This is a genomic window from Halolactibacillus alkaliphilus, from assembly GCF_900115465.1.
Classification (GTDB): domain Bacteria; phylum Bacillota; class Bacilli; order Bacillales; family Amphibacillaceae; genus Halolactibacillus; species Halolactibacillus alkaliphilus.
In genome coordinates this window covers 1-57,671 of the sequence record NZ_FOWN01000003.1, presented here as the reverse complement: position 1 = coordinate 57,671, position 57,671 = coordinate 1, and the positions used below count along the sequence as shown (strand labels likewise).

Sequence of the window (57,671 nt, the reverse complement as noted above, 5' to 3'; positions counted from 1 at the left end):
TGAAGGCTCGAGTTTTTTGGGGCATGAGTTTTTTGAGGCACCATCGATGCGCAAAATAGAAGGTGTGTATTATTTAATTTATTCATCTATTGTCTTTCATGAGCTCTGTTATGCGACAAGTACTTCACCAACTGAGGGCTTTACCTATCAAGGCGTCATAGTTAGTAATAATGATATAGGCATCGATACATACAAGCCGAAAGAGCGGCCGATGTATTATGGTGGTAATAATCATGGTAGTATCGTAGCCATCAATGAAAATTATTTTATTTTCTATCATCGCCATACTCATGGTTCGAACTTTAGTCGCCAAGGGTGTATTGAGCCAATTGCTATAGTAGACGGCCGTATCAATCAAGTAGAGATTACGTCATCCGGACCGAATCAAGCGCCACTCAAAGGCGAAGGGACTTACCCTGCTTACATTGCCTGTCACTTATTTGGAAAAGAACCTGTCGCTTATACAGGTGATTTGTATTTAGACCCACAGCTACCAAGAATTACACAAGAAGGAAAAGATGGTGATCAACACGATGGCTATATTGAAAATTTAACGGCTGGTTCATCGTGTGGCTTTAAATACTTTACGTTTGATAACGTAACAAAAGTGACAGTTACAACACGTGGATATGGAAAAGGGGTCATAGAGGTTCGTACAGCGCTTGAGGGACCCGTGCACGCTCAGATACCGATTGATTTTACGAATACTTGGACGACTTACGAAGCGGTGATATCTCTCCCAGAAGGAAAACAAAGCCTATACTTTACGTTTGTTGGCCAAGGTCGAACAGCGCTGAAACAGTTTTCTTTTGTGAGAGGCTAGTGATAGGAGCCGTCGTGTAACACAGTCGGTAATTCCTTATGATTATCCAGATCCTGATGTGATTAGAGTAGAGGATGTTTATTTATGATCAAGAAGCACACCTATGCAAACAGCCTACTCACATTTATGAGCAGGCTGTTTGTATCCATCTCTAGCTGAAGATTAAATGACGCCTTGAGCAATCATGGCATCGGCTACTTTTAAGAAACCAGCGATATTTGCCCCAACAACAAGGTTGCCTGGCTCACCATATTTCTCAGCAGCTTCCATACTATTTTTATAGATATTTTTCATAATGTCTTGTAATTTCTCATCTACTTCTTCGAATTTCCAAGCGATGCGTCCAGAGTTTTGTGCCATTTCTAATGCAGATACAGCTACGCCACCAGCGTTTACTGCTTTACCTGGGCCAAAGAGAACGTTATTGTTTAAGAAGAGATCAACAGCTTCTAAAGTAGAAGGCATGTTTGCTCCTTCAGCGACAGCGATGACGCCATTATCAATAAGCTGTTTCGCGCTCGCTTCATCTAATTCGTTCTGTGTTGCACATGGAAGTGCGACATCACATGACACGCTCCAAATATTTTCAAATCCTTCGTGATATTCAGCGTGAGGATGTTCTGTGATATACTCTTTAATGCGTTTACGTTCAACTTCTTTCAGACGTTTAACCGTATCAAGGTTAATGCCGTTTTTATCATACACGTAGCCGTTTGAGTCAGAGCAAGCAACAACTTTAGCGCCTAGCTCCGTCGCTTTTTCAATCGCATACGTCGACACATTACCAGAGCCTGAAACAACTACGGTTTTACCCTCGAATGACTCACCTTGCCCTCTTAACATTTCTTGTGCAAAGTAAACTGTACCATAACCTGTTGCTTCTGTACGCGCTAAACTACCACCAAAACCAACTTGTTTGCCTGTTAATACGCCAGCTTCGTATCCGCCGCGCATTTTCTTATATTGACCGAATAAGAATCCAATTTCACGTGCACCCACACCAATATCGCCTGCTGGTACATCTGTGTCTGGTCCGATATGTTTAGACAACTCACTCATAAAGCTTTGGCAAAAACGCATCACTTCATTGTCTGACTTACCTTTAGGATCAAAATCAGACCCTCCTTTACCGCCACCGATAGGTTGCCCAGTTAAAGAGTTTTTAAAGATTTGTTCAAAGCCTAAGAATTTAATAATACTTGCGTTAACGGATGGGTGGAAACGAAGGCCGCCTTTATAAGGGCCAATGGCACTATTGAACTGCACACGGAACCCGCGGTTAACATGAACTTTACCTTGGTCATCTGTCCAAGGTACACGGAACTGAATAATCCGCTCTGGTTCGATCATGCGTTCTAAAATAGAATGTTCGATATATTTAGGGTCTTGTTCAAATACAGGAACAAGCGAATCTAAAATTTCTTTTACTGCTTGTTGGAATTCTGTTTCCCCAGGATTTCTTTTCTTTACTGTTTCAAATACGTCATTAACGTAATTTAATGCACGATCTTTTGACATACACTAATTCCTCCTATTAATTGATAAAATGCAAGATGAAATTGACTGATAATTTTGAACTTGATACGTATTCAATTGTACCGTTTATTTATACCCTAAAACAATACGTTTCTAACATCAAATCAATCTATAAATTAGAACGGTTATTAAATCTCGTGCGCATTTTTAGTTTGATTCATCTCTTGATTAAACGGTTGGCTCGATAAAGTATAAGCTATAAGCTCATGCAAAGGATGTTTAAAGATCCTTTAATCAAGGAACAGTATATGGTAGAAGTATATAAAGGAGGATGAATGTATGAGTCACAACTGGTATGCGACATCCATAGATAAGATTGAAAAACAATTAGAAACAAACCGTGAAGAAGGTTTAGGTACCCGTGAAATTGACGAAAGACAAGCTACTTATGGTAAGAATGAACTGCCGGTGAAAGAGAAGAAGCCGGAATGGCTAAAGTTTATAAGTCACTTTAACGATGTACTTATTTATATTCTTTTAATCGCCGCGGTTATTACATTAATCTTAGGTCACTACATTGACACGGTCGTTATTGTGTTAGTCGCTGTAATTAATGCCTTAATTGGTTACATGCAAGAGAGTAAAGCAGAGAAAGCGCTAGAAGGTATAAAGAATATGTTATCTCTTCATGCCACAGTTATTCGCGAAGGAAAAAAACACGATATTGAAGCACTTGATTTGGTACCGGGTGATGTAGTCGCTTTAAGGGCAGGAGATAAAGTTCCTGCCGATGTTAGGCTCGTTGAAGCGGATCATTTAAAAGTAGAAGAAGCGTCATTAACGGGAGAATCAACGTCAGTAAAAAAACAAACGAGTGTATTAGAGGACGATACGGTTCTAGGTGACCGCACGAATATGTTGTTTTCTGGCACAGCTATTTCACAAGGCTCAGGCCTTGGTATTGTTGTTGCGACAGGAGAAGAGACAGAAATTGGTCAGATAAACCAATCGATGCAAGAAGTGGAAGAAATTAAAACACCACTCCTTAAGCAAACCGATGATTTTGGTAAAATGATTTCTATTGTCATTGTTGCACTCGCAGCTATTTTGTTTGTATTTGGTATATTCTTTCACTCGTATGAGTGGCAAGAGCTGTTGCTTGCTGTCATTGGCTTAATGGTTGCGGCTATTCCAGAAGGCTTACCAGCTATTCTTTCAATTATCTTGGCATTAGGTGTTCAGACAATGGCTGACAAAAAGGCGATCATGAGAACATTGCCATCAGTTGAAACGCTTGGAGCAGTAACGGTCATTTGCTCGGATAAAACGGGAACACTCACGAAAAATGAAATGACCGTTAGAGCTGTCGTTACACCGGATAAACAGTATGATGTAACAGGTACAGGATATGAGCCGTCGGGTGCGATTATGCATGATGGTGAAAAAGTAAATGTCAAAGTAGATCAACCATTAAAAGCTTTCTTAACGGCGGTTAAAACAGTAAATGATTCTGATGTGATTGAAAAAGACGATCAGTGGATTGTCCAAGGCGAGCCGACCGAAGGCTGTTTAGTAACATTAGCTGAAAAAGCGAATCAACACATTAAGAAACTTACCATGAAGTCAAAGATTCCTTTTGACTCCTCCTATAAATACATGGCCGCGCTTGTTGAAGAAGATGATCAAAAGAAAATCTATTTAAAAGGTGCACCAGACCGTGTCTTTGATATGGCAGGACTTGCTGAGGGATCGGACGAACGTCATTATTGGGAAAAACAGATGAAACGACTCACTCAGCAAGGTGAACGGATTATCGCCGCTGCAGTAAAGCATGTTGATCAAAGTTATACATCGATAGATCACGAAGACGTAGAAACAGGTATGACTATTCTTGGACTTGCTGGAATCATTGATCCACCTCGTGATGAAGCAATTGAGGCGATTAAAGCATGTAAACGTGCGGGTATCACGGTCAAGATGATTACAGGTGACCATAAAGATACGGCACTTGCGATTGCTAAACAAATGAACTTAACCGATCGTGATAGGGTGGTTGAAGGCCGAGAACTTGATCAAATGTCTGATGAACAAAGACGAAAAGTAGTAAATGAAGTGGATGTGTTCGCTAGAACAAGTCCGAATAATAAATTGCAACTTGTCGAAGCGCTGCAATATAACGGTGAAATTAGTGCGATGACTGGCGATGGTGTCAATGATGCTCCCGCCCTTAAACGTGCCGATATTGGGATTGCGATGGGCATTAAAGGTACGGAAGTTGCTAAAGAAGCTTCAGAGATGGTGTTAGTAGATGATAATTTCAACACCATCGTGAATGCGGTCAGAGAAGGCCGGAGGGTCTATGATAACTTGAAAAAAACGATTCTCTTTATTTTACCGACCAATGGAGCAGAAGCCTTTCTAGTGATGGCGGCATTAATACTTGGTATTGCGATGCCGCTTACGGCGGTTCAAATTCTCTATGTTAATATGGTGACAGCTGTAACCGTGTCGTTAGCCCTTGCCTTTGAACCGATTGAGAGAGGCACGATGGAGCGACCGCCGAGAAAATCAACGGAACAGTTACTAAGTCCTTACTATATGTTCCGAATTATATTTGTGTCATTACTAATTGGTGGATCGATTCTCTACCTTCATCCACACTGGGTCGAACAATATGGTTTAGAAAACGTGAACACAATCACGTTACATGCCCTCGTATTTGCACAACTATTTCATATGTTTAACGTGCGAAATGAACGTCACTTTAGTTTGAATAGAGATTTCTTTAAAAATAAAGCGGCTTTTATCGTGACAGCTATTTTGATTGCTTTACAGCTCATCGTAACCTATGTGCCATTCTTCCAAGTAGCATTAGGATTAGAGCCCATTTCATTTGGTGAATGGTATTACCCTGTTGTGATTGGGTTACTTGTCTTTGTTGTTGTTGAACTTGAAAAACTTGTCACCCATCGACTGTTTAAACGAAAATAATATAGTTAGATAGCGAAGGTAAAAAAGTAACAAAGTATTTATTAAAGAGCAGGATGTTTAAAGACGCTTAAAGGTTGTGGCCTTTAGGCGTCTTAATCGATTAAGAAAAGTTGGTCGAATAGTTCAGTTCATTATCTTTAGATTAATTCGTGGTGACATAGGTATATTTGTGAATCACCACGTATTTAAAAAATCTCTATTATGATACTAAACAACATGTTAACAGGGGGATAGTAAAAAGATCGGCTTATCTTTAGCCATAAAGGGCTTAACTAAGTTATAATGAAAGGAAAGACTTAAGACAAAGGTAGGATTTCATAATGACAGAAAATCAACGGATAGATCGGGAAGAAATAATGCAAGAAGAAACGACCAATACGGTGATTCGTATTGAACAAGACGATAAGTTATACATATTAATAGGCACTGCGCACGTATCAAAAACGAGTGCAGAGGAAGTTAAGCGTGTGATTGAAGCTGAAAGGCCAGATGCTGTGTGTATCGAGTTAGATGAACAAAGATACCAAGCCATTATGGATGCTGATAAGTGGAAGAAGATGGATATATTTAAGGTGATTAAAGATAAAAAAGCGACACTTCTGCTTATGAACTTAGCTATTTCTTCTTTCCAAAAACGTATGGCAAAGCAATTTAATATTGAAGCAGGTCAAGAGATGATACAAGGAATAAAATCTGCGGAAGAAGTAGGGGCAGAATTGGTTCTTGCTGATCGGAATATTCAAATTACCTTTTCACGTATTTGGGGAAACGTTGGTACAAAAGGTAAATTGATGTTGCTGACCCAAGTTTTAGCAGGGATCTTTTCGAATGAAACAATCACAGAAGAAGAGTTAGAGAAAATGAAAAGTCAAGATGCGATTAGTTCAATACTTGATGAGTTTACAGAACATTTTCCGCGTCTTAAAACGCCGTTGATTGATGAACGGGATCAATATTTAGCTGAAAAAATCAAACGTGCAAAAGGGAAAAAAATTGTAGCTGTATTAGGTGCGGCTCACGTGCCAGGAATTACGGAAGAGATTAAAAAAGATCATGATTTAAATCAACTGAATAAAGTACCGAAGAAATCCAAATGGCCAAAGCGGATCGCTTGGTTTATTCCGATTGCGATCGTTGGGATGATATTAACGACATTCATCATGAATCCAGAAGCAGGAACAGCTCAAATTTGGAGTTGGTTATTATGGAATGGCTTATTTTCTGCTGTTGGTACAGCGATTGCTTTTGGTCATCCATTAGCTATTTTAACAGCATTACTCGCAGCGCCTATTACATCGCTTAATCCCTTGATGGCTGCTGGTTGGTTTAGTGGCTTAGTCCAAGCGTATGTAAAAAAACCGCAGGTAAGTGATTTTGAAGCGTTAAGTGATGACGTTTATACGGTGAAAGGTTTTTGGCAAAATAAAGTCACCCGTGTATTGTTAGTTGTTATGTTGGCTAACTTAGGGTCGACAATGGGAACGATCATTGCTGGAACAGATGTTGTTAGATTATTTATCGAGAATATTTTTTAATAAAAACGACCATACTATTAAGAAGGTGTAGCCCGAGGCTAGGCCTTTTTTGCTTAAGTGTATGCTGATTAAGCGCATTGATGCTAAAAAAACAATAAAAGGTTTGACAAATGTTAATATACCCCTTATAGTATAGATATACCCTTAGGGGTAAGTTAGAGAGGAGCGAAAATATGAACAAGCTATACACATTTCCCCAACGCTATTTGATGATCAGTGTGCCATTAACTTTAATCATAGCATTTATTGTTGGTACAATGGTTGATACAAGGGTTTTACAGCCTGTTGTATTATATGCGACCATTATTATGATTTATGCCACGATGATTGGCTTTAATTTTAAAGAGTTAACATCGTTACAAGGAACAAAGGTACTGATCTTTTCTATGATAATTAATTTTATTATTGTGCCGATTGTTGCATACCTGCTAGGAGTGACGGTATTAAAAGAATACCCGATTATGTTTGCGGGTCTTGCTTTATCAGCGCTCTTACCGACAAGTGGTATGACGATTTCCTGGACAGCTCTTCACCAAGGAAATGTACCAGCAGCTGTTAAGTTGACTATTTTTGGTTTGATATTAGGCTCATTACTTACACCTTGGTACTTACTGTTGATGGTAGGCCAATTGGTAGAAGTTGATATTCTTCAAACGTTCCAGACAATCATTACTGTCGTTTTTGTCCCAATGATTTTAGGGCATATCACGTTCAAAATTCTTATGAAGCGGATGACACTGCCAGAATTTAAGAGAAGAGTAAAGCCGGCGTTAGGCCCTCTAAGTATTTGGGCCATGCTCTTTATTGTCTTTGTTAGTGTAAGTGCACGAGCAAGTATGATCATTAATAATCTAGAGCTTATCTTAATTGCTACGCTGGTATTAATTGCATTTTATACAATCAACTTTGCGATTAGTACGTTCTTCGCAGTTAAATTCTTTAACCGAGGGGATGGTATTGCCTTAGTAAATGGGACCGTCCTTAGAAACCTTTCAATTGCTATCGGTTTAGCTGTAGCATCATTTGGTGCTGAGGCAGCACTAATTGTCACGATTGCCTTTGTAGTTCAACAACAAGGGATTGCCTTATATGGGAAGTTAGCGCTTAGTCGCTGGTTTAAGAAGGATAAAAAAGAGGAAAGTAACATTATGAATAAGCCGGTTCAGGCTTAAATATATATAAATAAAAAAGGATGGTATCACACTATGCAAAAAATGAAATTCAATGTAAGAGCAGAAAACGAAGGCTTAGCAATCACTGCAAAAACAGGAAAGCACGAAGTTGTTTTAGATGAAGGTGCACAAATGGGAGGGAAGGATTCAGGTCCTAACCCCATGCAAAACGTTTTAGCATCACTGGCTTCATGTGAAAATGTGACAGCACACGTTGTAGCAAGAGAGATGTCATTTGATTTACAAGGGCTGTCATTTAATATTTCAGGATCTTTTGACCCGCGTGGTTTCATGGGTGACCCAAGTGTGCGTCCATACTTCGAAGAAGTATCTGTTGATGTAACGGTCACAACATCTGAGTCAGATGAGCGCGTGAGAGAATTACAAGAAAAAGTTGAAGCGCGTTGCCCTGTGTACACAATGTTTAAAGCAGCGGGTGTTGAGTTGACTGATAATTGGGTTAAAGCATAAGCTAAATAATCAGGTCATGATTTCTACATCAGAAGTAGCCAACGCGGCTGCTTCTTTTTTTGGTTTTTAATTCTAATCAGAGGGGTATAGTGAATAAGTAATAGAGGGAGGTCACAGTATGAATAAAATACTCGTGTTATATAGGCGTGACTTAAGGATGATGGATCATCCGGCTTTAGCTGCGGCAGCTAAAGATGGACGCGTCATTTGTGGGTACATAAAAAAACAAACGTTAACTTCAGCCCATGATTTTTGGACATTGCGACATGTGAATCAATTGAAAAAAGATTTAAACCAGGAAGGGTTAACACTTTTAATGGGTGAGAAATCACTTATCGAACAAGTAAAAACATGGTGCACTGACTATGAGATTGATGCGGTGTACGTTAATCGTTCCTATTTGCATGATGAAATTACCTTAGAAGAAGAGCTAATAGCTGCGCTAAAAAAAATAAATGTGGACGTGCATCGTTTTGTAGGGGATGTGTTATCAAAGCCTGGGAGCATATTAACGAATAAGGGCGAGTATTATAAAGTATTTACCCCCTTTTATAAGGCTTTGAGGCAATCGTCAATTCTTAGACCGACACCTAAACCTGAGACATATCACGGCATAAAGGTAAAACAAGGGCAGTTTAGTGTTGATGAGCCAGCGTGGTTTAAGAAAATAGTTGACAAATCCCCACCGGGGGAGCAGGCTGCGATGATGCGCTTAGAGTCTTTTTGTGAAGACTATTTAAGTGGTTATTCACATGCGAGAGATCGACCAGCGCTAGAAGAGACCTCACGTTTATCCGTTTATTTATCGATCGGCGCTATAAGCCCAAGGATTATTTATCAACGAGTTATGGCAGAAAATACTCTACCTGCACATGTAGATGAGGAAAAAGAAGCTTTTATCCGGCAGTTGATGTGGCGTGATTTTAGTTATCAACAGCTATATCAACATCCAAAAGCAGAGACTGAAGCGATGCGTAAGGAATTTGACTATTTTAAATGGTTGAATGACGAAGATGCGATTGATCGGTGGAAGAAAGGTCAAACAGGCTATCCGCTCATTGATGCAGGTATGAGAGAATTATACGAGACGGGTTACATGCATAACCGTGTGCGAATGGTTGTGGCATCATTTTTAGTCAAACATTTACTCGTTGACTGGCGAATAGGTTTACATTATTTTAGCGAGACGTTGATTGACCATGATAGGCAAAATAATGCGCTCGGTTGGCAGTGGGTGATGGGATCTGGATTTGATGCCTCTCCTTATTTCAGAATATTTAATCCTATCACCCAAGCGGAGAAATTTGATCCTGACGGGTCATACATTAAACGTTATGTACCTGAGTTAAGTAAACTGGAAGGCCGGGATTTATTTCGACCGTTTGAAGCGAAAGTAGAGACGCTGACCAAAGCAGGTGTCACTTTAGGTAAGGACTATCCATTGCCTCTGGTCGATCATAAAAAAGCACGTCAAAGAGCGCTTGAGCGCTATCAAGATGTAAAGGGGAAATCATGATGATAAAAATCTGGTTAAATGTACTGACGCTTGTATTTGCACTCGTCTTAAATGCTCTTGCGACCGCATTACCTTTAAATGGGATAGATACAGGGGAAATATCTGATCGTCTCGAGGTGTTATTTACACCTGCAGGTTATGTGTTTAGTATTTGGGGTGTGATTTATTTAGCGTTAATTATTTGGACGTTTAGACAATTTAAACCTTATCACCAAACTCGTGCTGTTTATCAGGATACACATATATTATTTTGGCTGATCAATTTGTTGAATGGTATCTGGCTTATTACGTGGCACTATTTCTACTTTGGTATAGGCGTCATTGTTATGATCTTGTTGCTTGTTTTATTGATCGGAATGTACAACGTGATTAATCAAGTAAAAGATCAAGCGTTTGATCGATGGCCATTTTCTCTTTACTTAGGTTGGATCAGCGTTGCCACAATCGCTAATATCAGCTATTACTTAACAGAGATTGGTTGGAATGGTTTTGGTATTGCGGCGGATATGTGGACGCTTATACTACTCGCTGTTGCGTTCGTCCTTGCGACGTGGTTTCGCTACACGCAATCAGATATCGTGTATCCCCTTGTGTTTATTTGGGCATTAGTGGGTGTCGGAGTTGAAAATCAAGGCGTATCGGAAGTGGTTAGTATGACGAGCTTTATTATCAGTGGATTACTCGTTCTCGTGATTTTCTTTGTTAAAAAGAAAAAACACACATTAAGTTTTAGTCGTTCGTAAGTAACGTCCTTACTAATAGACGAACATTATCAAAGCGCTAAAGAAACAACCACATAGTTAGTTATCCCCTTAGTTATCCTATGGAAGTGGATAACTAAGGAGAATAAGATGCCAAAACAGGTTATCCACATGGGGATAACCTGTTTTCATCAAACTGACAGCTAAACTGTAGAAAAACTGTGTAAAACGTCTCATTTTCATGACAGTTTTGATTCGTTAATGAATTTGGCGGAAAAATATGCTAGACTTATAATAGTAAACGTTTTCAGATGAAACGTATGGAAGGAGGCATATCGTCAGTGAAGCTGTGGGTGAAAAAGTTATTTGTTGCTACTGTTGCGGCACTAACTTTAGGTATGTATGTCCCATCGATTGACTTAGAAGTTAATGCAGATGTGGATAATAAAGATATTGAAGAGAATAAAGATACGATTGAAAGAGCGCACATTGTCCACGCTTTAGATGAAGTAGAGGATTTGTCTTCGACTATTGTGACATCTAAAGAAGAGATCATTGAACAAGCAACGTCAAGGACATTAGAAAAAATCGGTCCAAGAACAATCAAACCGATTGAGCGAGAAGTGATGAATGAAGTTATTCCTCACATTGAAACAGTTGTGGAAGCAATTGTGGATAAGTATGATCCAGATCAATCATTTAGACTATCACTTATTGAACATAAAACACCTGGTTATGGAGAAAAGATTTTTGATGTCTATGATGAAACAGAAGAAAAGATTGTCGCAAAGTTTCATGTGAGACGAGACAATAAACCATTAGACGGCTATTACTTTAATTTTCATTATCATTTAGAAGATGATCAATTTGACTATCATTACCCAATTGCTGAGGTGTGTTATGGAAAAAATACACCACCAAAATGGATGAGCTAAAACACGGATGAAAAGTGTAGACTTTTTGTTCGTGTTTTTTTGGTGTTTTAATTTTAAGCTTTAGGGAAAATTATAGTAACAAACTTTTAAGGAGTGATTTTTTTATGACACGACACGTACAAGTATTCTTTCACACGGAAAGTGAGGCGGAATCATTTAAAGCGAAGTTAGCAAAGTATCAAACACAAAATGTGTTCATTGATGAAGTAAGTGCAACAGATGATCAGATTTTAGTCATGCCTGCAGCACCAACAAGTTCGACAGCAACAGGCGCTGCACCAGCTAATGTGTCTGAATCCGGTACAAATCTTGGCTTTTATTATGACGTCTCAAAGGATGAACGGCCACGTACAACGGTGATTACATTTGATGTAGCGGAAGAACAGTACGAAGACGTCATTCATGAAGTCATCAACAGTGAAGGTCTTCTTGATCAAGCGCATATTGAAAAATAAAATTTCCACTAACCCCTTGACGAACTTGTCTATACAAGATACAATGTAAGCGTAATCAGTTATCTTGTATAGACAAGTTAACGAGCAATTATTCTATTAGTTTATTTTTATTATGAGAGAGGGGTAAGGAAATGGGTCAATATGAACAAGCGTCAAAAGAATTGCTAGAGCTAATCGGCGGTAGTGAAAACATTAATGTTGTGACACACTGCGCTACGCGCATGCGCTTTGTATTAAATGATACAGGCAAAGCAGATGCAAAAGCGATTGAGGACATGGCTATTGTTAAAGGGACATTTACAAATGCAGGACAATTCCAAATCATCATTGGTAACGAAGTATCAAAGTTTTATAATGAGTTTACTAAAATTGCTGGTGTCGATGACACATCAAAAGATGATGCCAAAGTTGCTGCAAAACAAAATTTAAATCCATTGCAACGTTTAATTTCTAATTTAGCAGAAATTTTCACACCGCTTATTCCAGCTTTAGTTGTTGGGGGTCTTATTTTAGGTTTTAGAAACATTATCGGAGAAATACCTAACTTTGGTCCAAATGGTGATCAAGCCCTCGTAGAATTATCACAGTTTTGGTCAGGGGCGAACCACTTCCTCTGGTTAATCGGTGAAGCCATCTTCCACTTCTTACCGGTAGGTATTGTTTGGTCGATTACGCGTAAGATGGGGACAACACAAATTCTTGGTATAGTCCTCGGTCTAACACTTGTATCACCACAACTTCTAAATGCATATGGTGTTGCCGGTGCAGAAGAGATTCCGTTTTGGGATTTTGGGTTTGCTCAAGTTGATATGATTGGGTACCAAGCTCAAGTTATCCCAGCTATTTTAGCTGGTTTTGTTCTTGCTTACTTAGAGATATGGTTACGTAAATTTATACCTAACGTTATTTCAATGATTTTTGTGCCCTTCTTTGCTTTACTTCCAGCTGTTATTATCGCTCATGTTGTGCTCGGTCCAATTGGTTGGACGATTGGTGATTGGATTTCAACAGTTGTTTATAACGGTTTAACATCTGGATTTGGCTGGTTATTTGCTTCTGTCTTTGGTTTCTTATATGCACCACTCGTCATTACAGGTCTCCACCATATGACCAATGCGATCGACCTTCAGCTGATGAGTCAATTTGACGGCACGATGCTTTGGCCGATGATTGCTTTATCTAATATTGCCCAGGGCTCTGCTGTTGTAGCGATTATCTTCTTGCACAAGAAAGATGAAAAAGAGCAACAAGTCTCTATCCCAGCGGCGATTTCTTGTTACTTAGGTGTAACAGAACCAGCCATGTTTGGTATTAATTTAAAGTATGGCTTCCCGTTCCTAGCGGCAATGATCGGTTCGGCGATTGCTGGAACGGTGTCTGTTGCAAGCGGGGTTATGGCTAACTCCATCGGGGTTGGTGGTATTCCAGGATTCTTGTCAATTCAAGCAGCCCACTGGTTGATGTTCTTTGTTGCGATGGCAATTGCGATTGCTGTGCCTATTATATTAACGATGGTTTTAGCAAAGTCACCAATGGGTAAGAAAACATACGAACGTTTAGGTAAATAATTTAAACGGAACAACCATTCTGCCTTTTCGCGGAATGGTTGTTAGGCATTTAACTTAGTTAATGAACAGACTATAATGATAGAGAGAAAAAACGAGGCAATCATTAGAGTAACCAATAGAAAAGGGGTCGAATGTGATGCATAAACCATGGTGGAAAACATCAGTTGTTTATCAAATCTATCCAAAAAGCTTTAACGATACGACAGGGACAGGAACAGGAGATATTCAAGGTGTTATTGAGAAGTTAGATTATTTAAAAGAACTTGGTGTGGATGTTCTATGGCTGACGCCCATTTATGATTCACCACAAAAAGATAATGGTTACGATATTCGTGACTATTATGCTGTTTTTGAAGACTACGGAACAATGGAAGATGTTGATCGCTTATTAGAGGAAGCACATAAGCGTGAGTTAAAGGTCATTTTTGATATCGTAGTGAACCATACATCAACAAAACATCAGTGGTTTGTTGAGTCAAAGAAAAGTAAAGATAACCGTTACCGAGATTTTTATATTTGGAAAGACTCTAAAGACGGTCAAGAACCGACGAACTGGGCATCAAAGTTTGGGGGCAATGCTTGGCAGTATGATGATGTTACGGGCCAGTATTATTTACACTTATTTGATGTAACGCAAGCAGATCTCAATTGGGAAAATGATGAGGTGCGTGAACACGTCTATAACATGATGAATTTCTGGGTGGATAAAGGTGTTGATGGTTTTAGGTTAGATGTGATTAACTTAATTTCTAAAAATCAAGACTTTCCTGAAGATGATTCAGATGGACGGAAGTTTTATACGGATGGACCGAAAATTCATACTTATTTAAAAGAGATGCATCAACGGGTGTTTGAAGGGAATGAATTAATCACCGTAGGGGAAATGTCATCAACTTCGATTGATAACTGTGTAAAGTATACCAATCCAGACCGTCAAGAGTTAGATATGACATTTAGTTTTCACCATTTAAAAGTAGACTATCCTAATGGTGAGAAGTGGTCAAACGCACCGTTTGATTTAGATCAACTTAAAACGATTCTTTCCGACTGGCAAGTCGGCATGCATACAGGTGGTGGATGGAATGCGCTTTTTTGGTGTAATCATGACCAACCTCGTGTTGTCTCACGCTTTGGAGACGATACGACCTATCGTGAGCGCAGCGCAAAAATGCTAGCAACCACGATCCATATGATGCAAGGGACACCGTATATTTATCAAGGTGAGGAATTTGGGATGACTAATCCTGACTTTGAAGCCATTGATGAGTACCGAGATGTTGAATCACTAAATACTTACCGCTCAATGACGGCGCGTGGTGTAAGTTCGGATGACGTTTTAACGATTTTAAGGCAAAAGTCTCGTGACAACTCTCGCACACCTATGCAATGGCATGACGGTGAAAATGCTGGCTTTACAACAGGGACGCCATGGATAGGAGTCAGTCGTAATTATCGTGAAATTAATGCTAAAAAAGCGCTAAGTGACCCAACATCGATTTTTTATCACTATAAAGCGCTGATTGAGCTAAGAAAAACAACGCCAATTATTACAGATGGAAAATACCGTTTGATTTTAGCCCAGGATTCTGATATTTTTGCCTATGTGAGAGAAATAAATGATGAACAACTGGTTGTCTTAAATAATTTTTATGATCGCACGGTTTCGTATGATTTAGTGAATGAGCGCATATTAGATGGCCAAGTGGATGTTTTGATTAGTAATATGGATGACCAACAAGGTCAGGTGACATCGGGTGCGTTAAGACCTTATGAATCAGTTGTGTACCACATCAAAGCTTGATCTCAACTAACGTGATTAAAGGAAGATGATGATGCAAAATAAATACTTGGTAATCTACCAAGACTTACTCGAACAAATTGAAGATGGAATTCATCCGGTGGACAGTTATTTACCAAGTGAAAATGAACTTAAAACGCAATATGAAACGTCAAGAGAGACGGTGAGAAAAGCGCTAACGTTATTGTCTCAAAATGGTTATATTCAAAAGGTGCGCGGAAAAGGGTCGGTTGTGTTACCGCGTAATAAATTTGATTTCCCGGTTTCTGGATTGGTTAGTTTTAAAGAGCTACAAAATAAGCTTGGTGAAGATGTTCAAACACATGTGTTGACGTTAAACACTGCTCAACCATCTCGTCATATAAAAAAGCAATTGTTATTAGAAAATGACGACCAACTCGTAACAGAAGTTATTCGAACACGGGAAATTAATGGAGAGCGTGTTATATTAGATAAGGATTATTTTCTATCAAATAAAGTAGAAGGACTAACGGAAAGTATCGCAAAAGATTCAATTTATCAATATCTCGAAGATACACTGAAGTTATCTATAAGCTTTGCGAAAAAAGAAATTACGGTAGAAGACCCGACAGAAGAAGACCGATTATCTCTTGATTTAACGGGTTTTCATAATATTGTCGTCATTAAAAATTACGTTTATCTAGATGACGCAACGCTTTTTCAGTACACGGAATCACGTCACCGACCGGATCGCTTTCGGTTTGTCGATTTTGCCAGACGTCATCACTAAAAAACGCTTAGCTATTCATTAAATGGGTAGCTAAGCGTTTTGTTTTATATGGGTATGATATTTGACAATCTAAAATAAAAATAACCGTGTTTATCATGTTGCTTAAAGGACGTAGAAATAAACAGCAATAAAATGACACAGAGAACCAGCTAAAATAAATAGGTGGAAAATCTCATGAAAACCGATATGTTTGAAGTCTAAAAATTTAGGCTTGATAGCATAAATGATGCCACCTAATGTATAAATCACACCACCGAGTGTTAAATAAACAAGACCGGCAGTTGCCAAGTGTGCTTGTAATGGACTGAAGACGAATACAATAATCCAGCCCATCCCGATATAGAGGAGTGTAGAAATAATTCGCGGACACTTAAACCAGATAAGCTTAAAGCTGATCCCGCTAATCGCAATTGTCCATATTGTAATCAATAAAGGTATCCCAATCGAGTCTCTTAAAGGAATTAAGCAAAATGGCGTATACGTCCCGGCGATTAAGACGAAAATCATCGCATGATCAACTTTTCTTAACCAACTGATGACCGTTGGTGATGCTTTAATGCCGTGATAGACAGTAGAAGCGGTGTATAAAAGCATGAGAGAAACACCGAAAATAATGACCGAAATCACTGCTGTTTGACTGTTTGTCTTTACTAACATGGCAATCATAGCTAAGGCGCTTAAAATGATCCCGATTAAGTGTGTCAAGCTATTGAGTGGTTCACGAAAAAACGTTTGCATAAATGTCACAGCTCCCTTATGTAGTTATCAATACTACTTAGTATAATACTCTTTTAATTTGAAATGTCAACCTTTACGATGTATAAAGGTTTAGTTATAATAAAATGAACGATTAGTAACATGGTTTGTTTGGTGTACGTGCACTAGCATAAGGTTATCTGCCGTACTATTAACAAATGAGTAGGAGGACGACGATAATGATAAACACTAACGAGAAGGATTTCCAAGCGATGATTGAGCGTCATATGATTCCAGACTTAGATTTATATATGGACCAAGTAAGGCAATTATTCGATAAAACATATACCCCATTAAAGCGGGATGAAAACGAAAAAATCCTTACAAAAACAATGATAAATAATTATGCTAAAAGCAAACTTTTCCCACCGATTGAAAATAAAAAATACAAAATTGAACATGTTATGTTGATTCAAATGATTTATCAGCTAAAAGGCGCCCTTTCCTTGCAAGATATTCAAACGGTTTTAGAACTTATTACGCCATCCATATTAAATGAGTAGGCGCGTGACGCGGTCTATGATCACTATGTACAGTTAATGAAAGACCAAGCGACCACCGTATCAGAGACTAAAAGTCAACTTGAATCAAAAATAATTAAAGAAGAACCTGAAAGTCTTGTGCCTTTTTATACAATAGCGAGTCTCGTTCAGCTGAGCACACTCTATCGTAAAGTGGCAGAGACCATGATTGACGATGTAATAAAAACAGAATCTATGTTAAAAGACACTGTCCAAAAAAAGTCTAGCAAATAGGCGGATTAAAAGAGAAATAAGAAATGTAAGAGTTTTCGAAAAACTTTTAAATAAACGAGACAAAAAGAGTATTTACCTTCGTTATGAAGTGTAGTAAGATTAAGATTATTTTACACAAGGCCTCTCTAACAATAAAGAGAGATTAAGGGGTGTTTACAATGACAGAAAAAGCTTTAGAAATGTTAAGATTACTTGAAAAAAACGCGGCGTATTCAAATGCATTACTCGCAGACTTACTTGATATATCCATCGATGAAGTAAAAAATATCCGTCAAACGTTAGAAGACCAAGCGGTGATCCTTGGCTATCAAACATTGATTGATTGGACCAAAGTGTTAAATACAGAACTTGTGACAGCAATGATTGAAGTGAAAGTCACGCCAACACGTGGGAAAGGATTTGATCAAGTAGCTGAGCGGATTTATCGTTTTAAGGAAGTTAAAGCGTTGTACTTAATGAGTGGAAGTTATGATTTATCCATTACAATTGAAGCGCAGTCAATGATGGAAATAAGCCGCTTTGTTTCGGATAAATTATCACCACTTGATTCCGTGATGTCGACCGTAACCCACTTTATTTTAAAGAAATACAAGCATGATGGGGTTATTTTCAATCAAGAAGAAGACCAAGATCCGCGGATGATGGTGACACCATGAGTGAGAGATTTATAGCAGAACATATAAAGACATTGAAACCCTCAGGGATTCGTCGTTTCTTTGACTTAGCGCAGTCGATGGAAGGTGTTATTTCACTAGGCGTCGGTGAGCCAGACTTTACCACACCTTGGTCCGTCATTGAGGCGAGTTATCATTCGTTAGAAAGAGGCTTTACGGCCTATACGCCGAATGCGGGATTACCACAACTGAGAAGGTCGATTGCCAAGTTTCTTTCGGCAAGGTTTTCTGTTGATTATGATTCAAAAGACGAAATCATTGTCACTGTCGGTGCATCCCAAGCGATTGACATTGCTTTTAGATCCATTTTAAACCCAGGCGATGAGGTAATTGTCATGGAACCGAGTTTTGTTTCATACGTACCGACGATTACGCTTGCAGGAGGAGTACCGGTTATTGTTGATACGCATGAGCATAATCAATTTAAATTATCGAAAGACGCGCTCGAACAAGCTATTACAAAAAAGACAAAAGCGGTGTTGATTTGTAGCCCGAATAACCCGACAGGAGCCGTGTTAGATAAAGAAGATCTAGAGGGGATCAGCGACGTGATCAAAGCGCATGATTTACTTGTTATTTCTGACGAAATTTACGCTGATCTTATCTATGATGAAGCTTATACAAGCATTGCCTCACTTGAGGGAATGAAGGAGCGTACGCTGCTTGTCTCAGGTTTTTCGAAAGCTTTCGCGATGACAGGTTGGCGATTAGGTTACGTTTGTGGACCTGAAGGGTTGATTAGTCAAATGTTGAAGATTCATCAATATACGATTATGTCAGCCCCTACGATGGCGCAATACGGTGCAATCGAAGCGTTGGAAAATGGATTGGGAGAAGTTGCTTACATGAAAGAAAGTTATAAGCAGCGCCGAAACTATGTTGTGAAGGCACTAACGCGTATGGGGCTTAGTTGCCATACGCCAGGTGGTGCGTTTTATGTCTTTCCATCGGTCAAGTCAACAGGTCTCACATCGGCAGAATTTGCCGAACGGTTACTTATGGAAGAAAAAGTGGCTGTCGTGCCGGGGAGTGTGTTTGGAGAAAGTGGCGAAGGTTATATTCGTTGTTCTTATGCCGCGTCAATGAAACAACTAACCGAAGCGATGGTGCGGATTGAACAGTTTGTCAATAAATTAAAAGCAAAGGCTTAATACTCCTTTGCTTTTTTCATCCCACAAATTGTTCGAACATTCACAAATAAGTAAAATAAAAAATAATATAATATTTAATAGTTAAAATAAAACAAAATGATGGTATAATACGAATGATTAATTAAAAATATAAAAAAATGTACGATTTTAGGAGGGTATGCATGCTGACAGATTTAGAGATAGCCAAGCAATGTAACTTGAAACCGATGGAAGAGATTGCAGATGAGCTAAACTTAAACAGAGACTATTTAGAACAATATGGGAAAAACAAGGCGAAAATTTCACTTGAAGTGATGGATGACATAAAAGATCATGCGGATGGGAATTTAATTCTAGTCACATCGATTAATCCTACACCTGCAGGTGAAGGGAAATCAACAGTGACAGTAGGACTCGCACAGTCAATGAAACAATTAGGTCACTCCGTTTCATGTTGCTTACGTGAGCCGTCACTTGGTCCAGTCATGGGGATTAAAGGTGGCGCTGCTGGTGGTGGTTACAGTCAAGTTGTGCCAATGGAAGAGATCAATCTTCACTTTACGGGTGATATTCATGCGATTACTGCCGCTAATAATGCTTTATCGGCGTTTATCGATAATCATATTTTTCAAGGGAATGCGTTGCAGATTGATCAGCGACGGATTACCTGGAAACGGGTCGTTGATTTAAATGATCGAGCGCTTAGGCAAGTGGTAGTCGGCCTAGGTGGTGTTAAACAAGGTATTCCTCGTGAGGACGGGTTTAATATTACAGTTGCCTCTGAGATTATGGCTATTCTCTGTCTAGCTGAAAATTATCAAGATCTTAAAGAGCGTTTAAATCGCATAATTATTGGTTACAGCACGTCTAATGAGCCGGTCACAGTAAAAGACTTAAATGTTGGTGGCGCGCTCACACTCCTGTTAAAAGAAGCATTTAAGCCTAATTTAGTACAAACATTAGAAGGTGTGCCTGCTTTTATCCATGGGGGGCCTTTTGCGAACATTGCCCACGGTTGTAATAGTGTTGTCGCGACTAAAATGGCGTCGAAATTAACAGATTATGTTGTGACAGAAGCAGGATTTGGTGCTGACTTAGGTGCAGAGAAATTCTTAAATATTAAAGCACGTACAGCTCATTTAGACCCGAAAATCGTTGTGATCGTTGCGACCATTCGAGCATTAAAAATGCACGGTGGTGTTGATAAAGCTGACTTAAGTAATGAAAATATCCCAGCACTGATGGAAGGTTTAAAGAACTTAAAGAAGCATACTGAAACCATTGAGGCTTTTAATGTACCTTTTGTGATCGCAATTAATAAGTTTACAGCTGATACGGAGGCGGAGATTGCTACTTTAACAAAGTGGTGTGAAAAACATCAATTTAAAGTCGCTTTAACCGATGTATGGGCACAAGGTGGTCAAGGTGGCTTAGACTTAGCAAAGGCTGTCGTCCAAACGATTGCGAATGAAAAGGCTAACTTTAAACCGCTCTACTCGCTAGATGAAAGTTTGAAAGAAAAAATAACCATCGTCGCCAAAACAGTCTATGGTGCTAAAGATGTAGAATTCTCAAGTGAAGCACTTGAACAGCTCGATACCTTAACAAAACAAGGTTTAGGCCACTTAGCTGTTTGTATGGCAAAAACGCAATATTCTCTTTCAGATGACCCTGTAAAACTTGGTCGACCAGAAGATTTCACCGTTACTATTAGGGAATGCCGTCCATCTGTCGGTGCTGGTTTTATTGTCTGCCTGACGGGTGATGTACTAACTATGCCAGGGCTCCCTAAAGAGCCGGCAGCTCTAAAAATGGATATTGATGAGGACCAAGGGGCTATTGGTCTGTTCTAATAACGTATTCTGTGTTGGAAAAGTTTCCATTGAAATGAATATACCGCCTGAAACCAAAAGAATTATCTTTGGTTATGGGCGGTGTTATTTTTGTGTGCTCACATTCATTAGTTCTCCGCGGATACTTTAGCCTCTCTTTTTTCTTATTTAATCGAGCGCCTCTTTTATACTTCGCATTATTTAAGCCCTTGGGAATCATTCGTATGCACATATTCACCAATCATTCATACGGATAAGTTTCATTAATTAGTAAATTATCAGTTGCTTATATGTACGTTTGTGGTAAAATGAAAACGTAAACAATTGAATATAATATAAATGATTATAAGGAAAGAAGGGTTTATTAATGAAAGTAACAGCAATTGAACCAGTGACGGTAACAGTAAAAAAAGGTGAAACGCCACAACTGCCAAAGGAAGTACAAGTAACGCTTGATAACGGCATAAAAGCTAAATATCCGGTCGAGTGGGAAAAGGTATCAACGATTGAATCAACGACAGCTTTGACGGGAGAAATAAAAATCAAAAAATATCCGCAACCATTTATTGAACAAAGAGCAGATCCGTTTTTATACAAACATTCAGATGGTTATTATTACTTTACTGGCTCATATCCGCTGTATGATAGAATTGTGCTCCGTCGGAGTAAAACCTTAGATGATTTGCGAGAAGCAGAAGAAGTTGTTATTTGGGAAGCGCATGAGCAAGGTGTCATGTCTGAGCATATTTGGGCACCTGAAATTCACTATATTGATGGTAAGTGGTATATCCATTTTGCGGCGGGTGCAAAAGATGATGTATGGGCGATTCGTCCTTACGTGTTAGAATGTACAGCTGATAATCCGTTAGAAGGTGAGTGGGTTGAGAAAGGTCAAGTAAATACGGCCTTTCAAAGTTTTTCTTTAGATGCGACAACTTTCGAAAGTAACGGTAAACGCTACCTGGTTTGGGCACAAAAAGTTGACAATGACACGATATCCAATCTTTATATTGGTGAGATGGAGAATCCATGGACAATAAAAAATCAAGTAGTATTATCAACACCTGAATATCCTTGGGAAAACAGTGTCTTTTATGTGAATGAAGGCCCTGCGGCGATAAAACATGATGGTAAAATTTATATTGCCTTCTCTGGCAATGCAACAGACCATACGTATGCGGTAGGCTATCTTGTCGCGAATCAAACAGCGGATTTAATCGATCCAACAGTCTGGTCAAAAACATCACAACCTGTTTTTGTGACGAGTGAGGAAACAAAACAATATGGGCCAGGTCATAATAGCTTCAGTAAAGACGAAGATGGCTACGATATTATTGTCTATCATGCCCGTCCTTATAAAAATGTTGAGGGTAATTCATTGTATGACCATAACCGTCATGCCCGAATTCAGAGGTTGTTCTGGAAAGAGGATGGCACACCGTTTTTCGGTATACCTGGAGATCAAGTAGAACCGACAGACTTACCTGTCCTTGCTAAAGTGATTGTAAACGAATAATGTATATCGACCAGCTAAAAACACCGCGCACCATATAGATGGCGTGTTTTTAGTTGGTCTTTTTTACGCCCTGATTCCTTTGTATTTGAATATATTTTTGAATTGCATCTTTGCTAACGTTCCTAGTGCTAAAGGAGAAGTGTCCATCGCTCCAAAAAGTATATTCCTTCCATGGATAATCACTATACTTTACTCATGCTCTATATGGGTTGCCAGCTAAGAGAACACGTTACTTTAGTGACGTGGTGAATTAGCGTCTCTGGCGACCCGCATTGTATTCGGTTAGTTGGTTATCGATATAGTCTTTAGCGATATGTTTTGATACATTGCCTAAAGTAGACATGAAATAACTCCTTGACCATAAGTGCCTTCCCCATAATGTTGCTTTTGTTAGGATATAATGTATAGAGAAAGGTGGTGAGAACATATGTACAAAGGTATTGAAGGAAAGATTTATCCCAATAAAGCGCAACAACACCTTATTAATCAAACATTTGGGCATTCTAGATTTGTTTGGAATCAGATGTTGGCGATGTTAATCACAAGATACGACAATAATCCCGATGTCAAATGCTTATCGTATAACGCGTGAAGCGTATTACTCACACAACTAAAAAAAGAACACCTTTGGTTAAAAGAGGTGGATGCTAAATAGATGTAAAATTATGTAAAAAAGCTCAAAGAAACATTTGACAGATTCTTTAAAAAACAATCAAACTACCCACGGTTTAAATCAGGGAAGATTTATAAACAAACTTACCAAACGCTTGAACGCACGATTCGATTCAATGCTAAACAACGCTAAATTAAACTACCCAAATTGGGGTGGGTCAAGTGTAGCATGTCCCGGAACGACATGGATAATGACAACATCAAATCAGTTAAGGTTATCCGTAAACCTAATAATAACTATTATATTTCTGTCTTAGTAGAAAGTGAAAGCCAAGCTTTACCTAAGACAGAAAAAGCAGTTGGCTTAGATTTAGGATTGACGGATGTAACGAATTAAACCTGTATGACCTAAAAAGTTTTTATAGTATTTACAAACGAATATAAAGTGACAGACCAACAGATGCTTACTGTGGTTTTTGGAAATATAATCCGTTATTTCTCTAATCCTTTACGGATTAACTGATAAACCGTCCCTGCAAAGGTAGATATCAGGTTGTGCCAATAGAAAAAACTTTTCCTTCAAGACAACTATGTTTCTCTTGTGGCTATCGCAATAAAGACGTGAAGAATCTTGCTTTGCGCAAATGGAAGTTTCCAACGTGTCACACCCATCACAACAGAGATTTGAACGCAAGTAAAAATATAAAAGCCGAAGCTATAAGCCTTCTAACCGAAGGGGCTTCGGGGATAGCCCAACCAATTAGATACTGTTAGGTATCTTTACTTAGGAATCCGCTACGGCTTTAGCCTAGCGGTAGTTCAATACTTACTTGTGTAAAAAAGCAACCATTATATCTCCGAAGCTCAGCAGGCGATTTCGATCAGAAACAAGATCGAACCGTCTCGTTAGTGAAGGGATTTATAGAAAAAACGCGCTAAATGGATTAAAAATAAAAGCGTTAAGGCATGAAATAAGGGCCTTAGCGCTTTGTTTTAGGTAAGTGCTAAAAATTAAATGAGCACATATTCAATCTCTTGTTTTGTACGACTATATTTTACTTTAAGATCTTTTCCATCAAAGAACCACGCATCTTTTTGTTCGATAAAGAACGTTAGCTCACTTGCTTTTAAGGTTGCTGCTGGTTCGATTGGGGTATCATTCATTGTGAGGCCAATAGAAAACCCATTATTTGTAGCATAACCACCAAAACGGACGTAAAAGCGAACAAATTGTCCTTTTTCTAAGTTCATTTCGCGTTTAAACCAGTGTAATGCTGGTTGTGTCAATGAAATATTCATGGAAATTCAACTCCCTTAACTCACACTATACCAAAAAACATGACAAATGACGATATTTATAATGTATTTCATTAGGTAAAAGTATGTAATTTTCGTGATTTCTGGATTAGACTGTTGACGATTAGGTAGAAAAAAAGTAACATAAAACTGTTCGGTTTGATACGGTAAAAAAAAGGTGTAAAATAATGTAGCTTTTTGAATTATTAAAATATTAAGAGAAGTGGTTGATTAAAGTTATGAATTTCTATTTTATTAAAAAACCTTCTCTACTAAGAGATGGCATTCAAGAATTATTAAAACGTCGTTTTAACGGAAGCCACATTATTTGCTGTAATCAATTTAATCATGAAGAAATTAATGAAGCCTCGATTATTTTAATCGATGTGAATGAAGCGCTTACTAAACTAGCCGATTTAGAACGACTTCATAACGAGGGGATTAAGATTGTTCTTTGGATAGAGGAGCTAGCGAGTCAAGAAGCAAAGCCTTTATTTAAATTGGGACTTGAAGGATACCTTTATTATGATATTGATGAGGATACCCTAGTACAAGCGTTAAAATTCATTCAAGAAGGCAAGCGCTACGTCTCCCCATTTCTTGGTGGTATGTTAATTGATGTATATCGAGAGACACACGTGAAAAAGCCCAATCCCCCACTTGATTTATTATCAAGGCGTGAATGGGAAGTCTTGCAATTACTTGTGAAAGGCTACAACAACGTTCAAATCGCTGATGAGTTATTTTTATCAGATAAGACGGTAAAGAATTATGTTAGCTCAATTTTACACAAGTTACATGTACCTGACCGGACCAATGCAGTCATTAAAGCATTGAAAAAACAATGGCTCTATTTATAAAAGAACAACAGCACACTTTTGTATGTAACGCATATAAAGGTTGTCTTGCTGTTGTTCTTTTGCGATACCTCTATTGAAGGGCCCTAAGTAATTCCACTGTTTCTTCTGGACCAATGGCAAGTTGTGGACTTCCGCCTACGTATAGTAGTGACGGTGTCACAACTATATCAAGTTCCGCTAGTTCAGTGGGGTTGGCATTATAAAAAGCTGTTTGATGTTTCGCGATCACATGATTGCCTTCTTCAACAATGTCGTATTGAATATCCTGGTTGTTTAAGTAACTATCGGGATCTTCGGTAAAGACTCTCTGATCATCTTCGATATACCCTATTATGCGATCATTTTCTACGTGATGCGCTTCCCAGTCATACCATAAAAAGCGATTCTCTGACTTTGTCATATCAATAATATATATTGGTAACGGTCCATCCTCTTTAAAAGCGTCAATGTCGTCCTCGATTTCTTGGCAGTATCGGCAGTTTTCTTGCCAAAAATAGACGATGTACTCGTCTTCAAGGTTAAATATATCCTCGCCATCGATAAAGTCATCACCGTTTGTTGAAAGAAGGCTAATAAGAATAAGGCCTAAAATAGCAAACAAACTAATTGCACCAATAATACCTATCGATTTCTTACGTTTCATACACAATCTCTCCTTTTTAGTCTATCTTGTAATTTCGATTGTTGTCTTACAGTTCTTAAATCCACGAAAAAATGATTGCATTTACTTTACATGAACAGATGATAAGTGAACTACTCACAGTATACCCTTTTTGAAAAGTTGATAAAACAATACCGGGCAATGACTTTCAATTCCTTTCATAAATCGATATAATAGGTTCAATTGGATTGAACGTGAAGGGGAGAAGGATATTGGCACATAAAGAATCACTCGCGCCGTTGAAAATGCTGTTATTTAGTTTTCATGGTGCTAATACGATGGTAATTAGTTTCTTACCGTTACTACTTGCTTATCGTGGTTTATCAGATCAAGAAATCGGTTGGGTACTCGCTGTAGGACCAACTGTTTCGATTATTTCACAGCCACTTTGTGGTTATATTAGCGACAAATTTCAAACGGTACAGAAAGTATTACTTGTTGCGACAGTGGGTTTAATTATTAGTAGTTTCTTTTTCTTCCAGATGGAAGTGCTGGGTGTTTTACTGTTTTCGGCAGTTTTCTTTTACTTTTTTTCATCATCGATATCGCCACTAGCTGACTCGCTGGCTCAGCGTCGTGCCAAAGCGTTAGGTGTTTCTTTCGGTTCGATTAGAACATGGGGGTCGATTGGTTTTGCGATTAGTTCATTGATTATTGGACAATATGTCGACTGGGTTGGGATTCAGTATCTTTTTATCCCTTACGGGATAATGACAGTAACGCTACTTATTTTAACGACACGATTAAAAGATGTTAAGGTGGAGTCAAAACCAATCAATTTTAAAGATGTTGGGAAGCTATTAAAAAACAAACGCTTTATCACATTGTTAGTTGTGATGTTTCTTGTGACAATCACTCACCGAGTAAACGATAGCTTTATGGGTCTGTATATTCGTCAAATCGGTGGCAGAGATAGTTTAGTTGGACTTGCTTGGTTCTTAGGGGTATTTAGTGAAGCGATGGTATTTATGTTTGCGGGTAAATGGTTCCGTAAATTTCATCCGCTTATATTTATGGTCATTGCTTCTTGGGTATATACAGTTCGTTGGTTAATTTATGGCTTTGTAGGCGATCCTTATGTATTGGTTAGTTTGCAAGTATTGCACGGCTTATCATTTGGTGTCTTTTATTTAGCCTCATTTGACTATATCTCCCGATTAATTCCAGAACATATGCAGGCAACGGGTCACTTGATTTATATGACTGTCTTCTTTGGCTTTTCTGGCATCATTGGCTCGCTTGGTGGGGGCTATGTGTTAGATAACTTGGGCGGTCAAACCTTATACGTTGCGATGGGCGTTATGACCATTATTGGCTCATTATTGATTGGCATGTACCACTGGTTTTATAAAAATAGTTAATAAGGAGTGATGTCGTGGAGCGTTACACAGTAACAGAAGTATGTCTTTTAGCTGGAAAGCTCATGTTGCAAAGTGGAGCAGAGACGTATCGTGTTGAAGATACGATGATTCGTATTGCGCAGTCATATGGTATGGATGGCGCTCAAGCGCATGCTACGCCAACAGCTATTATGTTTGCGACAGATATAACCGAACCAACAAACTTTGTGCGAATCGTAAGTAGAGAAACAGATTTGCATAAAGTGACGCAAGTAAATGGTGTTTCACGCGCGATTTCTTCAGGGCATTTAGATGTTACAGATGCTGCGAAAGCACTCATTACCATTGATGAACAAAAAGATACGTATCCGAATGAAATACAGTTACTCGCAGCAGCATTTGCCAGTGGGTGTTTTACGATTATGTTTGATGGGGCGTGGGTGGATTTCTTGCCTGCTTTCTTTGTTGGTGCGCTCGGCTACGGATTAATGAGTTATTTCCACGACATGATTAAGATTCGTTTTTTCGCAGAGTTTTTAGCGGCTAGTTTTGTTGGTCTTTTTGCTTATTTGATTATATTTCTTAATCTTGGTCAAGAAATTGATAAAATTATTATCGGAGCGATTATGCCGCTTGTCCCAGGTCTTTTGATTACTAATGCGGTTCGTGACTTGATGGCAGGTCATTTAGTTTCAGGTATAACCAAAGGGGCAGAAGCCTTCCTTACTGCGGCAGCAATTGGTGCAGGTATTGCGGTTATTTTCTTTATTTTTTAAATGGGAGGGCTTAAAACAATGATGTTAATTGAACAAATGGTTGTCTCTTTTTTTGCAGCGGCAGGTTTTGCGATTATATTTAATGTGCCAAGACAAGTATTGTTTCAGTGTGGGACAGTGGGCATGATTGGTTGGTCCCTTTACCGGGTACTGGTTCTTTTTACAGTAGATGAAGTTGTGGCTACTTTAGCAGCGGCGGCAGTTGTTGCTGTTATTAGTCAAATCTTCGCTAAATGGTTTCGAACGCCAATTATTATCTTTAATGTGGCAGGAATCATTCCGCTTGTGCCTGGTGGCTTAGCTTACGATGCGATGCGTCATTTCGTTGAAAATAATTATGATGTGGCGATACCGTATGCTGCCCGGGTAGTAATGCTTTCTGGTGCTATTGCCTTAGGTCTGGTGTTCTCTGAGATTATTAACCAGATGATTCGTAACGGGAAATGGAAAAAGTATCATAATAAATACGACCGTAAAGGTTTAGAGCGCTCATAGGAGGGTTATGCCATGATTGTTAAAAAAAGATATCGAGAAATTCACACGTTACATCAGACAACAGGCGAGGAGGTAAAGAGTCCCATCCTTGCCCCGATTGAATATCTGGAAGCGTCAGTGGCAATGTGTATCGCGAAAACACTGGACTTTCTTGATGTACGGGATGGACTTGAACTATCCGGTTATGATGTTCATGTAACATCAACTTCAGATCAAAAGTTAAAACCGCGTCGTTTATCAGAGGTCACGGTTACTATTGATTTTATCGATCAATTGGACCAAGAGCTTGAGGAAAAGTTAAGAGTAAAAGCTAAGCGCGGATGTGTGATTGGTCATACATTAGAGTACCCAGTAACGGTGACATTAACGGCGTTGGAATAAAAGAAAGGGGACAGGTCATGAAACTATTAACATACCGTATAAAACACTCAGGGGAAGATTATCGGGTAGGGGTACTTTTAGATGATATGATTTATTCGGTTGAAGGATTAAAGAAATATATATCAGACCCTTTGTGTAAAGAGTCGTTAACAGGACATCCAGCGGATTTTTACCGTAAGCTTGCCCATGCGTTGCCAGCGTTAGAAGCGGCGCTTTGTTCTGCGAATCCGTTAGACGGTATTTCGAAGGAAAATGTTGAGTATGGACCTGTTGTAACAGCACCAAGTAAAATTATCTGTGTTGGGGTTAATTACATGGATCATGTTAAAGAGATGGGGCATGATGTCCCCAAGTTACCCGTCCTTTTTTCTAAATTCTCAAATGCTTTAATCGGTCATTTGGATGACATTATGGGTAAAGAGAAATCTCACCAATTAGATTACGAAGTCGAACTGGCGTGTGTAATAGGTAAAACGTGTATGGAAGTAAAAGAATCTGAAGCGCTTGATTATATACTCGGTTATACGATTGCTAATGATATTTCTGCTCGTGACTTACAAAAGCGTACGTCTCAGTGGCTTCAGGGAAAAACATTAGATCGATCAACGCCGATTGGTCCTTATATTGTCACGTCTGATGAGATATTAGATCCAGGTCAGCTTAAGATTCGTTCATTTGTCAATGGGGAATGCCGTCAAGATTCTTCAACAAGTCAGTTGATTTTTAATATTCCAACGTTAATTGCTTTTATATCTAATTTAATGACATTAGAGCCAGGAGACATTATTCTTACCGGTACACCACATGGGGTAGGCTTTGCTAAAAAACCGCCACAGCTCCTTCATTCCGGTGATGAAGTTATCTGTGAAATTAGCGGTATTGGCAAGTTAGTCAATAAAGTAAAATAAGGCTTATCCGTGGTCGTTGCATTTTAAGCCATATAACGGGTCGTGTTTATAAATAAATGGGTCATCACTTTACTTAAAGTGATGACCCGTTTTTGGTAAGGTGATCTAGATGAGTTCGATCGTTTGCGGAACGCGAAGTGATGTCAGTAGTTGAAGCTCACGCTCTCTCTCATATGTATAAGAGGAAATGCTGAGTAGGGCATCATCAACATAAGCAGGATGCGTCATCACTTCAATTGTATCGACGGGCTGTTTAAGCAATTGTTCAAACAAATCCTCGGTCGCTTTTTCGCCGTAAAAATCAAGCCAAAGAGATTCCGAAAGCGGTTGAATGGACGTGCCCTTAAGCTGATCGGTATATCGAACGGGTACCTGATATTTATCATATAGCCGCTTGATAACAGGCTGCAAGCACGCCTGACCATGGGCGTGGTGGTGGCTATCAATATGATCAAGTGTTAAACCTGTATTTAAGAAGGCTTGTATTTGTGTGTCCCATTCTTCTTCAACTTGCATGATTTCCTCATCACTTAACGTTGTTTCGTACTTAGTGAATTTAAAGTTCTTTGACGAATCTATCAATAAGTCAACGTTATCGCTAAGTGGTTGTCCGTATGAAAGGACTAGGTGAATCCCTACTTTTAACGACGGATATTCTTTAGCTAGGGTCACCGCGTGATCCACAGCAGTTCCATTCATAATTAATGTTGTACGAGTAACAACGCCATTTTTGTGAGCAGTAATGATCCCGTTGTTAATACCTTCTGTTAAGCCGAAATCATCTGCGTTAATAATAACTTTCATTGATATCCTCCTCGACGTGCGTTTTTTGTAATGTATATACATTTAAATGATCTTAATAAAAACGTTCAACTTTGAAGCTTGTTTTATCTCCTCTAAAGTAAGAGCGGGAAAATTCAATCACCTTGCCGTCTTTATCTTCGGCAATGGTCTCAATAAAAAAGCAAGGTTGCCCAACCTCACAAGCTAGGTAGTGGCTAATATCTTTATCGGCTAGTGTTATTTCTAGGATTTCTGTTGTCTTAAAAATAGCGATATTATAATCATTTGTTAAAGTTTTATATAAGGAATGTTCTACTTGTTCTTTCTTAATACCTGGGGCAATATGCCAAGGAATATAAGCGATTTCATATTGGGTAATTTCATTATTTACCATGCGAATGCGCTTGATTTTTTGAATAGGATCCGCTTCGTTTAAACCAAAACGTTCTTGTTTAGAGCCTTTGGCGGCTATAACATCAATGGTTTTTGCGATGATTTTCCCTTCTTTACCTTGAGCTTTTAATTGTTGATCAAAATGTTCATTTGTATGGGATAATGTTTGGTGTGCTTTTGGTTCAGCGACAAAGCTTCCTTTCCCTCTTTGTCTAATAAGATACCCTTCCTGTACAAGTTGAGACAGGGCAATTCTTACTGTTGTTCGACTGACGTTAAACTCTTTGCATATCTCATGTTCTGTTGGAAATTGGTCCCCCACTTTATAATCGCTAGATTTAATCCGTTCGATGAGTTCTTCTTTTATAAAGGCGTGCAGGGCTTTTTTTTCTGCCATAATAAATTCCTCCGAATACAATGTCTTTAATCTAGTATAACAAATTAAAACAAAAGTAGTAACAAATATTTTTTAAAAACTTTTTTTGTTTAAATGTATTTACAATAATTAAATTGTATGATACATTTCAATTGTAAACTATTACAGAAAACATAAAAGGAGTTTTTTATATGAAGTTGGTCATTATAGGAGGAGGGTCTAGTTATACACCTGAGATAATCGAAGGGCTCATTAAACGTTACCCGTCATTTCCGTTAACGGCAATTGTATTAGTCGATATTGAAGAAGGATATAAAAAAATGTCTATCGTTGGTGAATTAGCCAAACGGATGATTGAAAAGGCAGCGCTTCCAATTGAATTAACTTGGACAACCAACAGACGAGAAGCATTAGAAGGTGCGACGTTTGTTTCCACACAATTAAGGGTGGGGGGGTTAAAAGCGCGTGAAAAAGATGAGCGCATCCCATTATCGCATGGCATGATTGGTCAAGAAACAAATGGAGCAGGTGGTATCTTTAAAGCTTTTCGTACTATTCCTGTACTTATGGGCATTGCACAGGACGTTGCTGAGATTTGCCCGGATGCATGGATGATTAACTTTACTAATCCGGCAGGAATTGTAACAGAAGCTTTGCTTAAATATAGCCCTCATAAAAAAGTGATTGGTGTATGTAATATCCCTTTTAACATGCAGCAGTCAATTGCAGAGGTATTGGCAGTAGAACCGTCGGCAGTACGCATTGAATTTGTGGGATTGAATCATTTTGTCTACGGAAAAAAAGTCTTGGTTCATGGCGTTGATAAAACGAAAGAAGTGCTCGATCGTCTCATGGCACAAGCAGTCAACTATTCACCAGCTAATATTGTGAATTTAGGATGGACAGAGACGTTACTAAAATCACTTCAGTTATTACCAAATCCTTATCATCAGTATTACTACAAACAAGAAGCTATGTTACAAAAAGACCTTTTATCATATGAACAAAATGGTACGCGCTCTGAAGTCGTTCAAGAAGTTGAACAGAAATTATTTGAACTATATAAACAACCGACACTAGATGAAAAGCCTAAAGAACTTGAAAATCGGGGTGGGGCTTATTATAGTGATGTGGCCTGTAGCTTAATGACAGCCCTCTATAATGACAGTCATGAGATTATGACAGTTAACACCCTTAATCAAGGGGCGATTGCTGATTTACCGCTTGATAGTGTCGTCGAAATCAACTGTCTGATTACAAAAAGAGGGCCGATGCCACTGACAACAGGGGCACTACCACCGCAAATCAAAGGTGATATTTTAAAAATGAAAGCTTTTGAAGAACAAGTCATTAAGGCGAGTATATCTGGTGATTATCATGATGCTTTCCTTGCATTTTTACTTAATCCACTTGTTGGGGATGAAGACCGAGCGAAAGTTGTACTAGATGAATTATTAGTCGCGCATGAAGCGCATTTACCACAGTTTAATAAGTGATGCAGGTAAAACTTTGTGTTAGTCGACTTTTGACTAACACAAGGTTTCTAGTAAAGCGATGAATGTCACACCAACTGTCGAGTTGTGTGTAGCTTTATCCTCTTTAAGTAAAGCGCTTACAAATGTTTTGGATGAATGAGCACGTTCGTTGACTAAAATTTGAAAGGGGTGATACACGACATAAAGATCTAAGAGCAAATCTTAAGTAAGATGTTGTAGCACTATTTTTAAAATTATAAGGGGGTATTTGAATGAACTTTTTAACGTTATGGTTGGAGAAGTATTTTCTTCCAATCGCAGGTAAGATTGGTGGACAAAAACACTTAGTTGCTTTAAGAGATGCATTTATAGGAACAATTCCAGCAACAATGGCAGGTTCTGTAGCGGTTATGATTAACGCACTTATTAGAGATTTACCGCCGCAATTTTTTGATGGGTATGATGGAAACAGTATACCGATCATAAGAGAAATAATCGGAATCAACGGTTTTGTTTGGAGTGGTACATTAGCGATTGCTGGTATTATCTTTGTCTTCTCGTGGGGCTATAATTTAGCAAAAGCTTACGGAGTAAATGAACTTTCAGGAGGGATTGTGTCAACGGCAGCTACAATTGCTGGTGTGACATTTGCTTTCTCAGGTACAATTTCAGGGCTTAGTTTAGACGACGCTGCTGTTGCGTCAATTAATGAAGCTGGTTGGGCTGCGACGGCCACAGACATAACAGCTGGTGGTTGGGGATGGATTCCATTAGGTAACTTAAATGCGAACCTCTTCTTTACAGCGATGATTATTGGATTTGTTGCAACAGTTATTTTTGCTAAGTTAATGTTAGCAAACATTACGATTAAATTACCTGATTCAGTACCACCGGCTGTATCGACTGCATTCGCATCGATTATTCCGGCAACAATTGCTCTTTATGTCGTGTCAATCTTCTACTTTGTTTTTGCGAAAATCGTACCAGGTATGACATTCCTAGAGTGGACACAAGAAACGATAGCTCTCCCACTTCTTGGTTTATCTCAAGGATTTGGCGCGGTCATTTTAGTTACGTTATTTGTTCAATTGTTCTGGTTCTTTGGTATTCATGGACCGAACGTATTGGCACCAATCTTAGAAGGTGTCTTTGGTGTAGCACAGATTGAGAACGTTAACTTGTTCCAACAAGGTGGAACGGAATTAGTTATTGCTGAAGGTTACAACTGGGTAAGAGGTTCATTTGATGCTTACTCTTGGTTTGGTGGATCTGGAGGAACGATCGTCTTAATTATTGCGATTATTATGTTCTCGAAACGTAAAGATTACCGTACGGTAGCTAATCTATCAGTTGGACCTGGTATTTTTAACATTAACGAACCAATCATGTTCGGTTTACCGATTGTATTAAACCCGCTCTTGTTCTTCCCATTCTTATTGGCACCTGTTGTTTCTGTATCTATTGGATACTTCGCAACAATTGCTGGACTTGTCGCACCGGTATCGCAACAAGTTGCTTGGGTAACGCCGCCGTTCTTATTATCATTCTTAGCAACTGGCGCTGACTGGCGTGCACCAATTGTTACGCTTGTAGCAATGCTAGCATCTTTTGCTATATGGGCACCATTTGTTATAGCAGCAAATAAAGTAGAGCCAGAAGCTGCAGAACAAGATTAAGGATTAGACTCAATACATGATAGACAAAGGATTGCTTTTTCGTGTCCTTTGTCTATCAAACAATATAAAATAAATAGATGAAGGGGGTCATTGACCATGATAGAAATTAGTTCACCGACACAACAAGACAAAATCATTGAGTTATTAACAACGATGACTGCGGGAGATATCACATTTACGTATAAAGAGAAAAAAGGTATTGCGCTTTATTTTGAAACGAACACTGATGACTTAGAAGAAGCGGCAAAAATAGCTAAGAAAGCTATTAAAGGTGAGCCATGGGGATCTATTCTCTACTTTCGAAGCGTGCCTCATCATTAGTAATAGCCGATCATTTATCGGTTACTATCTGATGGAAAAGCGGTCATGACAATAATGAGGTATGGATGACATGTGTACGAAAAGACATAAATGAAAAGGGTGTTTTAACATGGGGAAGTGGGGGTTGTTTTCTCTTAGTATCGGGTGTTTAATGATCATTTTTGCTGCTGATCAAAAGGCAGGAACTTATGACATATTAAGTTTAATAACAGCAGGCTTCTTTATTATTTTAAGTATCATATTGATTAGAAAAGAGAAGCGTCAAAAAATATCTAAGAATTAGGTGAGATAAATGGAACTAGCAATGAAAGTTAATGTCCCAACCGAATTCTTTTATGATACGATTATTCGCTCTGTATTAGCGGATGTGAAGCAACATACGAATGATGAGCTCACGCCAAAAGAATTACCGGGATATGAATATGAAAAAGTATTTTCTAAACAAGCGTCCGCTAAAGTGAAGATTAAGACACTTAAAGAAAATGAATGTTATGAATATCAAACGATAAGTAATAAAAATGATTTTACCGTTGCTTATGTTATGCAACCAATTGATGAAACGAGTTTTAAGTTGATGTATTCAGAAGCCATGTCATCACGTGGTGGCTATATGCAAAAATTAAATGATGCGTTTGTTGGTGTTGTTTGGTCTTTTTTAAAAAAGAAAAAGTTTAAAGAAATGCTTAGAGAGATTGAGTCAACGTACAATAAAGCACAACAAGCATAAATTTATAATAGTGTCATCTTCAGATGAATGATGAGCAAAACAAAAGGAGAATGACGAATGCGAAGGATTGGCGTCTCACTATATTTATCAAAAAGTACTTTTGAAGAAGATCAAGCTTATCTTGATTTAGCAAGAAAGTATGGTTTTACTAGAATCTTCACAAGTTTATTAGAAATTGAAGGCGATACGACGGAAGTCATTCATAAATATAAACGCACGATTGAATATGGAAATTCTATTGGTATGGAAACAATATTAGATATTAGCCCGGCTTTATTTGAACAATTACGGATTAGTTATGAAGATTTAAGCTTCTTTAAAGAACTAGGCGCGAGTGGCCTTAGGCTGGATTTAGGCTTTACGGGGTTAGAAGAAGCAATGATGACAAAAAATACCCTCGGTTTAAAGATTGAAGTCAATATGAGTAGTGGTACAAAATATATTGAAAATATTATGAGTTATCACCCAAATAAAGATCAGTTATGTGCCTCGCATAACTTTTATCCACAACAGTATACAGGTATTTCTCAAACGCATTTTGAAGAAACAACGGCACTCTTTAACAAGTACCATCTAACAACGGCGGCTTTTGTCACGTCTCAAGTAGGACAATTGGGACCATGGCCTGTACAAACGGGGTTATGTACACTCGAAGACCATCGGTTCTTAAATATCCAAACGCAAGTGACACACTACCGTTTAATGGGTACGATTGATGACTTGATTATTGGTAATGCGTATGCGACTGAAGCAGAGTTAAAAGCGATGTCAGAAGCGTTTTTCTCACCGCACCCACTACTACCAATCGATGCATATACTGATTTATTGCCAATAGAAAAGAAGATCTTATTTAATGAGACGCACATATATAGAGGAGATCGTTCAGCATATTTAATTCGCTCGACGGCTACGCGTGTAAAATATAAAGCAGAGGACTTCCCGGTGCGAGAAGTTAAACCTATTGAAAAAGGTGATGTCATTATTGGAAGCAATGCCTTTGGTCAATATAAAGGAGAAACTCAAATTGCCTTGACCGCTGTTGATAATTTAGGTGAGCGCAATGTCGTTGGCGCAATGAAGAAAGAAGCTATATTTTTGCTTGATTATCTCAAGCCATGGTCGAGTTTCCATTTCGTAGAATCCATGTGTTAAAATCAGCTTGTTGAGTTTAAAGTGCTTGTAAGTGTGTATTAAAAAAGGTAGTTATTATTAGGAGGGTATTCATATGAAAACAATATTATTAGTATGTTCAGCGGGTATGAGTACGAGTTTACTCGTATCAAAAATGCAAAAAGTAGCAGCGGAAAAGGGAATCGAGTCAGATATTTCTGCAGTATCAGCCTCAGAAGTTGATCAAGTTATGACTAAAAAGGATATTGATGTGCTCTTGCTTGGTCCCCAAGTAAGGTACATGAAACCACAATTTGAAAAGAAAATGTCTGGAAAAAACATTCCGGTTGATTCAATTGATATGAAAGATTACGGTATGATGAATGGTGAAAAAGTCTTAGCACAAGCATTAAAACTAATTGATGGTAAATAATAACAGTGTTTTTATCTCCTAAACTGTCAGACTGACAGTAAGACAAAGAAAATAAAGGGTGGGTTTTAAATGGAAGAAGGCAGTTTAGAAATGATTTCGTTTCAAATTATTAGTAATGTTGGTACGGCAAAGAGTTTCGTGATGGAGGCGTTACAATCGGCAAAATCGGGAAACTTTGAGGATGCTGAAGAGAAGTTAAAAGAAGCGGATCACTACTTTGTTGAGGGGCATAAAGTACATGCGTCGCTCATTCAAAAAGAAGCTTCTGGTGAACAGGTGAAATTCTCGTTACTTTTTATGCATGCAGAGGATCAATTGATGAGTACAGAGACAATCGCTACGCTCGTAAGAGAAATGATTGAGATGTATAAGAAAATTGATGGAACAAATTAAAATACGTGCACTATTTTCCTTATATTAATAGGGATACTTCATGTGTTTTTTCTCGTTTTGTATGAAGGTGAATTTTTTATAGATTGGTATAAGTATCTTTAATCGGTGATTTATTTATATGACACATGTTTCGGCTTCTGGTAGGTAGCTGAAACGTGTGTTTTTTGGTTGGTTCGATTTAAATGTTGTTTTAACAATTGCTACAGTTGTTTTTAATAGGGCGTTATGGCGCGTGTGACATCTTCAAGTTAATCGGCATATGGTTAGTCATAGAATAAGATGACTTAGATGATGGTGATCTGATTAGGGGCTAATGGATTACTTCTAATACTGTGCTTTTAAACTTATATGCACTTCTCGGTTGTCTTTATACGTTAAAAGCGAATAAATATTCATTTTAACAAGTTTAATTCAATAAAATAATGAAAAAGGTTGTATAAACATACATAATAAAGTATAATAATAAATCACAAAGAGGAACGGAAATATAGAGGGGGAAATATAAATGAGAGTAGGTATTGTTGGAGGGACAGGTTATGGGGCGGTTGAACTTATGCGCTTTTTAACTAACCACCAAGCTGTAGATAAGATTTATCTCTATTCACAATCAAAACAAGGGACGTATATTAGTGATGTATATCCGCATCTTGCTTCCATCATCAATGTCGCGATGGAAGAATTGACGGTGGATCATGTCGTTAAACATGTTGATGTATTATTTTTTGCTACACCACCGGCGGTCAGTTATCAATGGATACCTGCGTTACTAGAGACAGACGTTAAAATCATTGATTTGTCAGGCGACTTTCGTTTGGATGACCCAGCAGTCTATGAAGCTTGGTACAAAAAGACAACCGCGAGTCGAGACTATTTAAAACAAGCCGTTTATGGTTTAGCTGATGTATATCCAGACAAAATCAAACAAGCGCAGTTAATAGCTAATCCAGGGTGCTATCCAACAGCTACACTTCTAGGGTTATTACCAATTATTGATAAATCATTCATCGATGTAGATTCAATTATTGTCGACGGAAAAACAGGTGTCTCAGGGGCGGGGCGGTCACTTTCGCAAGGAGTTCATTATGCGGAGATGAATGAAAATATGCGTGCCTATGCGGTAGGATCTCATAAACATACACCAGAAATCGAACGTTTTCTGGCTGAAAAAACTGAAAAATCAATCTTTATTAATTTCACACCCCATATCGTACCGATGACGCGCGGTATATTGGTGACGATGTATGTGAATTTAACAGCAGCTATTAGCAGGGACACGGTACAAACGCTATATGAGTCGTTCTATAAAGAGCGTGCTTTTGTCCGCGTTAAAGAAAATCACAGTCTACCAGAAACTAAACATGTGTATGGGTCTAATTATTGTGATTTGCATATTACGGTTGATCAACGGACAAATCGCCTCATTATTGTATCTGTCATCGATAATTTAGTAAAAGGTGCTTCGGGACAAGCGATTCAAAATATGAATCTTTTATACGGTTTAAATGAAACAGAAGGACTAAATCTTAGTCCACTGTATCCATAATTCGGTTAGAGGGGATGAGCATGATGATGACGACATTAAAAAAAGGCATCACAATATTAGGAAACGGCGACATCGCAACACCAAAAGGGTTTAAAGCAGGTGGTTTACACGCCGGTATTAGAAAAAAGAAACTAGATTTAGCTTGGTTATATTCTGAAGTGCCGGCTGTAGCGGCAGGTGTTTATACGCTAAACAGTTTTCAAGCTGCACCGTTAAAAGTAACAAAAGAAAGCATAGCCGTTGAAGGTAAAATCCAAGCTTTAATTGTTAATTCAGGTGTTGCTAATGCTTGTACAGGTGAACAGGGTGATAAAGATGCTTATAAGATGCGTGACGTAATGGCTGAAAAGTTTAATGTCGAAAAGCATCACGTCGCTGTTGCTTCTACGGGCGTTATTGGTGAGTTGTTACCAATGGATAAAATTGAAGCAGGCATTAAGCAAATGGATAAGCAAACGCAAACAAGTGATATGTTTGAAACAGCTATTCTTACGACAGATACAAAGGAAAAGCGAGCGGCTGTCCAGATTGAAATTGAAGGTAAAACCGTCACAATCGCTGGAGCTGCTAAAGGATCGGGGATGATTAATCCAAATATGGCGACAATGCTTAGTTTTATTACGACCGATGCGACAATAGAAAAAGAGGCGCTTGATGTGTCGTTAAAAGCGATTACGAATCAATCCTTTAATATGATTACCGTCGATGGTGATACGTCAACCAATGATATGGTGCTCGTTCTTGCGAACGGCAAACAACAGCATACACCACTCACGACAACACACGCAGATTATCCGCTTTTTGAAGAAGCGTTAACGTATGTTTGTCAAACGCTCGCCAAAGAAATCGCGAGAGATGGTGAAGGGGCAACGAAGCTGATTGAAGTCCATGTAACGGGAACAGCCCATGATGAAAGTGCGCAAAAGATTGGCAAAGCTATTATTTCATCAAACTTAGTGAAAACGGCGATTCACGGAGCGGATGCAAACTGGGGACGGATTATCACTGCTGTAGGCTATAGTGGTGAGGCAATTGACCCGAATCAGGTGAGTGTGAAGTTAGGTAAGATCACCGTCGTAAATCATGGTGTTCCAGTAGCGTTTAGTGAGGAAGAAGCCAAACAATATCTAGAACAAGTAGATGTCTCAATTGATGTGAATGTCGGTGATGGGCCAGGTGAAGCATATGGTTGGGGTTGTGACTTAAGCTATGAATATGTCAGAATAAATGCGTCTTACCGGACATAAAGGAGGATTATCCATGCAAACGATTGTGTTTAAATGTGGTGGCAGTATTGTCGATGAGTTACCGGAAAGTTTCTTTCAAACCTTAGCAACCTTAAAGGCATCACATAATGTTAATCCGGTAATCGTTCACGGTGGCGGTCCGATGATTTCATCAAAGCTCCAACAACTCAATGTCTCGACAACATTTGTAGAAGGGTTACGAGTCACAACAAATGACGTATTAGATGTGGTTGAGATGGTGTTAAGCGGAACGGTGAATAAGCAGATTGTAAGAAAGCTAACTTCGTTTAATCAAAACGTATGCGGTGTGAGCGGTGTTGACGGCGGTTTACTAAAGGCTATCCCGATTACCCAAACTAAGAAAATGGGTTACGTCGGTGAGGTAACGTCAGTTAACGATGCTTTCTTAAGAACGTTGATAGATTCAGGCTATATTCCGGTAATATCACCCATCGCAGTTGATGAGTCAGGCCAACGGTATAATGTAAATGCCGATATGGCCGCGGCAGCAATCGCACAGTCTTTGACAGCGCCTCTTTTATTTATAAGTGATATTCCCGGAGTAAAGCAAAATAATAAAGTGTTACACCACCTATGTCAAAAAGACATTGAAACATTGATTGATCACGGTACGATTTACGGCGGAATGATTCCGAAAGTTCAGTCGGCACTCGTGGCCCTAGAAAAAGGTGTGCCAGAAGTGGCGATTGTCAGTGGACTAGAAGAGACAGCTATGGCACAATTTATTACAGGTGAAGCCGTTGGTACTAGAATTACATTAAGTGAGGTGTCTTATGTCTAATTTAACATTAACGCCGTCAATTATGGATACTTACACACGATTCCCCATTACGTTAACGTATGGGGAAGGGTCTTATGTATACGATAGTGAAGGAGTGAAATATTTAGATTATACGGCAGGCATTGCGACGTGTAACCTCGGTCATAGACCGCCAAGTGTACAACACGCGGTTGAAGAGCAATTAAATAGTTTATGGCATGTATCGAATTTATATCATATCGAACCACAAGAGCAATTGGCTAAGCTGTTGACAGAAAACACTGTGTTCGACCAAGTATTCTTCGGTAATAGTGGAGCAGAGGCGAATGAAGGCGCGATAAAATTAGCGAGACGTTACCAACAAAAAATTAAAGGTAACAATCGTTTTGAAATTGTTACCTTTAAGCAATCATTCCACGGTCGTACTTTGGCTACTTTAAAAGCAACTGGCCAAGAAAAAATTCAAGACGGGTTTACCCCCCATATGCCAGGGTTTCGTTACTTACCTTATAATAATTACGCGGCACTTGATGATTTAATCCATGATGATACCGCAGCGGTTATGTTAGAACTGACTCAAGGTGAGGGAGGGGTCATTCCAGCTGATAAACAGTGGATTGATCAATTGGTGAAAAGGTGCCAAGAGTCGGGTGTTTTGGTTATCGTTGATGAGATTCAGACGGGCGTCGGTCGAACTGGTACGCTTTACTTATATGAACAATATGGTTTTGAGCCGGATATTTTGACGTCAGCCAAAGGTTTAGCATCAGGTTTCCCAATCGGCGCATTACTTGCGAAAAAAGACGTTGCACAAGCTTTCTCAAAAGGTACGCATGGGTCAACCTTTGGTGGGAATCCGATTGTTACGACAGCTGGTTATGCAACGGTAAAAGAAATATTAAAACCAGGTTTTTTAGCTGAAGTAAAAGAAAAGTCAACGCAATTTATCGCCGAATTACAACAAATCAAGAGCGCTAGTAGTCATATAAAGGACATACGTGCTAAAGGTTTTTTAATTGGTTTAGAACTTGATGAACCGGCTATTGATTATGTGAATAGAGCAAGAGAAGAAATGGCAACACTGTTTGTTTTGGCAGGGCCCAATGTGTTACGGATTTTACCGCCAATTAATACGTCGGAAGAAGAGTTAAATAAAGCGCTATGTGTGTTACGGGATCTCTTTAATCAGTAAGTAAGTTAGGGTATATTCATGCAGAAATCAGGATGTTTTTTAGTGTTAAAGCTAAAAAACATCCTTCTTTGTTTTTGGAAACGTTTGTCTAATAACTTTACCTTGTAACTTTTCTTTGGTAAAGTAAACTTGAGAACATAGAAAATCAATACAGCCTATACATAGTGACAATAGATGAAAAGAGGGTATATCATGAAAAAAACATTTAAAGCGTACCGTTTAAAAAAGATTGAAGAGAAAATATCAGGACAGGTTGAAACATTAACAGAAGTGGACCTACCTGAAGGAGAAGTGTTAATCAAAGTACACTATTCTGGTATTAATTATAAAGATGCAATGGCGAATATGAGTGAGTCGCCCATCGTTAAAAACTACCCCTTCACACCTGGGATTGATTTAGCAGGAGAAGTGGTTGAATCAATCGATGACCGCTTTGCGGTGGGAGACCTTGTCATTGTCACAAGTTATGAATTGGGTGTCAGTCATGATGGTGGATTCAGTGAATACCAGCGTGTAAAAGCAGAGTGGGTGGTCCCTTTGCCAGAAGGACTCACGTTAAAACAAGCGATGCTTCTTGGGACAGCTGGCCTCACGGCTGCTTTATCGGTTGATCAACTTGAGTCGCATCATGTTGACAAGGCGTCACCGATTCTTGTGACGGGCGCAACGGGCGGCGTTGGCTCCATTTCAACCGCTATTTTGCATAATTTAGGTTATACGGTTGCTGCTATGACTGGAAAAAAAGACATGCATAACTGGTTAACGGATTTAGGAGCGTCGGAAATTGTCGATAGGCAAGCGTTTATGGAGGAAAAGCAACGTGTTCTAGATCGTGAATATTACGCTGGAGCAGTTGAGGTCGCGGGTGGAGAAGTATTAGCGAAGGTCCTTACGAAATTAAAGTATAACGGTACCGTTAGCCTAAGTGGCTTAACCGCGGGGGTAAAAGTGCCAGCGACAGTCTATCCTTTTATATTACGTGGCATTCATTTAGCGGGAATTGATTCTGTCTATTGTCCGATTGAAAGAAGGAAAAGGATGTGGAACCAACTCGCTACGCGTTATAAACTGACGGAAAAACAATTCAACCAGATTACTCATCAAGAAATTAGCTTGGAAGATTTAGCTGAGAAGTTACCAGAAATTCTTTCTGGGCAAGCGCGAGGTCGTTACCTTGTGGTGATGATCTAACGGTTGATATATACTTTAATGAGGAAAGGCCTGTACGTTCACTTTGAATATATAGGTCTTTTCTTTTCGTTTAACCGATGAATCAAGTGTAAAATGATTTGTTTCCCGCTCAATATGTCACCTTTTTAAAGTGTGAACTTGTCTGATTTTAATGATGTAAAAGCCATAATTGATAAATTGAATAAGAAATATTACCTGATAAAACCTTTATAAGTATAGATTTTATCGGGTTTTTTAAAGTTTTTTAAAATAATATTGAAAAGAAACTTGATTGTACGTACGAATTATATTACTATTAGAGTGTGGTATTAAACATCCGTACAAGGATTTCAGCTTAGGAAGGTGTTGATAACAATATGTTAGAAAAGTTAAAAGAACAAGTATTACAAGCAAATCTTGATCTACCTAAATATAATTTAGTTACTTTCACATGGGGCAATGTAAGCGGTTACGACGAAGGAACAGGCTACGTTGTCATAAAACCAAGTGGTGTACCTTACAGTAATATGACGGTCGATGATTTGGTTGTGGTCGATTTGGATGGCAACATCATTGAAGGGGTGAATAAGCCTTCCTCTGATACGCCAACGCATCTCGTGCTGTATAAAAAGTTTAAAGGTATTGGCGGGGTCGTTCACACACATTCGCCTTGGGCAACAAGTTGGGCCCAAGCAGGTAAAAGTTTACCGGCGCTTGGCACGACTCACGGTGATTACTTCTATGGCGAAATCCCCTGTACACGTCAAATGACAGATGAAGAAATACATGGGGCTTATGAACATGAAACAGGCGAAGTTATTGTTGAAACGTTTAAAAATATAGACCCATTAATGGTGCCAAGTGTCCTTGTGCACTCACATGCGCCGTTTAATTGGGGTAAAGATGCACAAGAGGCTGTTCATAATGCCGTTGTGTTAGAAGAAGTCGCTAAAATGGCACTTAGAACGTATGAAATTAATGCGAATACAGCCATCATGCAACAAACATTGCTGGATAAACATTACTTGCGTAAGCATGGTAAAGATGCTTATTATGGTCAAAATTAACACGTGCAGTAACTTGAAATATTGTTTAATAAAATAAAAAATAATGATCGAATGAGATGTATTGGAGGAATTTGTATGTTAGAAACAAGACCGTATACTTTTTGGTTTGTGACAGGAAGTCAACCACTCTATGGTGAAGAGACGTTGATTGAAGTCGCAGATAACTCAAAGAAAGTTGTTGAAGGTTTGAATGGGGCAGGTATACTCCCATTTAAGGTGGAATTTAAGGAGGTTGTCACAACGGCAACCAGTATTCATCAGTTAGCGCTAGATGCGAATAATAGTAAAGAATGTGCGGGTGTGATTACTTGGATGCATACATTCTCGCCTGCGAAGTCATGGATTGCGGGACTTAAAGCACTCCAGACACCATTGTTGCATTTGCACACGCAGTATAACCGCGATATTCCATGGGATTCAATCGATATGGACTTCATGAATACAAATCAAGCAGCACACGGCGACCGCGAATATGGCTTTATTGGAACGCGTCTGGAGTTAGGTCGTAAAGTGATTGTCGGTCACTGGCAAAACGAAGATGTTCTAAGAAAAGTCGCTGCTTGGATGGAAGTAGCGATTGGTGTGAAAGAAGGAACGAACATTCGCGTTGCTCGTTTTGGTGATAATATGCGTAACGTTGCTGTAACTGACGGTGATAAAATCGAAGCACAAATTAAGTTTGGTTGGACTGTTGACTACTACGGAATTGGTGACTTAGTTGAGGAAATCAACCGTGTGACAGATGATGCGGTGTCAGCGCTTTACAAAGAATATGAAACGCTATATGACTTACCTGAAGAAGTCAAAGAAAAAGGAGCGGTCTATGAATCTATTCTTTATCAGGCGAAAGTAGAGCTTGCATTAAAGGCATTCCTTAAAAAAGGAGATTACAATGCCTTTACAACAAACTTTGAAGATTTGCATGGAATGAAGCAACTCCCAGGACTTGCTTGCCAGCGTTTAATGGCAGAAGGTTATGGGTTTGCGGGTGAAGGTGATTGGCGTACGGCAGCCTTAGTTCGTTTAATGAAAATTATGTCTGGCAACAAAGAAACAACCTTTATGGAAGACTATACGTACCATTTGGAACCAGGAAATGAAATGATACTAGGATCACATATGTTGGAAATATGTCCAACAGTCACTGCAACAAAACCTAGAATTGTTGTGAATCCACTTGGTATTGGTGGTAAAGAAGACCCTGCGCGTCTTGTCTTTGATGGAAAAGGCGGCGATGCGGTAAATGCATCATTGATTGAGTTAGGTGGGCGTTACCGCTTGGTTATCAGTGAGATAAAGGCAGAACAACCAACTATTGAGACGCCACACTTACCAGTCGCAAAAGTTTTATGGAAGCCATTACCAAACTTAAGCGATGCAACAGCTGCATGGATTTATGCGGGTGGGGCTCACCACACGGCCTTGTCATTTACGGTAACAACAGAACAATTAGTTGATTTTGCGGAAATGACGAATATTGAAGTCGTTGTTATTGATGCGGATTTAAACTTACGACAGTTCAGGAATGAACTGAAATGGAATGCGGCTATTTTTAAATAATAAGATGGTTACTATATAAAGAGAGTTTACGTCCCCCGCGTACCTCTTTACCCCCTTTACGTTGTTTTGTTTTAGAGGAAGCATATCCGTATGTTTCCTCGAGTAACAAAATAACCGGATATTTTAAACATATAAGTGAAAACTCGCTTAATTTTGTGCATTTATGACTAATGATGGCTGAGTTTGTGTTAAACTAGAGACAGATTAATAAGTATAAAGAATGTTAGAGGTGTAACTTATGCAGACAAAATATAGTATTGTCAAACAAGCAATCAAATCGAAAATTTTAGATGGTTCTTTTCAACCACATCAAAAAATTAGTTCAGAAAGTGAGTTAATGAAACAATTTGGTGTAAGCCGTCATACGGTACGTCTGGCGATTGGGGAACTGGTCAATCAGGGATGGTTGTACCGAGAACAAGGGGCAGGTACTTTTTGTGCTGATCGATCAAAAGAAGAAGATGCCAAACTTGTTAAAAACCAAAAAAATATTGCGATCATTACGACGTATATCTCCGACTATATATTTCCGTCAATTATTCGTGGGGCAGAATCTTATCTTAGTCAACAAGGATATCATGTGAGTCTTTTTAGTACGAATAACGACCATGATAATGAACGTCGTTTCTTAGAGAAAATTCTTACGCAACATTTTGATGGTGTTATTGTTGAGCCGACGCGTAGTGCTATCAGTAACCCTAATATCAATTATTACTTAAATTTAGAACGACAGAACATTCCGTATATTATGATTAACTCATTTTATGATGAGTTAGAACCTTTAAGTATCACGTTGAATGATGAACAAGGTGGTCTACTTCAGACAGAACATTTAATTGAATTAGGACATACAAATATTGTTGGTTTCTTCAAAAATGATGACGGACAAGGATCAAAACGTATGAAGGGTTATTTGAAAGCGCATCGTAAAAATGGTCTTAGTATTAATCCGAATAATATCATTCTTTACAATACAGAAGGAAAATACACTCATCCGCAAAATGAACTACAGAAATTACTGTCGCTACCTGAAAAGGAACGGCCAACAGCTCTCGTATGTTATAACGATGAGTGTGCAATTGCCTTACTCGATGTTATTCGCGAAAAAGGTTTATCTGTGCCAGAGGATCTGTCGATTGTTGGATTTGATAACTCCTTCCTTTCGGAAGTGTCAGAAGTCAAACTTACAACGATTAAACATCCCCAAAGTAAGTTGGGTGAAGTAGCGGCTAAGATGATTTTAGATCTAGTCAAGGATCAAAGCGGGACACAAAAGAAATCAAAAGAACCGGTAGAGTCAGTTGTCTTTGAACCAACGCTTGTTGAACGTTCGTCAACGGCTAAGCCGAAACATTAACTCGTGAGCGACAAAGAAGACGTCATTAATAAATACGAACATGGCCGTAACGAATGTTGCGGCTATTTTCACACCTAAAATGAAAGCGTTTAAATAGGGTGGGCGTTTTTAACCAATATAATAACTACATAAGTTTTAAGAGAAATGAGGGGAAGCAATGTTTAAAAAAGAGTTTTTACCGAAAGATATCCCGTTTAATCTAGAGGCAATGGCAGATGAGATGAAGTGGGGAAGTTATGGTGCGCATGACCCCGCAATAATTAAAGAGGGTAAGATGTATTATGTCTTTTCAACCGATACGGGTAGTAAGGGAGATTTTAAAGCGGGCATTCAGATAAGACAATCATCGGATTTGATTCACTGGACATTTGTCGGTCGCGCGTTTACAGACGGCGTACCAAAAGAAGCAAAAGAGTGGACTGATGCGAAAGGGTTATGGGCACCAGAGGTAGTTAAAATGAATGGGCGCTATTACATGTATTACTCTGCAAGTCAGTTTGGTAAAACACAATCATTTATTGGTGTGGCAGTGAGCGAGGTGGTAACAGGCCCGTATGAAGATTTGGGGTTGGTCTATCGGTCGAAAGAAGGAACAAGCGGACCTAATGCGATTGATCCAAATATAACGGTGACCCCTGAGGGACGTATATATATGGTATTCGGTTCATTCTTTGGTGGAATCTATGTAAATGAAATTAATCCTGAAACGGGAAAGTTTAAAGTTTGCGGTGAGGGTAAGCTTATTGCGAGGCGCCATAGGTCTGTTGATCGTGCGCTGGAAGGTCCTTATATTGTCTACAACCCTACCTACAATGATTACTACTTATTTGTTTCCTATGATTCACTTTTCTCTGACTACAATATTCGTGTAGGCCGATCTAAGTCAATTACGGGTCCGTATTTAGATTATAACGGTAAAGACTTAACGGACTTAGAAGGTAATCAAGATGAGATTGGCATGAAAGTATTAGGAAGTTATAAGTTTGAAGAGAGCGATGGGTGGCTTGCACCTGGTCACAATAGTGTCTTAAAAGATGGAGAGAATTACTTTGTATGTCATCACATGAGAGAACCTATTAATAAGCACGTGCATTATGTTCAAATCAGAAAAATCCTTTGGACCGATGAAGGGTGGCCGCTCGTATCGCCAGAACGTTATGCAGGTGAAGATAACCGTGAAATAGATCAGGATGATTTAAAAGGTACCTGGGAGTTAATTACACTTGATCCGAATAACCATGAACAGGACATTTCACGTCATGTTGTGATGACTGAAGCTAAAGATTTTCCATACTTTGAATCAAAACAAGCTAAAAATAGTGTTAAGCTTCATCTTTGTGATGGCGTACTTGAAGGTAAGGTAAATGTCGGGTGGGATTGGGAACGTTGGTGTGAAACGATTGTGTTTGCAGGTTATAATGATCATGGTTTAGTTACGTTTGGCAAAAGTGTGACCAACCAATCAAAGTAGTTCTTTAGAAAGTTGTGAATAAAATAAAGTTTCTTAGTTGAAAGCGTTTGCTTATCGTCGTATACTGTATATGCATATACGTACATATGAATGTTTTTGTGATTTAAATCATCATTTGTGCAGAACAGTTAATTAAGATAGGAGATGGCATAATGAAAAAATTAAAAGCAACGATGACACTTGATCAACATTTTAAAATTGCAGAAGTAGATAAACGCATTTACGGTTCGTTTATCGAACACTTAGGGCGTGCGGTTTATGGTGGGATTTATGAACCTGATCATCCCGAGAGTGATAATCAAGGCTTTAGAACAGATGTGATTAATTTAGTTAAACAGCTACAAGTCCCGATTGTTCGCTATCCAGGTGGTAATATGGTATCTGCTTATAACTGGGAAGATGGGGTTGGGCCAAAAGCAGAACGCCCCCGACGTTTAGAACTGGCATGGCGTACGATTGAGACGAATGAAGTAGGAACAAATGAATTTGCAGATTGGGCGAAGAAAGTAAATGCTGACGTGATGATGGCAGTTAATCTCGGGACAAGAGGGATTGATGCAGCTAGAAACTTGATTGAGTATACGAACCATCCAAGTGGGACGTATTACAGTGACTTGCGCCGTCAACACGGATACGAGTCGCCCCATAACATTAAGACATGGTGTTTGGGGAATGAAATGGATGGGCCATGGCAAGTGGGGCAAAAAACGGCCTATGAGTATGGCCGTTTAGCGAATGAAACAGGAAAAGCGATGAAACAAGTCGATCCTGATATTGAACTTGTTGCGTGCGGCAGTTCAAGTTCAACCATGCCTACTTTCCCAGAATATGAAGCGACCACGTTAGATTTAAGCTATGATACGGTTGATTATATTTCCCTGCATCAGTATTACGGTAATCGTTCAAATGATACGGCTAATTATTTAGCTAAAAACTTAGACATGGCTCACTTTATAAAAACCGTCACCGCAACATGTGATTACATTAAAGCAAAACATCGCAGTAAAAAAACGATAAACTTGAGCTTTGATGAGTGGAATGTATGGTACCACTCAAATGATCAAGATAAGCAAATCGAGCCGTGGGTAGTGGCACCACCACAATTAGAGGATCATTATAATTTCGAAGATGCTTTACTAGTTGGAAGTATGTTGATTACTTTCTTGCAAAATGCTGATCGTGTGAAGATGGCGGCAATGGCACAGTTAGTCAACGTGATTGCGCCGATTATGACTGAAAATGGTGGAGGAAGTTTTAAACAAACGATTTTCTATCCGTATATGCATACATCCATCTTTGGGCGAGGTGTGTCATTAAAGCCAATCCTTAATGTACCAAAATATGATGCGAGAGATTTTACGGACGTGCCTTATTTAGATGCGGCAGCTGTTCACAATGAAGAAACAGGTGAGTTAACCATCTTTATCGTGAACAAGCATTTATCAGAAGCAATGCCGTTAGAAGTTGATTTACGCAGCTTTACTGGGTATTCACTTGTAGAACATATTGAACTCTATCATGAAGACGTAAAAGCTGTAAATACGATGACGCATGAAGCGGTAAAGCCACAGCTGAATACATTCACCACATGTGAACTCGGACACTTATCGGCACAGTTAAAACAAACATCTTGGAATGTGATTCGTTTAAAGAAATAAATATGCTCATAATCGTAGGAAGCGATTAACTAGTTAAAAAGAGCATTTATTAAATTGAAGAGGTGGATTATATGGCGCATCGCGCAATTGTTAACGCAGATGTTGGAAGAGGTATCATTGATAAAAATATTTATGGTCAATTTGCTGAACACTTAGGTCGGTGTATTTATGAAGGTTTATGGGTCGGTGAAGATAGTGAAATTCCGAATACAAATGGGATTCGAAATGATGTGTTAAAAGCGTTAAAAGATTTAAATATCCCGGTTCTTCGCTGGCCAGGTGGTTGTTTTGCGGATGAATACCACTGGAAAGATGGTGTTGGACCAAGAGAAGAAAGAAAACGTATGGTCAATACGCACTGGGGTGGTGTTGTTGAGAATAATCACTTCGGTACGCACGAATTCATGGCTCTTTGTGAGATGTTAGGCGCTGAACCATATATCAACGGTAATGTCGGTTCAGGCACCGTTCAAGAAATGTCTGAATGGGTTGAATATATGACGTTTGATGGCGAGTCCCCAATGGCTAATTGGCGCAAAGCCAATGGGCAAGATGCTGCTTGGCGAGTAAAATATTTTGGTGTTGGTAATGAGAACTGGGGTTGCGGTGGTAATATGCGTCCAGAATTTTACGCCGATTTATATCGTCAATTCCAAACCTATGTAAGAAATTATGGAGAAAATAAGATTTATAAAATTGCTGGTGGTGCGAATGTCGCTGACTTTAATTGGACAGAAGTACTTATGCGTGAAGCAGCACCATATATGGATGGGCTAAGTTTTCATTACTATGTTCACCCGGGTGGTTTCTGGAATAAGGGTGATGCGGTCCGTTTCGATGAGGCAGAATGGGATATTTCAATGCAAAAAGCTTACTATATTGAGACCTTGATCGATAAGCACGTGACGATTATGGATAAATATGATCCTGATAAACGTATTGCGATGATTGTTGATGAGTGGGGGGCGTGGTACGATGTTGAGCCTGGTACGAATCCTGGCTTCTTATATCAACAGAATACGGTGCGTGATGCGTTAATTGCCGGAATATCTTTAAATATTTTCAATAATCATAACGATCGCATCAAAATGGCCAATATTGCTCAAATGGTCAATGTCATTCAATCAATGGTCTTAACCGAAGGTAATCAAATGTTATTAACACCAACATACCATGTCTTTAAAATGTACAGTGTTCACCAAGACCAACAGCGTGTGAGCTTGGATGTAGAGACAACGATGTTAGAAGCGGATGGGGTTAAATATCCGCAAGTAAATGGATCAGCGTCAAAACAATCAGATGGGACAGTGAACATAACACTAACGAATGCCTCAAGAGAAGCGGCTGCTAACGTTGACTTTCATATCCGTGGCCTTCATGTAAAAGAGGTTTCAGGTGAAGTTATCACCTCAACAGAGATGCATCATCACAACACATTTGAACAACCGGACAAAGTAAGGCCAGAAACATTCACTGATTTTACCCAATCAGGTGATCAACTATTCGTTCATTTACCACCGATGTCTGTTGTGTTAATCACGATAACACCGGCCTAACGTTTTATAAGAAAAGCCCTTTTCACTGAGCATTAAGTGAAAAGGGCTTTTGTTAATATTTGATGACTTTAATGTGAAAATGACGGTGTCTAGGTCCATCAAACTCACAGAAATAGACACCTTGCCAAGTGCCAAGAACTAAACGACCGTTCTCGATCACAAGTGTTTGGCTATGACCGACCGTGCTCGTTTTAAGGTGAGCAGCCGTATTGCCTTCTGCGTGACAATCGAGTGGGTGCTCCCATGGGAATATCTGGTCAAGTCTTCTTAAAAAATCTGTTTTCACATCGGGATCAGCATTTTCGTTAACGGTTATACCGGCTGTTGTATGTGCGCTTGAAACGATGATGATACCGCTAGGAACGTCTTCAGTGTTAATAAATTGCTCAATCGTGTCAGTAATGTCAATCATCTCACTGTGAGCGTGGGTGGATAGGGAAAATGTTTGAAACATGAGCTTACCTCCTATAACTTAAGAATGAAAATGCGGTCTTTAAAAGTAGTATACCAAATTAACAGAATTATGTTAAAATTTAAAGGATAATGAAGAGAGGATGACGAATATGAAAAAGGAAATTCAAACGAGTAAAGCCCCTCAAGCAATCGGCCCTTATTCACAAGCTATTGATGCGGGGGAATTAATTTTTATCTCTGGTCAGATTCCACTCGATCCAGAAACAATGGAAGTGATCGAAGGGGGTATCGTGGAACAAACGAAGCAAGTCATGAAAAACTTGCAAGCAATTTGTGAGCAAGCGAAAGTCACGTTAGATCACGTCGTAAAGTTTACCATTTATGTGACAGATCTAAATGATTTTAATGCTTTAAATGATACGTATCGCTTGTTTTTGAATGCGCCTTATCCAGCCCGTGCGACAATCGAAGTGTCAAAACTCCCTAAGGGTGTCAAAGTTGAAATTGATGCGATCGTAAAAAAGTAAGCGTATAAATAGCATCAAGTTAAGCACTAGCTGTCGGAATAGCGAGTGAAGGATGTTCATCTATGAAAAAGCCCCCTTAATCATCGTTTGAATAAGGGGGCTTTTAGTGGGAAGTTCAATATAACAAGCTCTATATTATAAGTTATTGATAACATATTCAGGATGGCGCTTAATCGCGTAGATCATGATGAGTGCACTCACGAGTAAGAGAGTGGCTGTTGATAAAAAGACAGCAGAATAACCAAAGCTCGCACTAATAGTCGCACCTAGCATAGGGCCAATCATGTTACCGAAAAACCGTAAACTTGTATTGTATCCAAGCACTTCTCCCTGCATTTCAATAGGTGCAGCTTGCCTAATATAAGCAATTCTTAAAGGAATGACACCACCAATAAAAATTCCCATTAGAAAGCGTAAAATCACGAGTTGCCACAAAGCTGTTACAAACCCACCAGGGAAGTAGACAAAAGCAGCTAAAATCAACATGAGAGTTAATAATTTAATGTAACCGTGCTTATCTCCTAAGCGGCCGATTTGCCGAGAAAAAAGTAAGTTTCCTAAACCAGAAGCTGAAAAAGCTAGGCCAGAGAAAAAGGCGACATTGATACTCCCATGTATTTCACCGACAAAAAGTGGCAAGATAGGTTGAATGCTAAAATTAGCAATTTGAACAATCATTGACATTAACATAATGAGGAGCAACACAGGTTGACGTAAGATGTGTAGCAAGACTTGTCTTGACGTATAGTACGTGTGAATATCACTGTCTTCTTCTTGTAAGGTAACTTCTTTAATGCCAAATAGAACGAGAAAACTTGAAATAAACAAGACGAGACTTAACCATCTAAATGTAGATTGGTAGCCAAATAAATCAGCAAGTACTCCGCCAAGGAGTGGACCCATTAATGTGCCAGTAATACTTCCAGTTTGCAAGGTGCCTAAAACTTTACCGGCAGTGCGCCGTGATGTTTGTGTTGAAATGAGTGCTTGTGATAAGGAGATAAACCCCGTAAAGATCCCCATAAATAATCGCAAGAAAAATAATTGCCAAATTGACGTGACAAATCCCATAAGAAGTACTGATAGTCCGAGACCAAAAGCAAAGACGACGAGAATGGGCTTGCGTCCAATACGATCTCCAACTCTCCCCCAGATGGGTGAGAATAAAAAGGCGCTAACAAAGGTGATACTAAAAATAAAACCTGACCATGTTTGGACATATTCAGTAGAAAAATCACCGAGTGTATCGATATAAAGTGATAAAAATGGTTGAACCATAGTAATACTTCCAGCAATGAAAAAGTTAGCGAACCACATAATGCTGACATTTTTCTTTACTTGATGTTCTTGTTGAATGACAGTCCCCTTCTTTCTAATTATTTCGTTGCTCTAATTAATTAGCATACCTGATTTTTACCGTGTTTAAAAGTCATTTGCCCTAGAAATATAGTTGGTATCGCTTTCTTGCTTAACTATCTGCATGTAATCGTCACTATTATATTATTCCTACTAGTGTTTTGACGCATAATCTTCTACAATGAAGGGTACATATACATAGCAATTGAAATGCTAAAGGGGAGAACGTGATGGAACGCAAGTATCAATCATTTGAAGCAGAAAAAGAACGCTTCACAGAAATAAAGGACGTTATTAAACAAAGACTGACTAAACTCGTGAAGCGAGTGAAACGAATAAGAACAGATGTATTAGATTTACGAAAAGAATTCTTTGAAGATGTAACGGTTAACTTAACAGAGATGGATGACGCGATTGAAACACAGGCAAGTTTAAAACAACAAGCGGAATTTTTATCTGAGCGTGAGCGTCATCATGACCAACAAGACCAAGCGTTTCGACAATTGAGTCGTCTCTATGAACAGCCTTTCTTCGGTCGAATTGATTTTAAAGAAACAGGGGAAGAAGAGATAGAGCCCATCTATATTGGGACAGCATCTTTACTTAAAAAGAATGAAGAAGATTTTTATATTTATGACTGGCGTGCACCGATTGCGTCAATGTATTATGATTACCCACCAGGCAAAGCGGCGTATCACGCGATAGATGAGACCATTGAAGGTGAAATAACACTTAAGCGCCAATATGTAGTCAAACACGGTGAATTAAAAGCGATGTTTGATACAGGTTTGACAATTGGTGATGGATTATTACAACAAGTCCTCGGTGAAACGGCGGATACGACAATGAAAAATATTGTCGCAACGATTCAACAAGAGCAAAATAAAATTATCCGTCATGAAAAAAAACAGGACCTCATCGTTCAAGGTGTGGCAGGGAGTGGGAAAACATCAGCGGCTTTGCAGCGGATAGCCTATCTTCTTTACCGATACCGCGGAGAATTGACCGCTGAACAAATGTTGTTATTCTCACCTAATCCATTGTTTCACACGTACGTGTCAAGTGTCTTACCAGAGCTAGGAGAAGACCAAGTGGAACAAGTGACGTTTTATAACTATTTGGAACAACAACTTGGCCGTCGATTCGTGATTGAGACACCGTTCGATCAATTAGAAGCACTTTTAACGGACAGTGCGTCAGATGTACGTCAAGAGAATATGCGCTATAAAGCTTCACTTGATTTCAAACGAAAAGTTGATTGTTATTTGTCAGATTTGAAAAAACGTGGTTTGGCCTTTCGTAATATACGCTTTCGTGACCATGTGATTGTGTCAAAACAAGAACTTACGCGCCATTTCTACAGAATGGACCCGAATGAGCCTGTTCATGTTCGTTTAATGCAGTTACGTGATGTGATTTTAGCATCCTTAAAAGATGAACAGAAACAACTTATGGATGCGGATTGGTTAGAAGATGAGCTAGAGCTGTTAGACCTTGATGATTATCAGGCGGCTTATGAACAGATTGAACGTGAACAAGATACAATGGATTGGTTTAACCACGCTGAGCGTGAACAACAAATCTTAAAGTTGCGTTTGATTAATAAATTATTTAAACCGTTAAGACAGAAAATCAAACGCCTGCAGTTTGTAGATACTAAACGGACCTACGTTCGTTTGTTTGATCAAGAAGATCTCCACGATGAAGCCTTCAACAAGGTTCGTCATGAAACACAAAAACAATTAAGTGAAAGTTTTTTAACTTACGAGGACGCAACGCCGTTTCTTTATTTTGAAAAAGTCTGTCTTGGCTTTGACGAACATGGCGCAATCAGACATGTTATTTTAGATGAGGCACAGGATTATTCTTTATTCCAGTTAGCGTATTTAAAAAAAATCTATCCTAATAGTCAAATGACACTTCTAGGAGATGTCCATCAAACGTTATACTTACACGGGTTAAGTGAAGACCATGTATTAAGGAGTCTTGAGAATGCGGACGTTTTAACGCTAAATAAAAGTTATCGTGCGACAGAACAGTTGGTGAACTTTTCGAAAGGGCTGGCAAAAGAAGATGCCTATAAGATTCTACCATTTGTAAGACAAGGCGAAAAACCTGCGATTTACGAAGTTGATTCGAAATACATGATGTTTCATAAGATAGTTGAGGAGCTTAACCGATTTCGATCATTGGCTTATGAACAGTTAGCCATCATTACAAAAACAAAACAAGAAGCACAAACGGTAACAGAATGGCTTCATAATCATGAGGTTGATGCGCATCTTGTCACGAGTGAAACACATGAATTCGAACCAGGTATTAAAGTATTGCCTGTCTACTTAGCCAAAGGTATTGAGTTTGATGCGGTAATTGTCTACGATACATCGAGTTTACACTATCATACGGAACTGGATCAGTACTTACTGTATACCGCCTGTACTCGAGCGATGCATGCATTAACGCTCGTTAGTCATCAAAAAGTGGCACCTTGGTTAAACAATGTTGACCCATCAACGTATCAACATCATAAGATTATGGAAATACATGCACCTAAAAAAGACCAAGACTAAATGTAAAAGCTCCCCATTTGTCTTTATCGCTTTAGGGCGAGAAGACACCTTCCTCAAGTGTGTCAGCACTAGGTGGGTGATGAATCGCTTGTTTTGAATATTTTTGAAGTGACAAACATATATTCCGCATGGTATAATTAAAGCACTAACAGTGACCGTCACAAAACCAAGGGAGGGTGGGTATCATGGGCATGAAGGCCATTTTTTCAAATCGCTTATATAAGCATAAAATCGATCCTGATTTTGTGATGTCCATGGATTACACCCTCCGGGTGTTTAATCAAGCCAAACATTTTCGCTATCAAACGGAGGTCCGGGAGCTTAGGGGCTC

The 57,671-nt window shown here is 38.9% G+C and carries 55 protein-coding genes and 1 pseudogene (1 of these 56 running past the window's edge); 47 read left to right on the top strand and 9 right to left on the bottom strand.

The features are described from left to right. A protein-coding gene (locus tag BM163_RS02260; protein WP_218029750.1) for a family 43 glycosylhydrolase crosses the window boundary here: on the top strand, window positions 1–823 show its 3' portion. 590 nt of this gene lie to the left of the window's left edge; the window shows 823 of its 1,413 coding nt (coding positions 591–1,413); its start codon lies off the left edge, out of view; its stop codon occupies window positions 821–823. 162 nt (window positions 824–985) lie between these two features. On the opposite strand, the gene gdhA is transcribed toward BM163_RS02260, so the two are convergent. Next, window positions 986–2,341: an NADP-specific glutamate dehydrogenase gene (gdhA, locus tag BM163_RS02255; protein ID WP_089799793.1), complete on the bottom strand. Its 1,356-nt coding sequence runs from the start codon at window positions 2,339–2,341 to the stop codon at window positions 986–988. Window positions 2,342–2,638: 297 nt separating this feature from the next. Between gdhA and BM163_RS02250 the strand changes: the two genes are divergently transcribed. From BM163_RS02250 to treR, 11 genes are all read left to right on the top strand, one after another. After that, window positions 2,639–5,290, top strand: coding sequence for a cation-transporting P-type ATPase (locus tag BM163_RS02250; protein WP_089799791.1), 2,652 nt, complete (start codon window positions 2,639–2,641; stop codon window positions 5,288–5,290). A 320-nt stretch (window positions 5,291–5,610) separates the two neighbouring features. Beyond that, on the top strand, window positions 5,611–6,825 hold the full coding sequence (locus tag BM163_RS02245) for a TraB/GumN family protein (protein WP_371859474.1): 1,215 nt from the start codon (window positions 5,611–5,613) through the stop codon (window positions 6,823–6,825). 173 nt (window positions 6,826–6,998) lie between these two features. Beyond that, entirely contained in the window at window positions 6,999–7,997 is a 999-nt protein-coding gene (locus BM163_RS02240) for an arsenic resistance protein (RefSeq protein ID WP_089799789.1), read from the top strand. A gap of 33 nt (window positions 7,998–8,030) precedes the next feature. Next, entirely contained in the window at window positions 8,031–8,468 is a 438-nt protein-coding gene (locus tag BM163_RS02235) for an OsmC family protein (RefSeq protein ID WP_089799787.1), read from the top strand. Window positions 8,469–8,586: 118 nt separating this feature from the next. Next, window positions 8,587–9,984 (top strand): cryptochrome/photolyase family protein, encoded by a 1,398-nt coding sequence (locus BM163_RS02230; protein ID WP_089799785.1) that lies wholly within the window; start codon window positions 8,587–8,589, stop codon window positions 9,982–9,984. Next, window positions 9,984–10,727 carry a TspO-related membrane protein gene (locus BM163_RS02225; RefSeq protein WP_089799783.1) on the top strand — a complete coding sequence of 248 codons (744 nt, stop codon included), beginning with the start codon at window positions 9,984–9,986 and terminating at the stop codon, window positions 10,725–10,727. Before BM163_RS02230 ends, BM163_RS02225 begins: the two co-directional genes overlap by 1 nt. 299 nt (window positions 10,728–11,026) lie before the next feature. Next, window positions 11,027–11,620, top strand: a complete 594-nt coding sequence (locus BM163_RS02220) for a YpjP family protein (protein ID WP_089799781.1) — start codon at window positions 11,027–11,029, stop codon at window positions 11,618–11,620. A 104-nt stretch (window positions 11,621–11,724) separates the two neighbouring features. After that, window positions 11,725–12,075, top strand: coding sequence for a hypothetical protein (locus BM163_RS02215; protein WP_089799779.1), 351 nt, complete (start codon window positions 11,725–11,727; stop codon window positions 12,073–12,075). Window positions 12,076–12,206: 131 nt separating this feature from the next. Then, window positions 12,207–13,643 carry a PTS system trehalose-specific EIIBC component gene (gene treP / locus BM163_RS02210; protein ID WP_089799777.1) on the top strand — a complete coding sequence of 479 codons (1,437 nt, stop codon included), beginning with the start codon at window positions 12,207–12,209 and terminating at the stop codon, window positions 13,641–13,643. Window positions 13,644–13,779: 136 nt separating this feature from the next. Next, on the top strand, window positions 13,780–15,444 hold the full coding sequence (gene treC / locus BM163_RS02205; protein WP_089799775.1) for an alpha,alpha-phosphotrehalase: 1,665 nt from the start codon (window positions 13,780–13,782) through the stop codon (window positions 15,442–15,444). Between the two features lie 31 nt (window positions 15,445–15,475). After that, window positions 15,476–16,192: a trehalose operon repressor gene (treR, locus tag BM163_RS02200; protein ID WP_089799773.1), complete on the top strand. Its 717-nt coding sequence runs from the start codon at window positions 15,476–15,478 to the stop codon at window positions 16,190–16,192. A gap of 102 nt (window positions 16,193–16,294) precedes the next feature. Here the strand turns inward: treR and trhA are convergent, their stop codons facing one another. Further along, a complete protein-coding gene (gene trhA / locus BM163_RS02195; protein WP_089799771.1) occupies window positions 16,295–16,930 on the bottom strand; it encodes a PAQR family membrane homeostasis protein TrhA in 636 nt (211 codons plus the stop codon). A gap of 197 nt (window positions 16,931–17,127) precedes the next feature. On the opposite strand from trhA, the gene BM163_RS02190 reads away from it, so the two are divergent. The 5 genes from BM163_RS02190 (at window position 17,128) to BM163_RS02165 (ending at window position 22,855) form a co-directional block, all read left to right on the top strand. Beyond that, window positions 17,128–17,451: a DUF1836 domain-containing protein gene (locus BM163_RS02190; protein ID WP_089799769.1), complete on the top strand. Its 324-nt coding sequence runs from the start codon at window positions 17,128–17,130 to the stop codon at window positions 17,449–17,451. 410 nt (window positions 17,452–17,861) lie between these two features. Beyond that, window positions 17,862–18,359: an Lrp/AsnC family transcriptional regulator gene (locus BM163_RS02180; protein ID WP_089799765.1), complete on the top strand. Its 498-nt coding sequence runs from the start codon at window positions 17,862–17,864 to the stop codon at window positions 18,357–18,359. Next, the gene (locus BM163_RS02175) at window positions 18,356–19,528 is read left to right on the top strand and encodes an aminotransferase (protein WP_089799763.1); all 1,173 of its coding nucleotides are present in this window, start codon (window positions 18,356–18,358) and stop codon (window positions 19,526–19,528) included. The genes BM163_RS02180 and BM163_RS02175 overlap by 4 nt, the downstream gene beginning before the upstream one ends. A gap of 161 nt (window positions 19,529–19,689) precedes the next feature. Further along, entirely contained in the window at window positions 19,690–21,360 is a 1,671-nt protein-coding gene (locus tag BM163_RS02170; RefSeq protein ID WP_089799761.1) for a formate--tetrahydrofolate ligase, read from the top strand. Window positions 21,361–21,706: 346 nt separating this feature from the next. Continuing rightward, on the top strand, window positions 21,707–22,855 hold the full coding sequence (locus tag BM163_RS02165; protein ID WP_089799759.1) for a family 43 glycosylhydrolase: 1,149 nt from the start codon (window positions 21,707–21,709) through the stop codon (window positions 22,853–22,855). Window positions 22,856–23,105: 250 nt separating this feature from the next. On the opposite strand, the pseudogene BM163_RS02160 reads toward BM163_RS02165, so the two are convergent. Next, a pseudogene (locus BM163_RS02160) lies at window positions 23,106–23,246 on the bottom strand (transposase); the annotation flags it as partial. 36 nt (window positions 23,247–23,282) lie between these two features. On the opposite strand from BM163_RS02160, the gene BM163_RS14165 reads away from it, so the two are divergent. From BM163_RS14165 to BM163_RS02150, 3 genes are all read left to right on the top strand, one after another. Continuing rightward, complete coding sequence (locus tag BM163_RS14165; RefSeq protein ID WP_089799757.1) at window positions 23,283–23,447, top strand: helix-turn-helix domain-containing protein; 165 nt, start codon at window positions 23,283–23,285, stop codon at window positions 23,445–23,447. A 249-nt stretch (window positions 23,448–23,696) separates the two neighbouring features. Beyond that, on the top strand, window positions 23,697–23,864 hold the full coding sequence (locus BM163_RS13750) for a transposase (protein WP_146876956.1): 168 nt from the start codon (window positions 23,697–23,699) through the stop codon (window positions 23,862–23,864). A 158-nt stretch (window positions 23,865–24,022) separates the two neighbouring features. After that, a complete protein-coding gene (locus BM163_RS02150; RefSeq protein ID WP_371859475.1) occupies window positions 24,023–24,241 on the top strand; it encodes a zinc ribbon domain-containing protein in 219 nt (72 codons plus the stop codon). 237 nt (window positions 24,242–24,478) lie between these two features. On the opposite strand, the gene BM163_RS02145 is transcribed toward BM163_RS02150, so the two are convergent. Beyond that, complete coding sequence (locus BM163_RS02145) at window positions 24,479–24,766, bottom strand: HesB/YadR/YfhF family protein (protein ID WP_089799753.1); 288 nt, start codon at window positions 24,764–24,766, stop codon at window positions 24,479–24,481. A 236-nt stretch (window positions 24,767–25,002) separates the two neighbouring features. Here BM163_RS02145 and BM163_RS02140 point away from each other — a divergent pair, with 236 nt between their 5' ends. After that, a complete protein-coding gene (locus tag BM163_RS02140) occupies window positions 25,003–25,623 on the top strand; it encodes a helix-turn-helix transcriptional regulator (RefSeq protein ID WP_089799918.1) in 621 nt (206 codons plus the stop codon). Between the two features lie 70 nt (window positions 25,624–25,693). Here the strand turns inward: BM163_RS02140 and BM163_RS02135 are convergent, their stop codons facing one another. Then, entirely contained in the window at window positions 25,694–26,266 is a 573-nt protein-coding gene (locus BM163_RS02135; RefSeq protein WP_089799751.1) for a hypothetical protein, read from the bottom strand. 230 nt (window positions 26,267–26,496) lie between these two features. Between BM163_RS02135 and BM163_RS02130 the strand changes: the two genes are divergently transcribed. From BM163_RS02130 to BM163_RS02110, 5 genes are read left to right on the top strand one after another with little or no spacing between them, the layout of a single operon-like run. Beyond that, on the top strand, window positions 26,497–27,645 hold the full coding sequence (locus BM163_RS02130) for an MFS transporter (RefSeq protein WP_089799749.1): 1,149 nt from the start codon (window positions 26,497–26,499) through the stop codon (window positions 27,643–27,645). 14 nt (window positions 27,646–27,659) lie between these two features. Beyond that, window positions 27,660–28,400 carry a threonine/serine exporter family protein gene (locus tag BM163_RS02125; protein WP_089799747.1) on the top strand — a complete coding sequence of 247 codons (741 nt, stop codon included), beginning with the start codon at window positions 27,660–27,662 and terminating at the stop codon, window positions 28,398–28,400. Between the two features lie 18 nt (window positions 28,401–28,418). After that, a complete protein-coding gene (locus BM163_RS02120; RefSeq protein ID WP_089799745.1) occupies window positions 28,419–28,895 on the top strand; it encodes a threonine/serine exporter family protein in 477 nt (158 codons plus the stop codon). A gap of 12 nt (window positions 28,896–28,907) precedes the next feature. After that, window positions 28,908–29,276 (top strand): OsmC family protein, encoded by a 369-nt coding sequence (locus tag BM163_RS02115; RefSeq protein ID WP_089799743.1) that lies wholly within the window; start codon window positions 28,908–28,910, stop codon window positions 29,274–29,276. A gap of 17 nt (window positions 29,277–29,293) precedes the next feature. Then, window positions 29,294–30,184: a fumarylacetoacetate hydrolase family protein gene (locus tag BM163_RS02110; RefSeq protein WP_089799741.1), complete on the top strand. Its 891-nt coding sequence runs from the start codon at window positions 29,294–29,296 to the stop codon at window positions 30,182–30,184. Between the two features lie 105 nt (window positions 30,185–30,289). On the opposite strand, the gene chbG is transcribed toward BM163_RS02110, so the two are convergent. Beyond that, window positions 30,290–30,988 carry a chitin disaccharide deacetylase gene (gene chbG, locus BM163_RS02105; protein WP_089799739.1) on the bottom strand — a complete coding sequence of 233 codons (699 nt, stop codon included), beginning with the start codon at window positions 30,986–30,988 and terminating at the stop codon, window positions 30,290–30,292. A gap of 52 nt (window positions 30,989–31,040) precedes the next feature. Continuing rightward, window positions 31,041–31,757 carry a GntR family transcriptional regulator gene (locus BM163_RS02100; RefSeq protein WP_089799737.1) on the bottom strand — a complete coding sequence of 239 codons (717 nt, stop codon included), beginning with the start codon at window positions 31,755–31,757 and terminating at the stop codon, window positions 31,041–31,043. A gap of 170 nt (window positions 31,758–31,927) precedes the next feature. On the opposite strand from BM163_RS02100, the gene BM163_RS02095 reads away from it, so the two are divergent. From BM163_RS02095 to BM163_RS02010, 19 genes are all read left to right on the top strand, one after another. Beyond that, window positions 31,928–33,232: a 6-phospho-beta-glucosidase gene (locus tag BM163_RS02095; protein WP_089799735.1), complete on the top strand. Its 1,305-nt coding sequence runs from the start codon at window positions 31,928–31,930 to the stop codon at window positions 33,230–33,232. Between the two features lie 251 nt (window positions 33,233–33,483). Beyond that, window positions 33,484–34,887 carry a PTS sugar transporter subunit IIC gene (locus BM163_RS02090; protein WP_089799733.1) on the top strand — a complete coding sequence of 468 codons (1,404 nt, stop codon included), beginning with the start codon at window positions 33,484–33,486 and terminating at the stop codon, window positions 34,885–34,887. Between the two features lie 96 nt (window positions 34,888–34,983). Continuing rightward, a complete protein-coding gene (locus BM163_RS02085; protein ID WP_089799731.1) occupies window positions 34,984–35,208 on the top strand; it encodes a hypothetical protein in 225 nt (74 codons plus the stop codon). A gap of 109 nt (window positions 35,209–35,317) precedes the next feature. Continuing rightward, window positions 35,318–35,491 carry a hypothetical protein gene (locus BM163_RS13745; protein ID WP_170243616.1) on the top strand — a complete coding sequence of 58 codons (174 nt, stop codon included), beginning with the start codon at window positions 35,318–35,320 and terminating at the stop codon, window positions 35,489–35,491. 9 nt (window positions 35,492–35,500) lie between these two features. Then, window positions 35,501–35,935, top strand: coding sequence for a DUF3284 domain-containing protein (locus BM163_RS02080; RefSeq protein WP_089799729.1), 435 nt, complete (start codon window positions 35,501–35,503; stop codon window positions 35,933–35,935). Between the two features lie 57 nt (window positions 35,936–35,992). Further along, a complete protein-coding gene (locus BM163_RS02075) occupies window positions 35,993–37,087 on the top strand; it encodes a DUF871 domain-containing protein (RefSeq protein WP_089799727.1) in 1,095 nt (364 codons plus the stop codon). Window positions 37,088–37,160: 73 nt separating this feature from the next. Further along, window positions 37,161–37,478 (top strand): PTS sugar transporter subunit IIB, encoded by a 318-nt coding sequence (locus BM163_RS02070; RefSeq protein ID WP_307725319.1) that lies wholly within the window; start codon window positions 37,161–37,163, stop codon window positions 37,476–37,478. A gap of 69 nt (window positions 37,479–37,547) precedes the next feature. Continuing rightward, window positions 37,548–37,871, top strand: coding sequence for a PTS sugar transporter subunit IIA (locus BM163_RS02065; protein ID WP_089799723.1), 324 nt, complete (start codon window positions 37,548–37,550; stop codon window positions 37,869–37,871). Window positions 37,872–38,376: 505 nt separating this feature from the next. After that, on the top strand, window positions 38,377–39,414 hold the full coding sequence (gene argC, locus BM163_RS02060; RefSeq protein ID WP_089799721.1) for an N-acetyl-gamma-glutamyl-phosphate reductase: 1,038 nt from the start codon (window positions 38,377–38,379) through the stop codon (window positions 39,412–39,414). Between the two features lie 23 nt (window positions 39,415–39,437). After that, window positions 39,438–40,661 carry a bifunctional glutamate N-acetyltransferase/amino-acid acetyltransferase ArgJ gene (gene argJ, locus BM163_RS02055; RefSeq protein ID WP_170243617.1) on the top strand — a complete coding sequence of 408 codons (1,224 nt, stop codon included), beginning with the start codon at window positions 39,438–39,440 and terminating at the stop codon, window positions 40,659–40,661. 13 nt (window positions 40,662–40,674) lie between these two features. Further along, window positions 40,675–41,463, top strand: a complete 789-nt coding sequence (gene argB, locus BM163_RS02050) for an acetylglutamate kinase (RefSeq protein ID WP_089799718.1) — start codon at window positions 40,675–40,677, stop codon at window positions 41,461–41,463. After that, window positions 41,456–42,634, top strand: coding sequence for an aspartate aminotransferase family protein (locus BM163_RS02045; protein WP_089799716.1), 1,179 nt, complete (start codon window positions 41,456–41,458; stop codon window positions 42,632–42,634). The genes argB and BM163_RS02045 overlap by 8 nt, the downstream gene beginning before the upstream one ends. Window positions 42,635–42,826: 192 nt before the next feature. Further along, complete coding sequence (locus BM163_RS02040; protein WP_089799714.1) at window positions 42,827–43,825, top strand: oxidoreductase; 999 nt, start codon at window positions 42,827–42,829, stop codon at window positions 43,823–43,825. Window positions 43,826–44,181: 356 nt separating this feature from the next. Beyond that, complete coding sequence (araD, locus tag BM163_RS02035) at window positions 44,182–44,871, top strand: L-ribulose-5-phosphate 4-epimerase (RefSeq protein ID WP_089799712.1); 690 nt, start codon at window positions 44,182–44,184, stop codon at window positions 44,869–44,871. A gap of 75 nt (window positions 44,872–44,946) precedes the next feature. Next, complete coding sequence (gene araA, locus BM163_RS02030; protein ID WP_089799710.1) at window positions 44,947–46,431, top strand: L-arabinose isomerase; 1,485 nt, start codon at window positions 44,947–44,949, stop codon at window positions 46,429–46,431. 238 nt (window positions 46,432–46,669) lie between these two features. After that, window positions 46,670–47,788 carry a GntR family transcriptional regulator gene (locus BM163_RS02025; RefSeq protein ID WP_089799708.1) on the top strand — a complete coding sequence of 373 codons (1,119 nt, stop codon included), beginning with the start codon at window positions 46,670–46,672 and terminating at the stop codon, window positions 47,786–47,788. Between the two features lie 157 nt (window positions 47,789–47,945). Continuing rightward, window positions 47,946–49,259 carry an arabinan endo-1,5-alpha-L-arabinosidase gene (locus BM163_RS02020; RefSeq protein WP_089799706.1) on the top strand — a complete coding sequence of 438 codons (1,314 nt, stop codon included), beginning with the start codon at window positions 47,946–47,948 and terminating at the stop codon, window positions 49,257–49,259. 152 nt (window positions 49,260–49,411) lie between these two features. Continuing rightward, entirely contained in the window at window positions 49,412–50,917 is a 1,506-nt protein-coding gene (arfA, locus tag BM163_RS02015) for an arabinosylfuranosidase ArfA (protein ID WP_089799704.1), read from the top strand. Between the two features lie 71 nt (window positions 50,918–50,988). Next, entirely contained in the window at window positions 50,989–52,473 is a 1,485-nt protein-coding gene (locus BM163_RS02010; protein ID WP_089799702.1) for an alpha-N-arabinofuranosidase, read from the top strand. A 52-nt stretch (window positions 52,474–52,525) separates the two neighbouring features. Here the strand turns inward: BM163_RS02010 and BM163_RS02005 are convergent, their stop codons facing one another. Beyond that, window positions 52,526–52,927, bottom strand: a complete 402-nt coding sequence (locus tag BM163_RS02005; RefSeq protein WP_089799700.1) for a secondary thiamine-phosphate synthase enzyme YjbQ — start codon at window positions 52,925–52,927, stop codon at window positions 52,526–52,528. A gap of 109 nt (window positions 52,928–53,036) precedes the next feature. Between BM163_RS02005 and BM163_RS02000 the strand changes: the two genes are divergently transcribed. Further along, window positions 53,037–53,414: a RidA family protein gene (locus tag BM163_RS02000; RefSeq protein WP_089799698.1), complete on the top strand. Its 378-nt coding sequence runs from the start codon at window positions 53,037–53,039 to the stop codon at window positions 53,412–53,414. 135 nt (window positions 53,415–53,549) lie between these two features. Here BM163_RS02000 and BM163_RS01995 read toward each other — a convergent pair whose 3' ends face one another. Beyond that, the gene (locus tag BM163_RS01995; RefSeq protein ID WP_089799696.1) at window positions 53,550–54,731 is read right to left on the bottom strand and encodes an MFS transporter; all 1,182 of its coding nucleotides are present in this window, start codon (window positions 54,729–54,731) and stop codon (window positions 53,550–53,552) included. A gap of 269 nt (window positions 54,732–55,000) precedes the next feature. On the opposite strand from BM163_RS01995, the gene helD reads away from it, so the two are divergent. Next, complete coding sequence (gene helD / locus BM163_RS01990; RefSeq protein ID WP_089799695.1) at window positions 55,001–57,340, top strand: RNA polymerase recycling motor HelD; 2,340 nt, start codon at window positions 55,001–55,003, stop codon at window positions 57,338–57,340. Window positions 57,341–57,671: the final 331 nt, after the last annotated feature.

Coding starts and splice junctions, on each gene's coding strand:
- BM163_RS02225 (WP_089799783.1), top strand. CDS start 9,984: ATGATAAAAATCTGGTTAAATGTACTGACGCTTGTATTTGCACTCGTC.
- BM163_RS02175 (WP_089799763.1), top strand. CDS start 18,356: ATGAGTGAGAGATTTATAGCAGAACATATAAAGACATTGAAACCCTCA.
- BM163_RS02230 (WP_089799785.1), top strand. CDS start 8,587: ATGAATAAAATACTCGTGTTATATAGGCGTGACTTAAGGATGATGGAT.
- BM163_RS02250 (WP_089799791.1), top strand. CDS start 2,639: ATGAGTCACAACTGGTATGCGACATCCATAGATAAGATTGAAAAACAA.
- BM163_RS13750 (WP_146876956.1), top strand. CDS start 23,697: ATGTCCCGGAACGACATGGATAATGACAACATCAAATCAGTTAAGGTT.
- BM163_RS02180 (WP_089799765.1), top strand. CDS start 17,862: ATGACAGAAAAAGCTTTAGAAATGTTAAGATTACTTGAAAAAAACGCG.
- BM163_RS02080 (WP_089799729.1), top strand. CDS start 35,501: ATGGAACTAGCAATGAAAGTTAATGTCCCAACCGAATTCTTTTATGAT.
- BM163_RS02040 (WP_089799714.1), top strand. CDS start 42,827: ATGAAAAAAACATTTAAAGCGTACCGTTTAAAAAAGATTGAAGAGAAA.
- treC (WP_089799775.1), top strand. CDS start 13,780: ATGCATAAACCATGGTGGAAAACATCAGTTGTTTATCAAATCTATCCA.
- BM163_RS02045 (WP_089799716.1), top strand. CDS start 41,456: ATGTCTAATTTAACATTAACGCCGTCAATTATGGATACTTACACACGA.
- BM163_RS02000 (WP_089799698.1), top strand. CDS start 53,037: ATGAAAAAGGAAATTCAAACGAGTAAAGCCCCTCAAGCAATCGGCCCT.
- BM163_RS02145 (WP_089799753.1), bottom strand. CDS start 24,766: ATGAATATTTCATTGACACAACCAGCATTACACTGGTTTAAACGCGAA.
- gdhA (WP_089799793.1), bottom strand. CDS start 2,341: ATGTCAAAAGATCGTGCATTAAATTACGTTAATGACGTATTTGAAACA.
- BM163_RS02240 (WP_089799789.1), top strand. CDS start 6,999: ATGAACAAGCTATACACATTTCCCCAACGCTATTTGATGATCAGTGTG.
- BM163_RS02170 (WP_089799761.1), top strand. CDS start 19,690: ATGCTGACAGATTTAGAGATAGCCAAGCAATGTAACTTGAAACCGATG.
- BM163_RS14165 (WP_089799757.1), top strand. CDS start 23,283: ATGTACAAAGGTATTGAAGGAAAGATTTATCCCAATAAAGCGCAACAA.
- BM163_RS02110 (WP_089799741.1), top strand. CDS start 29,294: ATGAAACTATTAACATACCGTATAAAACACTCAGGGGAAGATTATCGG.
- arfA (WP_089799704.1), top strand. CDS start 49,412: ATGAAAAAATTAAAAGCAACGATGACACTTGATCAACATTTTAAAATT.
- treP (WP_089799777.1), top strand. CDS start 12,207: ATGGGTCAATATGAACAAGCGTCAAAAGAATTGCTAGAGCTAATCGGC.
- BM163_RS02095 (WP_089799735.1), top strand. CDS start 31,928: ATGAAGTTGGTCATTATAGGAGGAGGGTCTAGTTATACACCTGAGATA.
- BM163_RS02190 (WP_089799769.1), top strand. CDS start 17,128: ATGATAAACACTAACGAGAAGGATTTCCAAGCGATGATTGAGCGTCAT.
- BM163_RS02085 (WP_089799731.1), top strand. CDS start 34,984: ATGATAGAAATTAGTTCACCGACACAACAAGACAAAATCATTGAGTTA.
- BM163_RS02100 (WP_089799737.1), bottom strand. CDS start 31,757: ATGGCAGAAAAAAAAGCCCTGCACGCCTTTATAAAAGAAGAACTCATC.
- trhA (WP_089799771.1), bottom strand. CDS start 16,930: ATGCAAACGTTTTTTCGTGAACCACTCAATAGCTTGACACACTTAATC.
- BM163_RS02020 (WP_089799706.1), top strand. CDS start 47,946: ATGTTTAAAAAAGAGTTTTTACCGAAAGATATCCCGTTTAATCTAGAG.
- BM163_RS02120 (WP_089799745.1), top strand. CDS start 28,419: ATGATGTTAATTGAACAAATGGTTGTCTCTTTTTTTGCAGCGGCAGGT.
- BM163_RS02140 (WP_089799918.1), top strand. CDS start 25,003: ATGAATTTCTATTTTATTAAAAAACCTTCTCTACTAAGAGATGGCATT.
- BM163_RS02075 (WP_089799727.1), top strand. CDS start 35,993: ATGCGAAGGATTGGCGTCTCACTATATTTATCAAAAAGTACTTTTGAA.
- BM163_RS02115 (WP_089799743.1), top strand. CDS start 28,908: ATGATTGTTAAAAAAAGATATCGAGAAATTCACACGTTACATCAGACA.
- treR (WP_089799773.1), top strand. CDS start 15,476: ATGCAAAATAAATACTTGGTAATCTACCAAGACTTACTCGAACAAATT.
- BM163_RS02215 (WP_089799779.1), top strand. CDS start 11,725: ATGACACGACACGTACAAGTATTCTTTCACACGGAAAGTGAGGCGGAA.
- BM163_RS02245 (WP_371859474.1), top strand. CDS start 5,611: ATGACAGAAAATCAACGGATAGATCGGGAAGAAATAATGCAAGAAGAA.
- BM163_RS02070 (WP_307725319.1), top strand. CDS start 37,161: ATGAAAACAATATTATTAGTATGTTCAGCGGGTATGAGTACGAGTTTA.
- argB (WP_089799718.1), top strand. CDS start 40,675: ATGCAAACGATTGTGTTTAAATGTGGTGGCAGTATTGTCGATGAGTTA.
- BM163_RS02135 (WP_089799751.1), bottom strand. CDS start 26,266: ATGAAACGTAAGAAATCGATAGGTATTATTGGTGCAATTAGTTTGTTT.
- helD (WP_089799695.1), top strand. CDS start 55,001: ATGGAACGCAAGTATCAATCATTTGAAGCAGAAAAAGAACGCTTCACA.
- BM163_RS01995 (WP_089799696.1), bottom strand. CDS start 54,731: ATGTGGTTCGCTAACTTTTTCATTGCTGGAAGTATTACTATGGTTCAA.
- araD (WP_089799712.1), top strand. CDS start 44,182: ATGTTAGAAAAGTTAAAAGAACAAGTATTACAAGCAAATCTTGATCTA.
- argC (WP_089799721.1), top strand. CDS start 38,377: ATGAGAGTAGGTATTGTTGGAGGGACAGGTTATGGGGCGGTTGAACTT.
- BM163_RS02165 (WP_089799759.1), top strand. CDS start 21,707: ATGAAAGTAACAGCAATTGAACCAGTGACGGTAACAGTAAAAAAAGGT.
- BM163_RS02090 (WP_089799733.1), top strand. CDS start 33,484: ATGAACTTTTTAACGTTATGGTTGGAGAAGTATTTTCTTCCAATCGCA.
- BM163_RS02005 (WP_089799700.1), bottom strand. CDS start 52,927: ATGTTTCAAACATTTTCCCTATCCACCCACGCTCACAGTGAGATGATT.
- BM163_RS02025 (WP_089799708.1), top strand. CDS start 46,670: ATGCAGACAAAATATAGTATTGTCAAACAAGCAATCAAATCGAAAATT.
- BM163_RS02010 (WP_089799702.1), top strand. CDS start 50,989: ATGGCGCATCGCGCAATTGTTAACGCAGATGTTGGAAGAGGTATCATT.
- BM163_RS02235 (WP_089799787.1), top strand. CDS start 8,031: ATGCAAAAAATGAAATTCAATGTAAGAGCAGAAAACGAAGGCTTAGCA.
- argJ (WP_170243617.1), top strand. CDS start 39,438: ATGATGACGACATTAAAAAAAGGCATCACAATATTAGGAAACGGCGAC.
- araA (WP_089799710.1), top strand. CDS start 44,947: ATGTTAGAAACAAGACCGTATACTTTTTGGTTTGTGACAGGAAGTCAA.
- BM163_RS02065 (WP_089799723.1), top strand. CDS start 37,548: ATGGAAGAAGGCAGTTTAGAAATGATTTCGTTTCAAATTATTAGTAAT.
- chbG (WP_089799739.1), bottom strand. CDS start 30,988: ATGAAAGTTATTATTAACGCAGATGATTTCGGCTTAACAGAAGGTATT.
- BM163_RS13745 (WP_170243616.1), top strand. CDS start 35,318: ATGGGGAAGTGGGGGTTGTTTTCTCTTAGTATCGGGTGTTTAATGATC.